We start from the raw sequence: 47,637 nt of genomic DNA, 5'->3' as shown, positions 1-47,637 counted from the left end.
GTCCAGTGAGTGCACATGAGCGCCTCCCGGCCAGGGCCGACAGATCCCGTTCAGGACCCAAGGTCAGTCAGTCGCTGGGTCAGACCCCCGCCGGGAGGCGCTCACCTACATCATCTCTGTCAGTCGCGGAACAGGGCCCGGCTCGTCCCCATCATGATCCGGTCATGCGGCCGCAGGGTCCGCATGACGGACTCCAGGACGGGCCGCTCCATCGAGATGCAGCCCGCGGTCTGCCCCGTGCCGATGTGCATGAAGATCGCCGAACCGTTCCCCTGGACGATCCGCGAGTCCGGAGGCCGGTTGTAGTTGATCACCACGGCCTGCCGGTAGGGCCCGTTCCGCATGATCTTCGATAGGTCCTCGTCGGCGGGCAGGCAGGCGCCCCGGTAGTAGCGGTTGTACCGCCGGTCCCCGATCGTCGACCCCCAGCAGTCGCCGCTCTCCCGCAGCCTGCGGTAGGGAAGGCGGGTACCCGGGTCCCCTTCACCGAACGCCTCGGTGAGGCTGTACGAGCCGGTCGGCGACTTGCCGTCGCCCTCCAGCTTGGCCCCCGGTTCGGCGTAACCGTTCCGCCCAATGTGCCCGGGAGCGCTCAGAAGCGTCTTCCACGAGCGCCCCTTCCGGACGCATTCGGTGACGGTCACCTCGGTCGTCCCATACCCGGCCGCCACGGCGAAGACCACATGCCGGGCCGCACCCGCCCCGTAGCGCGCCTTCCCTTGGCCGAGCGCCTGGCAGGGCTCCACCGCCCTCTCCTGAGCGGACGCCTGCGGAGCAGGAAACCCCGCCGCGAGCACCGCGGCGACAGAGAGGACCGAGGCAGCGGACAGAACCGTGACCTGCCCAGCACCCGAACCCATTCGCGGCACCTCTGCTTCCTGATCCGAACGGAACGTGCCCAGTCGAGCACACGTCGTTCTCTACCCCGACCAAGGTCATCTCACCCGAGCATTCGCGTCGAGCGGCGAACTGTCCGGCACGGGACATCCCCTGGACGCCGCCGAAGAGGGCGTTCAGGCTGTCGAAAGCCGCCCCATCAAAGATCGCCTCAGTGCATCCTCGTTCGGCGCATTCCGCGACGCTAGGAGAGTCTCGATCGTGACTCAGGGCCCACGTGCCGACCATCCGGAACCAGACCGGGGCTGGCGAATGCTCGCCCGACTCGGCTGCTTCCTCGGCCTGGTCGCGGTCGCCGGCGTCCCGTTCCTGCTGTGGTTCGGGCTGCCCTGGTGGTTGGACGAACCCCAACGCGACGCCGAGGGCAGGGTCAAAGACCAGGTCACCACTGCTCTGGCCGCGGCGGCCCGCCGCGGCGGCATCGATCAGCATGCGGCGTTGCACGCCGCCACCGCATCTCACTCCCAGCTGGTGCGCTTCACGACCACTGGAACTCGCGATGAGATCGTCGTCCTGCAGATCGGCTACGGCGGCATGTTCGGCAAGGGCGTCGACGACTTCTGCTACCGCTTCACCGTCGACCGCGCTCCCACTCGGCGACCACCGCGTATCGAAACGTCCAGACTCGACCGGTGCCCGCGCCCTCCCAGCACCCGTCCCCGGGCCATCGAGCAGATCCGCGAGACCGCTGAAGCCACCCGCGCCGAACTCCACACCGCGGCGGCCGCCGGCCACCTCACCGAGCCACAGGTCCGGCCGATGGTCAGCGGGGACCTGAGCTCGCTCTGGTCCTTCAAGCGGAACGGGACCGAGACCATCATCGTCGCCGACTACATCTCCCTCACCCCCGCCGGCGAAGTCGAAGCGGCCGAATGTGCCCAGTTCAACATCGTCCAAGGACAGAGGACGCGCACAGCCACCATGTACCGACTACCTCAGTGCCCGTCTCCGTGAGCGAGGGCTCTCCTCAAGCCCCGGGGGGCGTTGTGATGACTCACCGGGCTCCGATGTCCCTTCCGGCGGCCTTCACCCCCACCAAGGTCACCTCGCTCAGGCCGCCGAGACGGGAGGGGACGGTCAGGCGGACGCACCGTGCAGCAGGATCGAGGTGATGAAGTCCGGCGCTTGGCGGGGGCCCATGTGCCCTTCGAGCGTCAACTCCCAAGCGGTCTCGGCCAGACCGCAGAAGGTCGAGGTCAGCCAGGTGGCTGGCATGTCCTTGCGCAGGAGCCCGGCGTCCTGGGCGCGCGTGATGAGCCTGACGGTCCGGGTGAAGACCTCCTCGGCGCGCTCGCTGGCCTCGGGCACGCCCAGGACGTCGGGTTCGACGTAGACCAGGTTCCACAGGCGGGCGAACGGCAGGTAGTCGGCCACGAGCGCGGCCAGGACCTGCCGCACGGGGGCGTCACCGGCCTCGGCCCGGGCCAGGGCCCCATCGCAGTCGTCAAGGATCTTCTCGGCCATCGCCCGCACCAGGTGCTGCCGGGTGGGAAAGAGGCGGACCAGGGTCGCCCGGCTGATGCCGGCGCGCGCGGCGAGGGTCTGCATCGAGGCCGCACGGTCCTTGGCGAGGATCGGGATGGCCGCCTCCAGTACTTCCGCCGCGTCGGTACGCATCGTCGCGCCAAACCCTCCCATGCCTCAATTGACACATCGATGTATCAATGTATGCTCTGCTGTATCAGCCTCAATTGTAATGAAAGAGGCGGATTGTCGCTGGTCGGCGTCCCGATGGCGTGCGCCTGTCCCGCGAGCCGGCGGGGCCGGTGCCCGCCGCATGCACGGGGTGGCCCCGACCGGACGGGCCCCCGATGCCCGCACGGTTCCTCGCCCACACGGTTCGGCGAGCGCGAAGGAGCGTTCGCCGCCTTCTCCTGCCGGAACACAGATCGGTCAACGGCCATGACGATGCACCGCCGACGCTTCCTCCGGAGCGCGGGCCTGGGACTGCCCGGCGCCGCCCTCCTCGCCTCCCTGCCCGCCTGCGACGGCGGCGCTGAAAGGGCCGTGCACCCGTCTCGGCGCACGGAGACGATCGTCATCGGCGCCGGGATCAGCGGCCTGGCCGCGGCCCGCCACCTTGCTGACCGCGGCCGGGAGGTGACGGTGCTCGAAGCGCGGAACCGGATCGGCGGACGCGTCTGGACCAGCCGGCAATGGCCCGGTGTGCCGCTCGACCTCGGCGCGTCATGGATCCACGGCATCGACGGCAACCCGATCACCGACCTGGCGAGGAAGGCCGGTGCACGGACGGTGGTGACCGATCCCGGCAGCTCCAGCGACTACCTCGCCGACGGACGGAAGGTCGAGGGCGCCCAGGCCGAAGCACTCGAGCGCTGGCGGGAGGACACCGCCGACGCGCTCTCCACCTACCAGGACGAGGCCACGCGGGACGCCACGGTCCGCAGGGTCGTCCAGAACGAACTGGACTGGACCGACCTCTCCTACCGCGACAAGAGCCTGATCTCCTTCGCGCTGAACGACTACGAACACGAGTACTCAGGCGGCGTCGACCAGTTGTCGGCCCTCTACTTCAACGACGACGCCAAGATCAACGGCAGGGACGTGCTGTTCCCCGGCGGCTACGGCGCCGTCACCGACCACCTCGCCAAGGGACTGTCCGTCCACACCGGACAGGTCGTCAAGCAGGTCGACTGGAATTCCACCGGCGTGACGGTGACCACCGGCAAAGCCACCTACCAGGCCCAGCACGTCGTGGTCACGCTGCCGCTGGGCGTCCTGCAGGGCGGCACGGTCAGGTTCGTCCCCGGACTGCCCGCGGCCAAGCTCACCGCCATCGGCAAGCTCGGCATGGGCGTTCTCGACAAGTGCTACCTGCGCTTCCCCAAGGTGTTCTGGTCCGACACCGACTGGCTGACCTACATCCCGGACCTGGACAGGTACGGCCAGTGGGAGCAGTGGATCAACATCACGCGCGCCACCGGCCAGCCCGTGCTGCTCGGCTTCAACGCCGCCGCCTTCGGCCGCACGATCGAAGGCTGGAGCGACGCCCAGATCGTCGACAGCGCCATGCGGACCCTGAGGACCATCTTCGGTGCGGGCATCCCCGCGCCGACGGGCCACCAGATCACCCGCTGGGCCTCCGACCCCTACGCGCGGGGCTCGTACTCCTTCAACAGGTTCGGCTCCATGCCCGCCATGCGCGACCATCTCGCGGCCCCCGTCGGCGACCGCGTGCACTTCGCCGGTGAGGCGACCAGCCGCAAGTCCATCGCCACCGTCCACGGCGCCTACCTGTCGGGCATCCGCGCGGCCGAGGAGATCACCGGCTGAACCGGCTCCCCTGGCGGGACGAGGTGTCGCCGTCTTCAACGAGGGCGACACAAGCAAGGCCACCCCAGGCCGCACACGCCGACGGGCTACCGGATCGCCCGCCGAGCAGGCTTCCCTGTGGCCGGATGGCGACAAAGAACTAGCTGTGTGAGCGGTGCCGGTGAAGGTCCGCGTCCCGAAGGTGGTCGGCCACCGCCAGACCGCGCAGAACGAACTTCAGGCCGCCGGGTTCTTCATGCTCGCGGAAAAGGACGCGACGGGCCGCCGGGCGGGCGCTGTTCCGTCAGGGTTGCTCGCCCGGACGGAACAGCGGCCGGCGGAGGCTACGAGAAGTACTCGATGAACGGGGTCTTCTTGTCCGGCGTGGAGGCCGTGCCGGTGCTGATGATGCCGGTGGTGCCAGGGCGGGCGTCGATGTCGGACGCCTGGACGGTGCCGGTGCGGGAGGGGCCGTTGAGGGTCGTCCACGCGGTGCCGTTGTAGTGCATGTACTGGGTCTTGGTCCCGGTGGTGATCGGGAGCATGACGACGCCGGACGCGCCGTCGGAGGACAGGCCGATGCCCGCGGCGTTCAGCGGCGTGTTCACCGTCGTCCAGGTCTTGCCGTTGTAGCGCTGGATCGCGTTGGTGATCTGGGCGTTCTGCCGGACGCGCAGGACGTACACGTTCGTCGCCGAGTTGGCGACGATGCGGTGCAGGGTGCCCTGGTAGCCGGGGACGCCCAGGGAGCCGGGGACGTCGATCTTCTTCCAGGACGTGCCGTCGAAGTGCATCACCAGGCCGGTCACGGAGGTGCCGGTGGCGGACGTCGTGCCCGCGAGCCACACGTCGTTCTTGGCCCGGACGTCCACGGCGGTGATGGACGTGGAGGCCGGCAGCGGGACCTTGGGGTCGACCCACGCGGTGCCCGTCCAGCGCAGGATCGCGCTCGGGCCGCCGGACGCGGCGTCGACGCCCGCGACGGAGTAGGCGGTGCCGTCAGGGGCGGCGGAGACGGCGGTCGGGAAGCCCACCATCGGGTAGGCGACCTGGCTCCACTTGGTGCCGTTCCAGTAGAGGCCGAGGGTGCCGCTCATGTTGTAGCCGATGACCCACGCCTTGGTGGCGCTGGAGACGGCGACGTCGGTCGGGGTGAAGCCGACCGGGCTCTTGTCGGCGACCCACGCCGAGCCGTTCCACTTGACGAGCTTGGCCTCCGGGCCGAAGAAGGAGCCGGCGGCGCCGACGGCCCATCCGGCGTTCTTGGCGCCGAAGTCGACGCGGTCGAGGCTGCCGTTGTAGGCGAGCGCCGTACTGCCGATGTTCTTCCAGCCGGCGGCCTGCGCGGGGGCGGCCACCGCGACCGTCCCGGCGGCGCAGGCGAGGGCGGCGATCGTCGCCGGCACCGCGTTCCGTCTCATCTGTCGCAAGATCCACAGCTCCCAAGATCACAGCAAGCGTGCGCAAAAGAGTACGGCATTACTTACTGTTGAGTAAGTGGAACTTACTGGGCGACCGGATCAGGACGCCACGGAAACCGCAAAACGCCCGGAACTGTGAAGTTCCGGGCGCTCTGCGTGGCGACGCGATGCCGGAGCGCTACTCCGGCCGGAGGGCTACTCGCCCTTCCAGTTCGGCTTGCGCTTCTCGGCGAAGGCCGCCGGGCCCTCCTGGGCGTCCTTGGACATGAAGACCGGCAGGGTGATGTCCTGCTGCTTCTTCCACGCCTCGGCGGACGTCCAGTCGGCGGACTCGACGATGACCTTCTTGGTGGCCGCGAGCGCCAGCGGGGCGTTCTCGGCGACCTTCAGGGCCAGCTCCTTGGCCGCGGCGAGCGCGCCGCCCGGCTCGGCGAGCCGGTTGACGAACCCGAGCTCGGCCATCCGCTCCGCCGGGTACTTGTCGCCGGTGAGGGCGATCTCCATGGCGATGTGGAACGGGATGCGCTGCGGCAGCCGCAGCAGCCCGCCGCCCGCGGCGACCAGACCGCGCTTCGGCTCGGGCAGCCCGAACTGGGCGTCCCGGGCCGCGACGATCATGTCGCAGGACAGCGCCACCTCGCAGCCGCCGGCCAGGGCGTAGCCCTCGATGGCGGCGATCAGCGGCTTGGCCGCCGGGCGCTCGGTGATGCCGGCGAACCCGCGCCCCTCGACGGTCGGGTTGTCGCCCGTCAGGAAGCCCTTGAGGTCCATGCCGGCGCAGAACGTCCCGCCCGCGCCGGTGAGGATGCCGATGGACAGGTCCTTGCGGGAGTCGAGCTCGTCGACGGCCGCCGCGATCCCCTTCGCCACCTCGCCGTTGACCGCGTTGCGGGCCTCTGGGCGGTTGATGGTGATGACGAGGACTGCGCCGTCTTCTTCAGTAAGGACAGCGTCGGTCATTCAGTGCCTCACTTCGGCTGGAAGCGGATACCGCCGTCGAAGCGGATCGTCTCGCCGTTCATGTAGTCGTTCTCGATCAGGGACTTGACGAGGTGGGCGAACTCCGACGCCTTGCCCATCCGCTTCGGGAACGGGACGGGCGCGGCGAGCTTGGCCTTGAACGCGTCCGCGGCCTCGCCCTCGCCGTAGATCGGGGTGTCGATGATGCCCGGGCAGATGGTGTTGACCCGGACGCCGATCGCGGCGAGGTCGCGCGCGGCGGGCAGCGTCATGCCGATGATGCCGCCCTTGGAGGCGGAGTAGGCGATCTGCCCGGTCTGGCCCTCGATGCCGGCGATGGACGCGGTGTTGATCACCACGCCGCGCAGGCCGTCCTCGTCGGCGGGCTCGGTCTTGGAGATGGCCGCGGCGCCGAGCCGCATGAGGTTGAAGGTGCCGATCAGGTTGACCCGGATGACGGTCTCGTAGGAGGCCAGGTCGTGCGGGCTGCCGTCGCGGTTCACCGTCCGCGAGGCCCAGCCGATGCCGGCGCTGTTGACGATGACGCGCAGCGGGGCGCCGGTGTCGACGGCGGCCTGCACCGCGGCCTGCGCCTGCTCCTCGCTCGACACGTCCGTCTTGACGAAGACGCCGCCGACCTCGTCGGCGAGCGCCTTGCCCTTGTCCTCGTTCAGGTCGGCGATGACGACCTTGGCGCCTTCGGCGGCCAGCGCGCGGACGGTGGCCTCACCGAGGCCGCTCGCGCCACCGGATACGACGGCGGAAACTCCGTTCAGGTCCATAAGCGACACCTTACGTGAGGGACCGAATGTGGTTCGGGGTGATGCTATCCAGACGTCGTCGCGCGCTCTGCTCACACCCCTGCGGATTGCGGAGCCGCGATGTTACTCGGGAGTCACAATAGAGAACGTTTGCTCTTCCCCGACAGGGGCACCCGACCCCCATGAGCGAGCGTCCTGCACAGAGCCAGTCCTACCCCGGGCGGACGAAGGACATGACGCCCGAGCCCCGCGACGAGATGCGCGACCACACCGGCAGCGGCCTGCTGGCCGGGCGCCGCGCGCTGATCACCGGCGGCGACTCCGGCATCGGCCGCGCGACGGCCGTCGCGTTCGCCAAGGAGGGCGCGGACGTCGCGATCACCTACCTGGAAGAGGACGACGACGCCCGGCACACCGCGGGCCTCGTCGAGGCGGCCGGGCGGCGCTGCGTCACCCTCGGCGGCGACCTGGCCGAGGAGCGGCACGCGCGCGAGATCGTCACGCACACCGTCCGCGACCTCGGCGGCCTCGACGTGCTCGTCCTGCACCACGGCACCCAGACGCCGGTGAAGGACGTCCGCGAGATCGACGACGCGCAGCTGCGGCGGACGTTCGAGGTGAACGTGTTCTCGCTGTTCTGGACGGTCCAGGAGGCCCTCGACCACATGGGGCCCGGGTCGAACATCATCATCACCGGGTCCATCAACGGGCTGCGCGGCAACAAGTCGCTCATCGACTACTCCGCCAGCAAGGCGGCGGCGATGGCGCTGACCACCTGCCTCGCCCAGAACCTCATGGACCGCGAGATCCGGGTCAACTGCGTCGCCCCCGGCCCGGTCTGGACGCCGCTCATCCCCGCCACCTTCGACGAGGAGAAGGTCGAGGGCTTCGGGCAGCAGGCCCCGATGGGACGCGCCGCCGACCCCGACGAGATCGCGCCGTCCTACGTGTTCTTCGCCTCGAACCGCCAGTCGTCCTACTACACCGGGCAGACCCTGGTGCCCGCCGGCGGGGAGATCCATCCGGGCTGACGGAACGGCACTGATGGAACGACAAGTGAAACTGCAGCGCAGCGACCTGAACGAACCCGGTTACGGGCGCCGGAAGTGCGGCAGGGGATTCGTGTACCTCGGCCTCGACGGCCGCCCCCTCCCCGACCCCGCCGAGAAGGAGCGGATCAAGGCGCTCGTCATCCCTCCCGCGTGGAAGGACGTCTGGATCTGCCCCGATCCGGACGGCCACATCCAGGCCGTCGGCACGGACGCGGCCGGGCGCCGCCAGTACCTGTACCACGACGCGTGGCGGGAGCAGCGCGACCGCGAGAAGCACGAGCACGTCCTGAAGCTGGCGGAGCGCCTGCCCAAGGTCCGCCACCGGCTCACCGAGTACCTGGCCGGACGGGGCTACACGCGCGAGCGGGTGCTCGCGGCGGCCGTCCGCCTCATCGATCTCGGCTTCTTCCGGATCGGCGGGGAGGCCTACGCGGCCGAGAACGGCACCTTCGGGCTCGCGACCGTCCTGCGCGAGCACGTCAGCTGCGGGCGCGGCCAGGTGACGTTCGAGTACCCCGCAAAGGGGTCGAAGGACCGGTACCAGGCGGTCGCGGAGGAGAACGTCTGCAAGGTGGTGAGCGGGCTCAGGCGGCGCGGCGACGACTCGCCCGAACTGCTCGCCTACCGGACGCCGGCCGGCTGGCACGACGTCACCACGTCCGACATCAACGAGTTCATCCGCGAGGTGACCGAGGGCGACTTCACCGCCAAGGACTTCCGGACGTGGCACGCCACCGTCCTCGCCGCCGTGGGGCTCGCGGTGTCGGTGCGCGCCGGGGACAGCGAGGCCGCCCGCAACCGCGCCGTCGTCCGCGTCGTCAAGGAGGTCGCGTCCTACCTCGGCAACACCCCGGCCGTCGCGCGGGCGTCCTACATCGACCCGCGCATCATCGAGCTGTACGAGGAGGGCACGACGATCGCGCCCGCCCTCGGACGGCTAGGCGTGGACGTCGCCGAGGGCGAGCCGGCGACGCAGGGGCCGGTGGAGCAGGCCGTCCTCGACCTGCTCCGCGCAGCCTCCTGACCCGGGTCCGGGCTCGCCGCGCCCGGATCGTCATTCCGCGAGGCGGTAGGCGGCGGGCGGGGTGGGCGTCGTGCCGAGGCAGGTGGCGACGGGGTCCTCGACCGAGCACCAGCCGGGCTTGCGCACCGGCACGTATCCGGCGGGGACGCCCCGGTTCGCGATGATCGACCGGTAGGTCGGGACGGCGTCGGTCGGGCGGCGCGCCAGGGACGGGTCGGTCAGCGCGTCCACCGTGTAGAGGCCGAACCGCGGCCGGTAGCTGCCCCACTCGTAGTTGTCGGTGAGGCTCCAGTAGTTGTAGCCCATCATCTTCACGCCGTCGGCCATCGCGCGCTGGATCCAGTAGACGTGGTCGCGCAGGTGGTCGGAGCGCGTGTAGCCGTCCGCGCGCGGCTTGCCGTTGTCGGTCGACATGCCGTTCTCGACCACGTAGACGGGCAGGTTCGGCAGCCGCCGCTGGTAGTTCCTGAGCACGTAGTACAGGCCCTCGGGCTCGGGGTCGATCTTCCAGAACTCGCCCATGAGCGCGTTGGCCGCGGTGCCGTTCTGCAGGTTGGCGCCGTAGTAGTAGTCGATGCCGATGAAGTCGAGCTTGTCGGTGACGTCGTTGAACAGGGCCGCGTCGAAGATGCCGTTGACCGGGGACCCGTAGGCGACGTTGCTCGACACCGGGGCGCCCGGGTCCACCGCGTGGATCATGTCGTAGGCGGCGCGGTGCGTCCTGATGAGGGCGTCGCGCATCTTCAGCATCTGCCCGAGGTCCATCGGGCGGGCCGCGAGCTCCTTGTAGATGTAGGAGCTCGCCTCGTTGAACGTGATCCAGACGACGCCCTGGCGCTTGTACCTGTCCACGATGAAGCGGGCGTTGCGGAGCCAGTCCTCCTGCGTCCTGGGGTTGTCCCAGGCGCCCTGGTCGGCCACCCAGCCGGGGTACACCCAGTGGTCGAGCGTCAGCATCGGGCGCATGCCGTCCGCCTTGATCCGGCGGACGAGGTCGTCGTAGTAGGCGAGCGCCTCGGGGTCGCGGTGGCCGCGGCGCGGTTCGACGCGGGCCCACTCGATGGACGTCCGGAAGACGTTCGCGCCGAGGCCCTGGGCGAGCTTCAGGTCGCCTGGGTAGCGGTTCCGGAAGTCGACGGAGTTCTCGTACGGGTCGGTGACGCCCGGGGCCTTGCGGTCGGCGTACCTCGTCCAGTTGCTGTCGGGGAAGGAGCCTTCGCTCTGGAAGCCGGACGTGGCGACGCCCCAGAGGAAGCCCGGCGGGAACTTGGCGGTGGCGGGCTCGGTGGGGGACGCGGCGGGGGACGCGGCGGGGGACGCGGTGGCGGGGGACGCGGCGGTCAGCGCGAGGCCGACCGAGAGGGTGAGGGCCGAGAGGAGATGGACGGGGCGTGCTCTGCCGGACCTGCCGAACACGGGGCGCTCCCTCCGGAGGCGGACATGAATCTCCTTCGCATCACAGGGGGCGCGCGGGGCCCCGTCAATGGCCGGACACGGCCAGATCCGGCAACTCCGGCACACTCCCCCAACGTGCCGCAAATCACAGATCAATAAAGGAATTGCCCATTTCTCAATGGCGTGTGACTCGGTTCACAATTCATGAAAGGCTCGATTGATCGCCGCTGGCAGGGCGCTGGACCGCAGTCTCAAACGGACCACCGGCACCATGGACAACGGCCTGGTGATTTGCCACCCGCGCCGGGCGCTGGCTAGCTTCCTGCCCGGTTCATGCGGCACCTGAGCCGCTGGGACAACAGAACACGCACCCCGACGCGCGGCGGCGGCGCGCCGGCCTCCACGGGAGGCCGACGCGGACCCCCCAGGTCGTCCCCCCAGGGACCTCGCCCGGAAGCCGTCGTCGGACGCCGAATCCGTGCAGCCGAGAGGCACGGAACCGGAAGCGGCCGCCATTTCCCTGCGTCCTCCGCCAATGACGCTGCGAAATCGGTCGCGGCATCCCCACCCACCGAAGAAATCCGGTGGGTGACGGCTGCCCGGTAGGCATCAACCGCGAGGTCTGGAGACATTCTGCATACCCCTCGAAACCCCCTGAAGGCCGGATTCACCGTGGGCGGGCTCGTGCTCACCACGACCACCGCGCTCGGCGCGTCCGTCCTTGCGGCCGGCCCCGCGTCGGCCGCTCCGCAGCGGGCGACGCTCGCCGCTGCTCCGGCCTCGACGGTCACCGGCACCACGGTCACCGCGAAGCAGGCCCGGATCGCGAAGCAGAAGAAGCGCGCGGCCTACGCCGTGAAGTACGCGGCCAAGCAGATCGGCGACCCCTACCGCTACGGCGGCACGGGCCCCGGCTCGTGGGACTGCTCCGGGCTCGCCGGAGGCTCCTGGCGCAAGGCCGGGGTGAAGCTCCCCCGGACCACCCAGCAGATCTACAAGGCCGTCCACAAGAAGGTCTCGTGGAAGGGCGCCGTCAAGGGCGACCTGCTGTTCTTCTACGGCGGCCGGACCCACATGGGCATCTACGCCGGGCACGGCTACATGATCCACGCGCCGAGCTCCGGCAAGCGGGTCAAGAAGATCAAGCTGAACGGCTACTACAAGCGCAACTTCCACGGCGCGGTCCGGCCGGGTTACTGACCCCGGACGCACGCCAGGCCCCGCGCCGCCCGCCCGGCGCGGGGCCTTCGCCTTCCCTCCCGGCTGTTCGCCTCTCCGCCTCCGGATGCCCGCCGGGTCCGTCCGCGGGGCCGGTCAGCCGAGGACGGGGTAGTCGGTGTAGCCGCGGTGGTCGCCGCCGAAGAAGGTCGCCGGGTCGGGCTCGTTGTATGGGCCGCCGGCCCTGATGCGGGCGGGCAGGTCCGGGTTCGCCAGCCACAGCCGCCCGAACGCCACGGCGTCCGCCACGCCCTCCCGCAGCACCTCGACGCCGGCCTCCGGCGTCCCAGCGTCCGTCCCCGGCAGCGGGCGCGGGTTGACGATCAGCGTCCCCGGCCACTCGGCGCGGATCCGCCGGGTCTGCTCCCGGTCGAGCTCCATGACGTGGAGGTATCCGAGCCCGAGCGGCGCCAGCCCCGCCACCAGCGCCGAGTACAGCTCCGGCGTGTCGCTCTCGCGGACGCCGTTGACGGTCGTGCCCGGCGAGACCCGGAAGCCGACCCGCTCCGGCCCGACCGCCCCGGCGACCGCCCGCGCGGCCTCGATCCCGAACCGGGCGCGGTTCTCGGCCGTCCCGCCGTACTCGTCCGTCCGCCGGTTGCTGCCGTCCGCGAGGAACTGATTGATCAGGTACCCGTTGGCGCCGTGCAGCTCCACCCCGTCGAACCCGGCCTCGGACGCGTTGCGGGCCGCGTCCGCGAACTCCTGGACGGCCTGCGCGATGTCGTCCGCGGTCATCTCGCGGGGCACCGGGTGGTCGAGCATCCCGTCCGGGGTGAAGATCTTGCCCCCGGTGGCGATCGGCGACGGGGCCACCGGCAGCCCGCCGTCCGGGTACAGGACGGGGTGCCCGACCCTCCCCGCGTGCATGAGCTGGGCGAAGATGCGGCCGCCCTCGGCGTGCACCGCGTCCGTCACCGCCCGCCATGCCTCCACCTGCCCGTCCGAGTGCAGCCCGGGCGTGGCGACGTACCCCTGCCCCCGGGCGCTCGGCTGCGTCCCCTCCGTGACGATCAACCCGGCGGCGGCCCGCTGCGCGTAGTACTCGGCGGTCGACGCGGTCACCAGGCCGCCCGCCGCGGCCCGGCTGCGGGTCATCGGCGACATCACCAGCCGGTTCGGCAGTTCCAGCTTCCCGGCCCGCAGCGGCTCGAACAGTTCGTCCATCACGTCCTCCTAGCGGCTGTCCACAGTGGTCATGACGCTAGGAGCCGGCAGGTGCGGGGCGAATCCGTAAGGTTTCGGTAGTGGGCCCCGTAGTTTGGACATGTGCTCTACGGGCGGAAGACCGAACAGGAGCGGATCGCCGCACTCGTCGCCGCCGCGCGCGACCATCGGCGCAGCGGCGTCCTCGTGCTGCGCGGCGAGGCGGGCATCGGCAAGTCCGCGCTCCTCGACGAGGCCGCGGGACTCCTCCCCGAGGACGGGACGGGAGGACGCCTGCTCCGGGTCGTGGGGATAGAGGCGGAGACGGGCATCGCCTTCGCCGGCCTCAACCAGTTGCTCTGGCCCGTCCGCGACGAGGTCTGCGCGCTGCCCGCTCCGCAGGCGTCCGCGCTCGGCGTCGCGCTGGGCAAGGTGGACCCCGCGTCGGGCGCCGCCGTCCAGGACCGGTTCACCATCGGTTTGGGCGTGCTGACGCTCCTCGCCGACCTCGCCGACCAGGACGGCCCGGTGCTGTGCCTGGTCGACGACGCCCAATGGCTCGACACCGCGACGCAGGAGGCGCTCCTGTTCGCGGCCAGGCGGCTCGCCGCCGAAGGGGTGGTGATGCTGTTCGCCACCAGGGACGAGGCGTTCACCGGCACGGGACTGTCGGAACTGGCCGTGGGCAGGCTGGAGCGGGACGACGCCGAACGCGTCCTCGCCGACCGCGACCTGCCGTCCTCCGCCCGCGAGCGGGTCCTCCTGGAATCGGCCGGCAACCCCCTCGCCCTGCTGGAGTTCGCCGCCACCGCGGACCGGGCGCCGGACGGCCCGCGCCCGCTTCCGATCACCGACCGGGTCGTCGTGTCCTTCCAGGCCCGGATCGGGCGGCTCACCGACCGCGCCCGGCTGATGCTGCTGGTCGCCGCGTCCGAGGGCCGCGGGTACATGCCGGCCATGCTCGCCGCCGCGGACGCGCTCGGCGTCGGACTCGACGACCTCGCCGAGGCCGAGCGCGCCCGGCTGGTCGAGGCGACCGGCCGGATGATCGCCTTTCGCCACCCGCTGATCCGGGCCGCGGTCTACCAGGGCGCGCCGACCGCACGGCGCGTCACCGTCCACCGGGCCCTCGCCGAAGCCTCCGACGAGCCCGGCTGCCGCGCCCGGCACCGGGCGGCCGCCGCGCTCGCCCCGGACGAGGACGTGGCCGCCGATGTCGCCGCCGCCGCCGCACGTGCCCGCGATCGCGCCGCCCACCCGACCGCGGCCGCCCTCTACCGGCAGTCGGCGGAGCTGTCGCCCGCCCCCGCCGCGCGCGCCGCGCGGCTCGGCGCCGCGGCCGCCATGACGCTGCGGGCCGGGCAGCCCGACCAGGCCGGCGACCTCGCCGCCCAGGCCGCGAAGCTCACCGCCGACCCCGCCGAGCACGCGCGGCTCGGCCGCGTCCTCGCCGCCGTCGAGTACGAGCGCGGCGAACCGCGCGTCGCCGCCCGCATGCTGGTCGAGCACGCGTCCCGCGCGGCGCCCGCCGACCGCCCCGCGATGCTCCGCACCGGCGCCGCCTACGCCTGGGCGGCCGGGGAGACGCCCGCCCTGCGCCGCGCGGCCGAGCTGCTGCCCGAGGACGACGCGGTGCGCGGCCTCGCCCTGCTGGCGGACGGCGACCACGCGCGCGGCCTGCCGCTGCTCGCCGGGGTGGTCGCCGAGGCACGCGCCGCCGTGCCCGCTCCGACCGGACCTGGCCCCGACGACCTCGAGCCGGCGCAGCTCGCGCTCGTGCTGGGCGACGACGAGGCCGCCCTCGACCTGACCGCCGCCGAGGTCGCCCACCGCCGCGGACAGAGCCTCATCGGCGCGCTCCCCGCCGTCCTGCGGACCCAGGCGCGGGCCCGGCTCGCGGCCGGGCTGCACGCCGACGCCGCGTCCAGCGCCGCCGAGGCCGTCGCGCTCGCCCGCGCCACCGGCCTGCCGAACCCGGAGGGACGCTACGGCGCCGTCCTGGCCAGGATCGCGGCGATCGAGGGCGACGAGGACCGGCTGCGCGAGCTGGCCGCCGTCGCGCCCGCCCCGGACGCGGGACCGCTCACCGCCGCGCGCGGCCTGCTCCATCTCGGCCTCGGCCGCTACGACGACGCGCTGCGCCACCTGGACGCCGCCGCCCGCCCGCACCGGTACGGCGCGGACGCCGTGCTCTACGCGGCCGACCTGGTGGAGGCCGCCGTCCGCGCGGGATGCCCCGACCAGGCCCGCACGGCGTACGAGGACCTGTCAGCCTGGGCCGAGGCGAGCAAGCAGCCCTGGGCCCTGGCCGTCGCGCTCCGGTGCGAGGCGCTCCTCGACGACGCCGAAGAGCCCTACGTGAAGGCCGTGGAACTCCACCGGGAGTCGATGCGCCCGTTCGAGCGGGCACGCACGGAACTCCTCTACGGCGAGTGGCTGCGCCGCTGCAGGCGCCGGTCGCAGGCCCGCGACCCGCTCCGCTCCGCCGCCGAGACCTTCGAACGGCTCAGCGCCGCCCCCTGGCTCGACCGCGCGCGCGGCGAACTGCGGGCCACCGGCGAGGCCGGGGCGGCCGCGACGCCGGCGGCCGCGCACCTCCTCGACCGCCTCACCTCGCAGGAACTGCAGGTCGTCCGTCTCGCGGCGGAGGGGATCAGCAGCCGCGACATCGCCGCCCAGCTGTTCCTCAGCCCCCGCACGGTCGAGTACCACCTCTACAAGGCGTATCCCAAGCTCGGCATCTCCTCGCGCAAGGAGCTGTCCCGCCTGATCCCGGAGCCCGCATGAGCCTTCCGGCCCAGCCCTCGCAGTGGGCGACGCCCTGGACGCCGCCCACTGCCCGACCCGCTAGCTGACGGGGAGCGTCCGGGCGAGGAACTCCTCTGTGAGCCGCCAAGCGCGCGCGGCGGGCTCCGGCTGGTAGAACATCGGAGCCTTGCGGTTGTGGAACGCGTGCCCGCCGTCCTCCTGGACGTGGATCTCCATGTGGTCCTTCTGCTCGACGGCACGCTCCAACTCGGCGACCTCCTCACGGGGGATGTACGCGTCGTCGCCGCCGAAGTGGAACTGCGTGGGCGCCTGGATGGCGTCCAGCTGGTCCAGCATGTCCGGCACACCGGACCCGTAAAACGAAACCACCGCATCGACCTCGGCGTTGGCGGCCACCAGGTACGCGAGCGTCCCGCCGAAGCAGAACCCCAGGACGCCCGCCTTGCCGACCTCTGGCAGGCCCTTGAGGACCGCCAGCGCCGCCACGGCGTCCCCCACGCCCTTCTCCCAGTCGAACTGGGAGACCATCGACATCCCCTTGGGCAGGGCGTCCTCGTTGTGCGCGGTCGTCCAGTTGGGCTCGATCCGCCAGAACATGTCGGGCGCCGCCACGACGTACCCCAGCGCGACCAGGTCCTCGGCGACGGCCTCCATGTAGTCGCCCACGCCGAAGATCTCCTGGAGGAGCAGGATCCCGGGACCGCGCGTCCCCCACACCCGCAGGTCGAACTCGCCGTCCGGAACGACAACCTTCTCAATACGCGTCATGTCAGCCGATGATGGCGTAAACCGCGCTGGCATGCGCGACGGTCTTCCCGTCGGCCGTCATGTCGATCTCCGCGAACGCCAGCGTCCGGCCCAGCTTCGACAGCTCCGCGTCGACGAGCACGTCCCGCCCGATGACGGGCCGCTGGAACGTCGTGCTCAGCTGCACCGTCGTCATCGGCACGAAGGCCCCCTTGGCCCCCGACACCGCCAGCACCACCGCCGTGTCGGCCGCGGCCATCAGCGCCTGCCCGGACAGCGCGCCGCCCTCCCGGGCGAGCCGGTCGGACCAGGGCAGCCGCAGCACCGCCCTGCCGTCCCCCACCTCCTCGGGCACGAGGCCCAGATCGAGCACCCAGGGCGCGAAGTTGTCACGGAGGATCTCTTCAGGCTTCAACGTCACCCCGACATGATGCACGCTGAGGGCATGCACGAGGAGATCTTCCTGCCCGCCACCTACGCCGCCGGGGTCCCCTACGCGACCTTCGCCGAGCTCCGCGCCGGGTCGCCGGTCGCCTGGATCGGCGAACCGGCCGTCGGCCCCTGGCCCGCCGGCCCCGGCTACTGGGCGGTCTTCCGGCACGCCGACGTCAAGCACGTCCTGCGCTCCCCGGAGCTGTTCTCCTCCAACCTCGGCGCCACCCAGATCCGCGACCCCGACACGCCCGAGGACCTCGCCTTCGTCCGCGCGATGATGCTGAACCAGGACCCGCCGGACCACTCCCGCCTCCGCCGCATCGTCGCCGCCGCGTTCACCCCCCGCGCCGTCCGCGCGCTGGAGGACACGATCAACGAGCGGGCGCGCACCCTCGTCGCCTCCGCCCTCGGCGAGGACACCGACTTCGTCGAACTCGCCGCGGACCTCCCCGTCTGGACGCTGGCCCACATCATGGGCGTCCCCGACTCCGACCGCCGCCTCCTCTACGACTGGGCGTCCCGCGTCATCGGCTACCAGGACCCCGACTACGCCGGCCTCTCCACCGCCGACGCCGCCTCGATGACCCCCATGGCCCGCGAGGCGATGAAGTACCGCACCTCCGAGACCGTCCGCCCCGACGGCCGCCCCATCAACCCGCGCTCCTACACGGCCCTCGCCGACATGTTCGCCTACGCCCACGCCCTCGCCGCCGAGAAGCGCTCCCACCCGTCCGGCGACATCATGTCCCGCATGCTCGAAGGCGGGCTCACCACCCACGAGTTCGAGAACATGTTCTTCCTCTTCGCCGTCGCCGGGAACGAGACCCTCCGCAACGGCATCCCGGGCGGCCTCCTGACCCTCCTGGACCACCCCGCCGAACTCGCCCGCCTACGCGACGACCCGTCCCTCCTGCCGTCCGCCGTCGAGGAGATGCTCCGCTACTGGCCCCCGGTCATGGACTTCCGCCGCACCGCCACGGCCCCCCTCGAACTCGGCGGCCAGAAGATCGAACCCGGCGACAAGGTCGTCGTCTACCACGCCTCCGCCAACCGCGACGAGACCGTCTTCCCCTCCCCCGACCGCTTCGACATCGCCCGCACCCCCAACGACCACGTCAGCTTCGGCTTCGGCCCCCACTTCTGCCTCGGCGCCCACCTCGCCCGCACCCAGATGCGCGCCGTCTTCCGCGAACTCCTCCCCCACCGCGTCACCCTCACCGGCACCCCCGTCCGCCTGGCCTCCAACTTCCAGAACGGCCTGAAGCACCTCCCCGTCCACCTGGCCCCCGCCCCCTAACCCCGTCGCGAACCCCCCGCCGATCTCGGTACCCTTGCCGGGACGGGTCGCTAGCTCAATTGGCAGAGCTCCGGACTTTTAATCCGTAGGTTGTGGGTTCGAGTCCCACGCGACCCACCACCCCTGACCGGGGGAAACGCGAGAAAGCCCGGCTTGTGAGCCGCCGCGTTTGCCCCGCTTCGTCCCCATGTCGGCTCGAGGTCGGCTCGGCGGCTCGATCCGGGCCCTGCGCCCACCCTGGTCAGGCCTCGAAAGCCAGGCACTCTTCACCCACCTAAGCCGGTCATACCACCCACTGATCCGACCGCAGGACCACAGGAGCAGTCAGCAACACCCTCCCGCAGGAGTGAATCCGCTGGCTCGCATCCCGCTGGCGGCGCCATCGAGCGCTTCCCATCAGGCGGTCATAGAGAGGGCGCCGCGATCAGAGCACGACGCGGACGAAAGCGCGCCTCTACCCCTCGATACTCATACACCCGAAGGCAGCAACCCCACACCAACGGCTCTCAAGACACCCGGCCATCACGCTCACCAAGATCATTACATCTCTGCCCGGGATCGTGATCGCAAACCAACCGAATGAAACCCGACGCCTTCACTGCTAGCGTCGCAGGTCAGCAAGTATCGGCCCCGCGCACGCGGGGATGGTTCCGACCCGAAGGAATCGCCCGCCATCACCGCGTAATCGGCCCCGCGCACGCGGGGATGGTTCCGCACTCGCGGTGTACCGACGGGGCATCAACGCGCGGCCGCCGCTCGGATCCTCACAGCCGCATCGCCGGTACACACCGCCGGCACTCCTCGCTCTCCTCATGAGGTCAGGGTGGGCGGCCTGTCGTTGCCTTGACCATCACGGACGGCGACAGACCGGCCTACCGAGCATGACAGCGCAGCCTCGGGCCAGGGCGGCACGAGTTCCCCTGGCTTGTTTCCCACCACAGAAGCCGGGGCCGCCTCAGTCCCCCTTACAGGACGACCACCGCGACAGCCGCCGACCCGGCGACCACTGACGACCAACGGAAGAGCTCCTTGGCAACCCGTACCTCGGCTGAGTCGGTTTCCCTCGGAGCCATCTCGTCGTAGAACTTGCGTGCTTTTGCGGCGGCGTCCCCGACAGCCGGCAGCGAGTAGATCCCACCTGACGGCCCGATCTCCTCGACCGTTGCGGCGCCCTCATCGTAGTTGTCGATCTCCACGTCGATCACCTCCAACAACTGAATGGCCTTGTTGCCAGTAGTTGGAGGCTACCGAAGCCCGGACAGCTCAGGCAACAACTTCCAACTGATTACTTGTTGGGATACCCTCTTGGCGTGGATGATGGCGATAGGCAGCCGGAGACCTCCATCGGCGCCCCGTCTCCGTTCGTGGATATGGTCGTCGGACCAGGCGAGTCGGACAACAGCCGCTTCGGGGAACTGCTTGAGCGTCTGCGCTGGAAGGCTGGCCTGTCTCGCGCTGATGCAGCGACCAAACTCGGATTCTCCTCTGAGTACTTGCGCCTCATCGAGGTAGGCAAGCGCACGCCTGCCCTTGGGCAGATGCGAAACCTGCTGCGTGTCTACGGTGCAAAGGGTGCCGTCGAGCAGATCTCGCCTCAGGGATACCGGCAGGACTTGTTGGTCTTCGACCCGCTCGACGGCGACCACGGCGATCCGGTCATCATCGAGTTCACCAGCAGGATCCGTGAAGCACGACGAAGGGCGCTCGGTGCCCCTCCGGACGAGGATGAGGACTGGGAACAGGCGGACTATGAGGGCCCGACTGAGAGTCGGGCCACCGAGCTCGGCCTGGTGGTATCTCTCCTGACCCGAGCGGACGACAGCACGCTACGCAAAGTTCGCAAGTTGCTTGAGGACAGAGCAAGGTGACATGTCTCAGACGGGCCTGCCCACGAGGCCTTGGGGCTTGACGTACAGGGGCCTGTTAGGCCGCCAGGTCTAAGCCGCGCGGTCCTTCCGAACGTCCCCGCGCAGGCGCCGCCGCGGCATTGCTGGCGCTGTGGGCGGCGTGGGGGCACGGTGCTACAGATGGCGGCCAGATGGTCGGACACCGTGGACTCCCGCTAGGAACGCTCAGGGGAAGGCTCCGCGCGGCCGCGTACCTGCCTGAAGGGTCGATGGAGACCGTTGGACCAGGAATGAGAACACGTTACAGTTTCTGCCATGGGCACAGTCACTTGGGACGCGCCGGACGGCGACCACCCCGCACGCCGGGCGGTGCGCGCGGCGATGGCCGCGGCCGCGGGCGGGCGCAAGCAGGAGTGGCTCGCGCTGTTCGGCCCGGACGCCGTCATCGAGGACCCCGTCGGCCCCTCGATGCTCGATCCCGAGGGCAAGGGGCACCGGGGGCCGGACGGGATCGAGCGGTTCTGGGACGAGAACATCGCCCGGGTGCGCAAGTTCCACTTCCGGGTGAGCGACTCGTTCGCCAACGGCCCCGCCTGCGCCAACGTCGTCACCATCACCGCGACGCTGGACGGCGGGACCACCTCGACGATCGACTGCCTGACCGTCTACACCGTCGATGACGACGGCCTGATCACCTCGTTCCGCGCCCATTGGGAACCGGACCGCGTAATGGCCACCCTGACCTCCCCCTAAGACGCAGGGAAGCGGCTTCAGGGCCATGCGCACTCCCCAGCACCGTACTGGCTCCCCACGCTAGCGGCCGTGCTGTACACCGCCGAGCTGACGGTCGCGCTCGCGGTCATGCTCACCGCGGTCTTCGTCCCGCCCTTCGGTGAACGAGCGCGCTTTTCGGCTGCTGCACTGGATGACCGGCCACCCCGAACCGGCCCACCCGGCCCCTCAACGGTGCGCCTGCCTAGAACTACGTCCGCGCAGGTCAAGCAGAATGCTCGTACTCGTTGAGAATTCCCCCAGACGTTGCCTTCTTCAGACGTTCAGCTGGGCGGTCTGGTCTGGTTGGCTGATCGGTGGAGGCAGCGGGGGGTGCGCCGCTGGGGGGTGCGACGTGCGACCCGATCGTCGCGGGCGGCGGGGGTCTGGGGCTGCGCCGCCGCTTTCGGTGGTGGTGAAGGATCTGGTGGCGCACTCGGCGCGGTGGTCAGGTGCTGCAGGTGGTCGCGGTGCTCGGCGAGGGCGTGCTCGACGGCGTCGCCCAGGTTCAACCCCAGAGCGCTGGTGGGCCGTCGGCGAGGTGCCGTGACGGGTCCCTTCTCCGGCGCCCGCTCCCAGGCGCGGGCATGGACCCCGATGGAAGCATGTAGACCGCCGCACCCGGCTGGAACCGCACACAGCCAGCACCGTCAGCCTCTCCACCACAGGGAGGGCTCTGGGGCGAGCTCGATCCGGCGCAGCGTACGGCGCTGGCGAGATGGGGCGGGCGTGCAACTACCCGGCCAGGGCGCCGCTGTGCTCCCAGGGGAAGGGCTCCGACCACGTCGTCGTCATCCCGGCCAGCTAGGCGAAGGTGATCTCGGCAACGTCAGCCTGGCGCGAGGTCGTGCTGGCCGTGCGAGGGGGCCGGCGACCTGGTGCGCGAGAGCGCGGTGCTCGGCAGCCAGGACCGGACGGCGACCCGTGACGGCGCTCACCGCGGTCCGCGGGCTGGTGGTCCCGGCCGCCCGTTTCACCGCGTGCAACTGCGGCCAACGGCCCGGCCGGTCAGCGGGTCCTCACAGCCGCACCGCCGGTACACCCCACTCACAGGTCGCCGCGCCGAACGCCGAGCGGGAGGGGCCCCCAGGGAATTAGAACGCGTTCTTGTCAACGGCGGCGGTGTCGAGCAAGCTACGTCGCATGGACCTGAATGCCCTGGAAGAGATCCGCCAGGTGAAGTACCGCTACTTGCGCTGCCTGGACCTGAAGGACTGGGACGGGTTCGCCGACACCCTCACCGATGACGCCCTGGGCACCTACGGAACCCGCGCGGTCGGCGAGGCGCTGCGCCTGGAAGGCCGCGATGCCATCGTCGACTACATGCGCGACAATCTCGGTCCCGAGATCACCACGGTGCACTTCGCGGGCCAACCCGAGATCCGGGTCGACGGCGACAGGGCCGAGGGCACCTGGTGCCTGGAGGACACCGTCATCGCCAAGGCATTCCGGGTGCTGATCCGCGGTTCCGCCTTCTATGAGGAGACGTATCGACGCTGCGCGGACGGCGGATGGCGCATCAGTGGCATCGGCTATGAACGGACCTACGAATACTCGATATCGCTCGACGATGTGCCCAGCTTCAGGCTGCTGGCAGACCGCTGGGCGCCCTCGCCCCCGCAGCCGGGAACCTGACCAGTATCAAGAGTCAGACTTGATGCGTGCCGTCGCCCGCCGCCAGCGCCCCGCGGACGAGGAAGTAGCCGTCAGTGGAGTCGGCGGTGGAGGCATGGCCAGATCGGTGGCGGTCAGGACCAGGCGACCTGCGCTTGCCCGCCTTGACCCACGCGGCCTACCTTGCGAGCGGCGGTGCGCGCGGCCAGAGGCATCACGTGAGTCAGGACTTGACGCGCTGCTGCTTGAGGCGGAGTTCCTCCTGCGGACCTCGGCTTGGACGGCTTGCTCGCGTTCCAGCCAGTCGGGCCTTTCGGCCTTCAGATTCGGGAAGCCGGTGAAGGCCAGCAGGTCCTCGCGGGCGGCGTCCAGGTGCTCGGCGGCGTCGGGATGCTTGGCCTCCAGTGAGGCCACGACCTGGGCGTCCAGCACCTTGGACATCTCCGAGACCTGGCTCTTGGAGATGCCCTTGATCCCCATCTGCTCGACCAGCTTGTCCACCCGCCGGGTGCTGACGCCCAAGAACCCGGGGCGGTCCAGGATCCGCGGCGGCTCGATGGATGAGGCCCGCAGCCGATTGGTCAACGGGCCACCGGCCGGCCCGGCCCCACGGTTCTCAGGACTGCTCTCGCGCTGGGCGCGCTGGTCACCCGGGCGTTCTTCTCAGCGGGCGGCGGGCACCGGGGGCGGCGCGGGGGTGTCGGGGAAGGGCTTGGTGGCCGGGTCGGTCAGGCGGGGGAGCCGGCGGTCGAGCCAGCGGGGGAGCCACCAGTTGGCTTTGCCCAGCAGGGCCATGGTCGCGGGCACCAGGAGCATCCGGACGACCGTGGCATCGAGCAGGATCGCCGTGGACAGGCCCAGGCCGAGCATCTTCACCAGCGGTGACGGGTGGGCGACGAAGCCGAGGAAGACCACCGTCATGATCAGAGCGGCGGAGGTGATCACCCGGCCGGTGCCCGCCAAGCCGCGCGCGACCGACTCGGTGCTGTCGCCGGTGGCGTCGTAGCTCTCGCGGATGCTGGAGAGCAGGAACATCTCGTAGTCCATGGACAGGCCGAACAGGACCGCGAAGAAGATCGTGGGCAGCGGTGAGGCGATCGCATACGTTCCGTCCAGGCCGAACAGGTCCGCGCACCATCCCCACTGGAACACCGCGACCACGACGCCGTAGGCGGCGCCGATCGACAGCAGGTTCATGACGGCGGCCTTCAGCGGCACGACGACGGCGCGGAACAGCACCATCAGCAGCAGGAACGACGCGGCCAGGACCGCGGCGATGAAGATCGGGAGGGTCTTGTCGAGCTGCCGCGTGAGGTCGTCGGTCATGGCCGTCATGCCGGAGACGGCGACGTTGGCGGGGGCCAGGTCGCGAACGCGTTCCAGCGTCCGGGAGGTCTCGGCGTCCGCGGGGGCGCTGGTGGGGATCGCGGGCACGACGACCGCGTCCCCCTGGGGAGAGGTCCGCGGCGAGCCCACCGCGGCGATGCCGGGGTCGGCGGCGAGACGTTCGGTGAGGTCGGGGATGGTCTGGGCGGTCACGCCCGGGCGGCGCAGGTCGGCGACGAGCAGCAGCGGGGCATTGTGGCCGGGGCCGAAGCCCTCCGCCAGCAGGTCGTACGCGCGGCGGTGGGTCGTGCTCGTCCTGTCGTCGCCGGCGTCGGGGTAGCCGGTCTGCATCCACAACGCCGGGGCGGCGAGCGTGAGCAGCAGCGCCGTTGCGCCGAGCAGATACGGCCAGGGGCGGCCCGAGACACGATGCGCCAGACGCCACCATGCCCCGTCTTCGGTGCGCTTGGCGGGGGAGCGGCGGCGGACGACGCGTCCGGCGTCGATGCGGTCGCCCAGCAGGGACAGCAGTGCGGGCAGCAGGGTGAGGGCGGTGGCCACGGCGAAGAGCACGACCAGCGCTGCGCCGAGCCCGATCGAGGCCAGCAGGCCCAAGCCGGTCAGCAGCAGCGCCGACATTGCGACGACGACGGCGCCTCCGGCGAACAGGACCGCCGAGCCCGCCGACGCCATGGCGTTCGACAGTGCGGTGCGGTTGTCCTGACCGGCCGTCCGGTTCTGGCGGTAGCGGGCCACGATGAACAGGGCGTAGTCGATGCCGACGCCCAGACCGATCAGCATTCCGACGCTCGTTGCGGCGCTCGTGACGTCCATTACATGGGCCAGCAGCGCGATGCCGGACAGCCCGGTGGCCACCGTGACCATCGCGATCGCGATCGGCACCAGGGCGGCGACGACCGTTCCGAAGACGACGAGCAACACGACCAGGGCGGCCAGCAGACCGGCCACCTCGGTGCCCGAGGTCTCGGTCTCGGCGTTGACGAACGCGGCGTCGCCGCCGACCTCCGCGACGGCACCGGCGGCCCGTACCGGCTCCAGCGCGCCGGTGATCGCCTTCACCGGCTCGGGGCCGAGCCCGGCCGAGGGCCGGTCGAAGGTGACCTCGGCGTAGCCGATGCGCCCATCGCGCGACACCGTGCCGGTGGCGAACGGGTCGGCGACGGCGGCCACGTCCTCGGCATCGGCGATCCGGGCGAGGGCCGCCTGGATGGCAGGTCGGTAGCGGTCGAGCCGTTCACCCTCCGGAGCGGCGAAGACCGCCTTGGCGCTGCCACCGGCCGCCTGCGGGAAGCGCTCCTCCAGAAGCTCCATCGCCCGTTCGCTCTGGCTGCCCGGAGCGACGAGGTCGTCGGCGAACGTGCCGCCTGCGGTGCCCGCCAGCCCGATGACCAGGACGGCCAGGAGAGTCCAGAGCCCGATCGTCAGCCATGGTCGGCGGGCGCTGGTGTCGCCGATGCGACGGATGACGCGATGCATGACGGTGCTCCTTCGGGGGATGCGGCGGCGAGTGCGCCGGGGTGAGCTGTCGTACCAACCGTGCTCGCCGGGGCCGCCGCAGTCGCCCGTCCACCGGCGGAGCCGATCCCCGTCGCGCAGCGGAGGCCCGCTCCGCCTCGCGGCGGATGACCGGTGTGTCCGCTCCCGCATACGGTGGTCCCGCGCCCGCCGACAAGCCGCGGAGTGCACCGCATCTCGCACCGTGGAGCGCTGGTGAACCGCACGACACCGCCTTCCCGCCCGCTCGCCGAGGCCGCGGCAGGCCGCCCCGGAAGGCTCCGGGGGCCCTTCGCCCGCTGGCCGCGCGCCATGGACGCCGTCCTCGCCGGGCTGGTCCTCCTCGTGCTGGTGTTCGTGCACGACATGCCCGGAGACGCCCTGGCCTTCCGTCCCCTTCGCGACCTCAACCTCGCCGCCCTGCCGGTCTTCGCCGCGGCCGGTACGGCGTTGTACTGGCGACGCCAGGCACCTCTGGCCGTGCTGAGCGTCACCTTGATCGCCTGGGCCCTGTTGCTGCCGACCACGCGCAACCTCGTCGGCGTTCCGGTGCTCATCGCCCTGTACAGCGCCGGGCGGTACTCGCCGGATTCACGGCGGGGGCCCGCGGGTGTCGTGGCGGCCGTCGCCCTGGTCACCGTTGACCTGCGCACGGAATCCGCGCCGTGGAGTGAGGTCGTATTCGGGGTCATCGTCATGGTCGGCCTGTGGTACGTGGGGCGCGGTCTCCGGCTGCGCGATCGCCACGCTGCCCGGCTCGTCGCAGAACAGGCCGCCGAGGCCGTCCGCATCGTGGCCGAGGAGCGGACGCGCATCGCCCGCGAGCTGCACGACGTGGTGGCCCATCGGGTGAGCGTCATGACCGTTCAGGCGGGCGCGGCCAAGGCGATGGCCGCGCACGCCGCCGACGGCCCGATCCCGGAGCAGGCACTGCGGGCGATGGGGGCGGTCGAAGAGGAGGGACGGCAGGCGCTGGCCGAGCTGCGCCACCTGCTCGGCGTCCTGCGTCCTGAGAACGATGCCGGGGGCCCCGAGCCCCAGCCCGGCCTGGCCGACGTTCCCCACCTCGCCGACCAGATCCGCGCAACGGGCGTCGCGGTGACCCTGTCGCTCGCCACGCTCCCGACCGGACTGCCCGCTCGCGTGGACCTGTTCGCCTACCGCATCGTTCAGGAGGCGCTTACCAACGTGCTCAAGCACGCCGGTCCCGGCGCCCACGCCGACGTCCGGCTCGGGGCCGCCGGCGGCGAGATCGTCATCGAGGTGCGCGACGACGGCGGCGGCACCGCCGCCCTGCCGGGAGACGCCCAGGACGGAACGCGCGGCCACGGCATCGTGGGGATGCGGGAGCGGGCACTACTGTTGGGCGGCACACTCGACGCCGGGCCGCGCCCGGACGGCGGGTTCGACGTCACCGCCCACCTGCCCACCGGAGGCGAGCCCGCGTGAGCATCCGTGTCGCCATCGTCGACGACCAGGCCCTCGTCCGCGGCGGCTTCGCCATGATCTTGCAGATCCACGACGACATCGAGGTCGTCGCCGAGGCCGGGACCGGCACCGAGGCGATCGAGGCGGCGCGCCGGCACCGGCCCGACGTGATCCTCATGGACATCCGGATGCCGGACATGGACGGTCTGGAGGCCACCGAGCGGATCCTGGCGGAATCCGACTGGAACGTCAGGGTGCTCATCCTGACCACGTTCGACCCGGACGAGTACGTCTACCGGGCGATGCACGCCGGTGCCAGCGGCTTCGTCCTCAAGGACATCCCACCCGACCAGCTCGCCACCGCCGTGCGCACCGTCGCCGACGGCGGCGCTCTGCTGGCCCCCTCGATCACCCGCCGGCTGATCGGCCGGTTCGCCCGGCGGCTGAGCGTCAACAATGCCGTGGCCGAACGCCTGGAACGCCTCACCGACCGCGAGCGCGAAGTGATGGCCGCCGTGGCCCGCGGATCGAGCAACTCCGAGATCGCCAAAGAGCTCTTCATCGGACCCGCGACCGTCAAGACGCACGTCTCCGGCATCCTCACCAAGCTAGGCCTACGTGACCGCGCCCAGATCGTCATCTTCGCCTACGAGAGCGGCCTGGTCGAGGCAGGCGACCGCAACATCGGCCACTGACCGGCGGTGGCGGGCCTACACCGGCTTTCGAGCCGCTGGGCGGTCGGGGGCGGTGAGCCGTACCGGGGACGACCGACGGCCACGCCCGCCGCCACGACCGCTCAGGAACGCCGACTGGCGAGGCCGAGGAGATCAAGGTCCTCGTCGAGGCCGGGAAGACGGACGTCTCAGCGCTGTCGCCGCCATCCTGTCGAAGGTGCTCCCCGAGCCGCCCGCTTCGGCAAGAGCGCCCGTGAGAAGCCTGGTACAGGCCCGCCCCCGGCAGGATTTCTTTCAATAGCGGGCCAGCGGCCGGGAGGTGATTCCGCACCGTCCCTAACTAACGTTAGACACCTCGCAGCTGGATAGCGGTTGTCGGCGATACCGTGGCCGGCCGCACGATCAGCCGCATCCGGCGTAGCACACCACGAGGCAGCCGGTGCAGCAGCGGCGCGAGTAGTGCTCGATCCGGACCGGCGAACCGGACCCTCGCCCCGTCCAGTTGGTGTTCCAGCACCATGATCTGATGCCGCGGCACCACGAACGTTGCGCTTACTGATAACTCCATCCATGCCGGTCGCCGACGAGCAAGCCACAAGATTGTCAACGGTCTCATGTCGGCTCGTTGTCGGCTCGGCGGTTCCGAAACGGATCGGCTTTTAATCCGTAGGTTGTGGGTTCGAGTCCCACGCGACCCACCACCCTTGACCATGGCAAACATAAAATTGCCCTGGTTTGCCCGCCACCCGACATGCCCCGGTTCGTCCCCGTGGCAGCTCGGTGGCGGCTCGGCGGCTCGATCCGGGCCTTACCTCCACCCTGGTAGCACCCCGAAACCGGGCACTCTCGCCCACCCAAGCCGGTCATGTCGCCCAAAGAACCGGCGGCCAGGGCCAACAGAGCAGTCAGCAACGCACTGCCGCCAGCGTGAATCCGCAGGCTCGCCTCCCCGCGCAGGCGGCACCATCGAGTACTCCCCCAAGCCGGTCGTGAAGCGCAGTCACGATCAAGAGCGCGACACGGGCGAAGGCGTGCCTGCGGCCCATGGCCAGGCGCGGCAGATCGCGGCGGAGATCCCGATGTCATCTTCGCCGGCCGCGACAGCGTCTCGTCCAGCCCTGGGACGGCGCGGCCCACCAGCAGCCCTGCTTCTGCCGAAAAGTACATCCGTTCAGGTCACGCCGCATGCTCGTACTCGTTGAGGACTCCGCCGAGGCGTCTGCGTCTTCGCACGTCCAGCCGGGCGATCTGGCCGGGGTTGGTGTTCGGCGGGGCAGCGGGGTGCATGGTCGGGCGTTCGCGATGCCCTGGCGAGGACGATGGCGGTTATAAGAGATCTCGCACTCGCGCAGCGCATGAAGCGAGTGCCGTTGGTTCCAGATGTCCGTGGCACGATCCGTGACGACCGCCTCCCAGGCCCGTAGGGCAGGGTCCGCGAAGATTCCTTGGCCTTGGGTGTAATCCAGTGACGCCTTCTCTGACTTCTTGGCGTATCGGCTCCGAGAAGAGAGGAGGTGGCGTGGACGAGCAAGAGGCCCGATTCATCAGCCTCTATGAGGCGTATTACCGCAACGTCTTCAGCTACATCGTGCTGCGGGTCGCGCCCCAGGCCGCCGAAGACCTGACCGGTGAGGTCTTCACGATCGCATGGCGGAAGATCGGTGAAGTCCCCGAGCAGGCGCTGCCGTGGCTGCTGGGCGTGGCCAGGAACCTGGCCCGCCAGTCGCACGGTGCGGCCGGTCAGGCGCGCGGCCTGATCGACCGGCTGGCCGGCCTGACCACCGACGCCGACCGGTACGCCTGGGATGCCGCCGACCACGTCATAGCCCGCGACCAAGCGCTGGCCGCCCTGCGCACCCTGTCGGCCAAGGAGGCCGAGGCCGTCACTCTGACCGCCTGGCACGGTCTTGAGCCCCCTGAGGCGGCCCGCGTCGCCGGCTGCTCCCGCACCGCCTTCATCGTCCGCCTGCACCGGGGACGCCGCCGGCTGGCCAGGGCACTCGATGCGTCCCACGAACCCGGAACGCAGGCGCCAGGACGCGCCCCGCACCCCCAAGTCATCCAGGAGAAGCCGTGAATAACGACGAACTCGCCGGCGTGATCAACGCGCTGAAGCCGGCGATGGTCGCCGAGCTCGCCGACGCCGCCTACGCACGACGCCCTGACATGGCGCAGGTCCGGGCGCGGGCCGGTGCGTCCACCGTGAACCCGCGCCTGGTCCGGGAGCGCCGACCGGCCCGGCGGCTGGCTTTGGCCACCGGAGCGACCGCGGTAGTGGCGTCCACGGCGGTGCTGGCCGCGGGCGCGCTGTCTGGCGGCCACGGGGGCGGCACCGGACAAAACGGGACGAGCAGTACCCGCACGTTCCTGCTGGCCAGCGCCCAGACGGCCGCCAAGCAGCCCGCCACCCACGGGGCCTGCTGGTACACCCGGACCCGTGGGTGGCAGTACCTGATGCCCTTCAAGCCTGGCCCGGGCAAGCCTACGCCCGCGGGCAAGCCTCGAACGTTCCAGGCACAGATCGCGTCAAGTTCAGAGAACTGGGTGTGCACCCAGCCGGGCGGGACCGGAATGAGGTTTCGCACGCATGGTCCGCTGGACATCCAGGTCTCCTTCCCCACGAAGAAGGACGAGGCAGCCTGGAAGGCGGCAGGCGCACCGCCACTCATGCTCAACGGTGGGGGCACGACCGCGTCCAAGCCGTCCACGGTCACGTATGACAAGCCCACACACAAGGCGTATGAGTACAAGGTCTCGCATCTGGTCAACCCCGACATCGGCTCGCATGAGATCGAGTGGACGGCCATAGCAACGCTGCCGGCGACCAAGAGCGGCCTGGAGAGTTACCTGCGGAAGTTGTGGCAGCAGGACCGCAAGGGCGGAGCGAACGGCTACGTCGCCCCCGCCGATTTCGGCATGTACGTATTCGAGAGCGCCGCGGACCTGCTGATGGCACCGACCACTCCCGGCACCCGGGCGGCTCTCTACCGGATCCTCGCGGACTACCCGTCCGTCCACGTCACCGGGCGAACCAGCGACCGGAAGGGCAGGCCAGGCGTGGCCATCACCGCCCAGAACCCCGACGGCGTGATCGAGCGGCTAGTGATCGACCCGGCGACCGCCCGGCTTCTCGACCACGAGACGCGGCCCGGCAACCGCCCCGGCACCCCAGGGGCGCACGCCGTCAGCGGCCACGGGGCCACCGAACGCCAGGGCTGGGTGAACAAGATCGGCGATATCCCCGCCTCCTGACCGGTTACGGGGGCAGGACGTCACACGTTCCGTGGCGTCCTGCGGTCCCCACCCGGCCCACCGGGCGGCGAACCGACCGGCGTCGACGTGGGCCGGGTCACCGGAACAGACGAAAGTCCCCAAGGGAAGGTTTTGCATGCGTGGAGTAAGAAGTACCGCGATCCGATCTGGTGCGCTCGCGATCACGTTGGCCGGCCTGGCAGCGGCCTCGCCGACGACGGCGGCGGTGGCCGGTACGAAAGCGACACCTCCTGCCACGTCGCCGGGGTCTCCGAAGTGGCAGTTGTTCAATGCACCTGTTCAGGGAAGTATCAGCTTGCTCAGTGCAACTGCGGCGGGACGCAATGCCGCGTGGGCCGGCGGGCTCCTCGTCAACCCGAGGAAGCCACCACGGCTTGCCAGGACCCCGGCCGACGACGAGAACTGCAACTTCGCGAAGGGAATGTTCACCTCCGTCATGCTGCGCTGGGACGGGCGCAGCTGGCAGCAGGTGTCCATCCCCAACTTCGCTCGCATCAACCAGGTCAGCGCCTCGAGTCCTAAGGACGTGTGGGCCTCCGCCGACTGTGGTCTCCTGCACTGGAACGGCCAGAGCTGGACGCCGGTTCCGTTCGCACCGATTCCCGGCGCGGAGCAGACCTCCGCCGGTTCGATCAGTGCCGTCGGTCCGGAGGATGCATGGCTCGCCGGCGGCACGTACGACGGCGGGACAGGGGTCGGGCGTGGGTTCGTCCGGCATTGGGACGGACGACACTGGCGCAACGTGCCGTTGCCCAACCTCGACGGCAGTTTCTCACTCGACGGCATCGACGCGCGGGGGCCGCGGGACGTGTGGGCTGTGGGGACGGACTACCCGGGCGACGACGTCCACCCCGAGCGACTGCTGCTCCTGCACTGGAACGGCCGTACGTGGAAGCGGCTGCCCGAACCGGTCACCGGCTATATGACGCAACGGCTCACCAGGGTACGGATGGTGACCGGAAACGACGTCTGGGTCTCCGGCTGGGGCAAGACAACCCCCGGCCGGGAAGCGCTCCGTCACCCGATGCTCCTGCACTGGAACGGCCGAGAATGGGCCAGCGCGAAGGTGCCGGACGGGCGCGGCGAGTTGATGGACGTGGCGGTGAGCGGCCGGCAGGCACTGGCCGGCGGCGACACCGTCACCCCGTCCGAGCCCTCGTACACGATGCTCGCGCTGCGCCGGACCGCGAGCGGCTGGCAGAACGCTCCGGTCCCGGTGACCGGGATGGCAACCCTGGCTGGGTTGGCGCCGATTCCCGGTGGAGGCCTGTGGGGCGTCGGCGCAATCACAGCAACATCGGGTGATTATCAGCCCCTGATCGCACGCCTGAAGTAGCGCCTCAGCCCCTGCCTCGGCCGCCGCCTGCATCCCCGACCACCGTCAGGGCGTGCCGCTGGAGGGCCGGTTGCGGAACGCGGCGCCCTGGACGTCCAGCACCTTGGACATCTGCGACACCTGGCTCTTCCGCCGATGGGGAGTTCGGCCGCCATGGCATCGGGGTAGGTGAAGGTGTCTTCGAGGTCACGATCATGAACGTCGCACTTCCCTCACGCGACCCGCGATGCCCTCGGCGACGTCGCCGTCGCCAGTGTTGATCTCGCCGCCCCCGACGACGCCACGGCTCGGGGCCCCGCCGTCGCTCCTCGCCCAGGTCCTCCCGCTCGTCCCGTCCCGGCGAGCCGCTCGGCACGGCCTTGGCGGAGCCTGGCGTCACGGGGCGGCGGGCCGCGAATCTCGCGCATCCAGGTGCGCGCGGAGGCGCAGACGGCCCGGGTTCACGCCGGCCGCGTGCATGACGCCGCCGAGGAACAGGGCCAGCCAGAACAGCGCGGCGGGCGTCGAGGTCACACCCTTCTCGTCAGTCGTCGTCACGATGAAGGCGCCCGACGCCACCGTCGAGACCCCGTACAGCGCGGCCGTGATCAGCCAGGCGCGACGCCGGTGCCGGACTCCGATGTACAGGAACGACAGCCAGGTCAGGAAGCCGAACGCCAGGGTCGGCACCATCCACAGACTGTGCACGAGCTTCCAGCCGAAACCGCGGCGCGCCATCCTCGGCTCCCAAGTCGGCGGGGGGCCCAGGTCCGGCATGTGCGCAGGCCCTTGCGAGGGGATGGACGGCGAGGTCACGAAGGGCGCGAAGCCCGCGGGCATGGGGGGCGGGCCGGACGGCGGCACGGAATGCGCCAGGGGCACTCGCCGGTCGGCACCGGCGAGGCGGACCAGGACACGGGCATGCAGTTGCATCCCTGTCGACATGGACAACGCCGGGTCGACGTCGCCGAGCGGATGGACACCCTGCACAAACACCAGAAGCCGCTCGTACACCTCGCGGGCGTCCCCCGGGCGTTGCCGCGGGTCTTTGGCGAGCAACCGGCGCACGAGGTCCTCCAGGGGGAGCGGAACGTCGGCACGGTGCAGCGGTGCCGGGTCTTCCTCCAGGTGCTTGTAACTGAGGGCATGCGGCGACGTCGCCGTGAACACCGGTTTCCCGGCGAGTATCTCGTAGAGGACGCAGCCCAGTGCGTAGAGGTCGGTGCGCGGGGTGGCACGCTCGCTGCGCAGTTGCTCCGGCGCCATGTACGCGGGCGTGCCCACGGTCTCGCCCGTGCGGGTGATCCGGACGACCCCGACGGCGTCAAGGACGGTCGCCACCCCGAAGTCCAGGACCTTGACCGTGCCGTCCCGGGTCACCATCAGGTTCTGCGGCTTGATGTCGCGATGCACGAGCGAGCGGCCGTGCGCGATCGCGAGCACCGAGCAGACCTGCGCGGCGATCGCCGCCGCCCACGCGACCGGAAGCGGTCCCTGCTCGGCGACCAGGTCCGCGACCGTGCAGCCGTCCACCAGTTCCATCACCAGGAACAGGCCGTCCTCGGTGGAGCCGGCATCGTGCACCGCAGGCACTCCGGGATGCTGCAGACCTGCGGTGAGCTCCGCCTCCCGGGCGAAGCGGCGCACCAGCTCGGAGGGGTCCGGCCTGCGCATGATCGCCTCGTTGGTGAGCAGCTTCACCGCGACTCGCCGCTCCAACTGCCGGTCGACCGCCTCCCACACCTCGCCCATGCCGCCCCGACCGAGCGGGGCGGTCAGCTCGTAACGTCCCCCGAGCAACTGCATCACGGAAGCCCCCTCCATTCAGACGGGGAACAGTCTGGCGTAGCCGCAGCTCGCCCGAACGTACGGGACCAGCCCGGCAGTCACCGTCGCCGACCGTCGGGCCTCAGTCGCCGACCGCACCCAGGTCACCTTCTGCGACACCGTCCGCCAGCAGCCGGTCCATCAGCTCGCTGAGGGCGAGGCTCTCGCGCGCCGCGGAGGCGAACTGCTCCATCCGCCGGAAAGCCTCCCCGAACCGGCGCTGCTCGTCCATCGGCAACCGCGGCACACGCGCGCGGTGGACGTCCACGCGGGTGCCCGTCGACGACAGGGACGACGATCGCACGTTGGCGGTGCTGCGCAGGACGCCCGCCAGGAAGTACGGGTCGAGCGCCTGCGGATCGACTCTGACCAGGGACAGGTGCGGGCCGAGCACCAGGCCGTCTCGCTGCACCACCCGCGCGGCGAACCGGCGGGAGGCCACCGCCACGGCGATGTCTCCGGTACGCGTGACGATCCAGTCGTCCTCGGCTCCGATGAGCGCTCGGCCGCTCGGCTCGCGGTACTGAAGCACATCCTCGGCGGTGAGCAACGGCCGTTCCGTGCCCGCCTTCCCCGCATCCCCGCGCGCCGGAGCCCGATGCACGGTCAACGCGCCGATCCGGGCCAGCTCCGCGACGGAGGTGACGGCCGTCTCCCGGTCCGGCCGCACCGGTTCGAGCTCGGGCACAAGCCCGGACATCCTGTCGAGCAGCGCCCTCAGCCGGTCGAGCGTCTGGACGAACCGCTCGGCCGTCCGGTCCCCCTCGAAGGCGGCCAGATGCCGGGCCGGGGTCAGGTCGGCCTCCTCGTCCAGCAGGTCGATGATCGGCACGACCCGGCTCGTCCCGGGCCGGTCCACGTCGCGGCCCGCCTGGAAGTCCCGCCAGGTCCGGAAGATCTCCGCGTCGTCCGCGCCGTCCATCACGAGCAGGCCGGTCGGCCGGTCGCCCGCCGGCTTGCGCAGCAGCCACAGATGGGGGCCGGCGGGAAGCGCGACCACGGCTTGGAGGGCGCCGCGGCGCAGCAACTGCGTGCGCATGCGCCGCCCCGAACGTCGCCCCGCCACGGCGGGCGGCACGAGCAGGACCGCGAGCCCGCCGGGGACGAGGTGCGCGAGCGCGTGCTGGATCCATGCCATTTCCGGTTCCATGCGGGGCGGCAGCCCGTACTCCCACCGCGGATCGGCGGCCAGATCCTCGTAGCCCCAGTACCGCTCGTTGAACGGAGGGTCGCAGACCACGGCGTCAACGGTGAGGCCGACGAACGCATCGTGCCGCAACGAGTCCCCGCCGCGGATCTCGGCCGGGATGCCACGCAGGGCGAGCCGGTTCTCAGCCAGCGGTGCGAGCACCTCGTCGCGTTCCTGCCCGTAGAGCCGCCGCGGTTCCCCTTCGCGCGCGGCCGACAGCGCGGACAGCAGTTCACCGGTACCGCACGCCGGATCCAGCACGGACCGCGCGTCCTGGTCGACCAGGCCTGCGATCAGCGCGGCGAGCTCCGGCGACGTCAACGTCAGTCGGGGCAGCCTCACCTCCAGGTAGCGCTCGACCAGGAACTCGAACGCAGGGGCGGTGTCCCACTCGCCGGACAACTCGTCCACTGCCCTCAGCAGCGGCACCGACCGCTGGTCGACTCCCAGCCGTTTCGCCGCCGCCCGGTCGCTCAGCCCGGTGATCGGCGTGCCGGCGCGCTGCCAGTCCCCCACCTGTCGCAGGACGGCGCCGATCTCCCGTTCGTCGCCGACCGTGCACAGGAGCTGCCATGCCCGTTCCTCCGACGGGACCTCGGCGAGCTTGCCCTGCCGACGAAGCCATGTCTCGACTTCGGCGAGCGAGAACACCGGGCTGGTCGGAGTGCCGCCGATGGGCTGCGGAAAGTCGGGATGGCGGCGCCGCCAGTTGCTCACCGCTCCCCGGCTCACCCGGGCGAGCCGGGCGATGTCCGACGCGGTCACGGTGGCGTCCTTGCGCACGTCCGCCCCTCCTCATCCGGCAACCTCGAACACTACACCTGTCGATCGTGCATGTCGACACAACCAGTGGTGTTGTTTATTCGGTTAACGCATGTTGTACTTGGCTACGCGCCGCACAGATGACCGCGTCGGCGACCTGTGACGAACATGTCTTCTTGGAGGTTCTGCCATGTCAATCCGCTCGACGATCCCTCTCGCCGCCACCGTCGCCCTGACCGCCCTGATGCTGACCGGGTGCAACGCAGACGAGGGGGACGCCGCGCCCAAGGACGGCGGCGCCGCGGCGTCCGCGGCGGCCACGAGCGCCGGACCCGCCGGAACTCCTGAGAGCACCGCCGCCGCGGTCGTCTACCAGGACCCGATGGACATCGCCAAGAAGATCCGCAAGGCGCGCCTGGGCTGCGCCAAGCCCGCAAAGACCGAGTCGCTGGGCAGCGGGAAAGTGATCTGCGGAGGCGCCGACAACATCAGCATCGAGTTCTACGACGATCCCCAGGCCTTCACGGAGGTCAAGAAGGTCATCTGCCAGATGAACTCTTCCTCGACCATCGTCGCCGATGAGGGGCGGCACTGGATGGTCACTACGCTCAGCAACGGCACGACCAAGCGCGTCCAGCAGGTGGTCGGCGGCAAGGTCGTCAAGGCCTGCTGATCGCCACGCGCGGCGAACCCACCCGACTCCTTCAGCGGGGCGCGGCGGACCCGGTCGGCGGGCAAGCCTGCGGTACCGGCGCCTACCCCGCTCCCGGATCGGGATCTGCACCTCGGCCCGGTTCGTTCCCGTGGCTGCTCGGTGGCGGCTCGGCGGCTCGATCCGGGCCCCGCGTCGGCCCTGGTAGCACCGCGAAAGCGGGGGCACCTCGCCCGCCCTAGCCGGTCATGTCCCCACAGCACCGGCGGCCAGGGCCACCAAAGCAGTCAGCATGCACCTCCGCAGGCGTGAATCCATTGGCTCGCATCCCGTCGCAGGCGGCACCTCGAAGGTCAGGCTGTCAGCGGCGGCCGCCGCTCGGGTCGGGCGCGGCCTCGACCAGTGCTCCCAGTGCCGCTCGGTGAACCCCGGTTCCGGTGTGGTCGCCACTTCCAAGCCCCGGAAGCCGCTGAGGACCACGGTCGGTTCTATGGACCTTCAGGCGGGGACAACCACTAATACGGGCGGTCGATGTAGTCCACTGCCATCAACTCGAACTTTCCGTGCCGTTCAGGCGCGTATGGCAACGGCCCGAACACCTGTAGGTGGTGGGCCTTGCGCGCCGACCGCGCCGCTATGACCACGTCTCTGCGGCGTTCACCACCTCGATGACACGCCACGACAGCGGAGCGTCGGCGCGGCGGATCTCGGTAGGCCGCCGCGGCAGGACACCTTCGTGCTCCAGGAAGGCCGGAAACTCCTGCACGGCTCCGATGGTCGCACTGTGTTCGGACACTTTGCGGCCACCCCGGTCCGGCTGGGCAGGCCGGCCGGCTCCCCTTATGATCATTCGATGCCGCATCCCTTGTTCCGCCTCTACACCTGTGCGGCGCTTCTCGTGGTCGCGTGTGCATGCGGTACCACCGACAATGAGTCGGCCCCCGATCGGAGCGCGTCCCCGACGAATCGGCCGTCGGAGCCGGCCGACACGGATCGCATGAAGCGGGCGCTGTTGCCGATCCCGGCGGCGCAGTCGAGCGAGTCGTTCCGATACGGACCGATCTCGGGGACCTACCAGCAACTCACGGACAGAATCGTCAACGGTAAGACGTGGCCGTCCGAGCCCTGCGCCGACCGGACGATGATGCCAGGCCGTATCCAGGCGCTCGGCGAGCAGGCCCGCTTCTCGCCCGCAGCGCTGGCCATGTGGACCGACGATGCCCGGGGCCTCCTCGTGACCGAGACCGTCATCAAGCTCACGGAGGCGAACGCCCAACAGCTTGTCGCGACTCCCGCGCCAGAAGAATGCCACGCCTACGACATCGTAATCGACGGAGAGAATCACCATGTCACACTGAGAGCCGACGAATTCTATCGGCGTGACGGCGGACCAACACGCATCCAGATCTGGGACCACCGAATCGGCGGAACAACCAGTAGCGCCCTGCAACTCACCAGCAGACGCGGTAATTACGTGATCATCCTATCGTTGTCGCCGAATGGCAAGATCAGGCCTGCGGACTACCGGGATATCGTCACCCGCGCAGAAGACCACGCCACGACCGTGCTAGGGCAGGGCGAGGGCTCGCGAACATAACACCAACGGACAGGCCGCCCGCCTAGGGGCGGGCGCCCGCCGCCACCGCAGCGCCACAACGTCAACTGTGCCGACCTACCCCCTCGCGAGCCAGGCGTTGGGGCGGCTGCGGCGGCGCGGCACGCTCCGATTCCCGGTCGTCACCTACTCGGCCTGCCGCCCCGCCCAGCGCAAGCCCAGGACGGCCTGGCCGTTCATGCGCCATTACCGGCCGAGGTGGACGGCTCCGGCAGGGTCAGCCGTGCCGCCTAACGACTCGATCGCCTCGGGCAGATGGCAGGCGCAGACGCGCGGGTGCTCGGACCGCCCGTGTCCGTGCTCTGGGGGCAACGCCGGTCGCGTCGTTCGCGGTGCCGTCGTACCGCCGCCTGCGGCCGAGGGTCGGCGGTCACATACGTGAATCTCTCTCATGTTGTTGCCTGGTGGATACCCGATCAACATCGTCCCGTTACCGGCGGAACTCACCCTTTGTCGACATGAGTACCAGTAGCACTGGCCCCTCCCGCCGCAGATTCCTCGCTTCCGGCGCCGGGGCGGTGGGCGGTGCCACGTTCGCCTCGCTGCTACCCCCCTCGGTGCACGCCGCGCTCGCCCGTCCGGTCAGGCCCGGGGGCCTCGAGGCGATCAAGCATGTGGTCTTCCTGATGCAGGAGAACCGCAGCTTCGACCACTACTTCGGGACGCTGCGCGGCGTCCGGGGCTACGGGGACCGCAACGCGATCGAGTTGCCCGACGGCCGCCCAGTCTTCGAGCAGCCCGGTCTCCTGCGGCACGTGAAGCCGTTCCTGGCCCGCGATGCGATCGGCCACGGGCCGTTCACGGACGTGAACTACATCGCCGGGCTCGACCACGGCTGGGAGGGCGGCCAGAAAGCGCGCGGCGGCGGCTGGCACAACGCGTGGATCGCGGCCAAGATGATGCCCACGATGGTCCACTACGACCGCAGTGACCTGCCGTTCCAGTACGAACTGGCCGACACCTTCACGGTCTGTGACGCCTACCATTGTTCGGTATTCGGGCCGACCAATCCCAACCGGACCTTCCACTGGACCGGCACCATCGGCTATGAGCCGAACGGGCATCGCGCGGTCGAGAACGACGCCTACGACGAGGCCGGCCATCCTGGTTACGCCCTGACCTCCTACGCCGAACGGCTGTCCAAGGCCGGACGCACCTGGAAGGTGTACCAGGAGTGGGACAACTTCACCGACAACCCCCTGGAGTTCCTCACCACGTTCAAGCAGATCATGCGCCGGGCTCTGGCGACCGTCGGCCCGTATAAGAGTCTGACCGAGTTCTACGGCGCGGTCGCCGCGGCCGCACCTGATGCGCGGAAAGCCCTCCTGGACGCATTGGACGAGAGCGCCGCGGCACTCCCGGCATCCGAGCGCGACCTGTTCGAACGGGGCCTGCGCCGCAATGACGGCGGCACGCTGGGCGCGGCGTTCAGGGCCGATGTGCTCGCGGGGGAACTCCCCGAGGTCTCCTACGTCGTCACCTCGGCGGCGGAGTCCGAGCATCCCGGCTCCGGTAGCCCGATCCAGGGCGCGGGCGTCACCTACCAGGTGCTGGACGCGATCGCCTCCCGTCCGGAGGTGTGGGAGTCCACTGCGGTCTTCCTTCTTTTCGACGAGAACGACGGCTATTTCGACCATGTTCCCCCGCCCCTGCCTCCTGCGGAGGCAGTCGACGAGTATTACGACGGCAAGCCGATCGGGCTGGGCTTTCGGGTCCCGATGATCGTCGTGTCGCCCTGGACGAGCGGCGGTTACGTTTGCTCGGAGGTCTTCGACCACACCTCGACGATCCGCTTCCTGGAACGCTGGCTGGGCGTCCGCGAGCCCAATATCAGCGCCTGGCGCCGCACCGTCGCGGGTGATCTCACCTCGGCTTTCGACTTCGACGGCACCGCCCGCCCGCGGCCGGTGCCCAAACCCGGCACGCCGCCGAAGTTCCATCTGCGCTGGCCCGCACTGCCGCCGATCGTCCAGAAAGGTCCGGTCCCCGAACCGGGCACACGCCCGGCCCGGCCGTTGCCCTACCGGACCGACGCCTCCGCGCGCCTCGCCGACGGCGCGCTCGTCATCACCATGACCGAGAGGGGCACACGAGCCTCGCACTTCGCGCTCTACCCGTACGCCGCGGAGTTCGGCACACCACGCCATTTCGACGTGGCCGGGAAGCGCATCGAGCGGATCCCGGTCAAGAACGGCCGCTATCACCTCACACTGACGGGCCCGAACGGCTTCCGGCGCGAGTTCGCGGGCGCGGCCTCGGGCCCGGCGGCCCGTGCCCACGTGAGGTCCCGCGCCGCCGGCGGCCGACTCTTGATCACCGTGGAGAACCCCGGCGGCGTCCCTCTGACGTTCTCCTTGACCGCGCTCGCCTACGGCGGCGCAACCCGCGAGGTGACCGTCCCCGGCGGCGGAGCGACGACCGTCCGCTGGACCACTGATCACGGCTGGTACGACGTGCAGATCAGAGCCGCCGAGGACGAGACGTTCCGGCGCCGTCTGATGGGTCACCTGGAGAACGGCCGACCGTCCATCTCGGGCTGATCCGCGCAGGCCGTGGGCCCCGGGGGCGGCACTCGCTGCCCCCGGGTGAGCGGGCTCCGCCCGCATCGGGGCGCGCCGTCGGGCGCTTGCCGGGGTTTCGTCCGAAGCGGCCGTTCCGGCCCCCGCACTGGAATCGATCAGCGGCCGGGGTGATCGTCATGGTGTGCTCGCGGCCGGTGCGCGGTGTGGAGATCGACAGCGACCGGGACTCGGGGTCCCAGGTCTGCATCCACGAGCCGGGAGCGTCGGAGGCGGTGACGATCGCTCCGCGAGGGAAGTCCTCGGCGGGCAGCCACACCTCGGTCGAACCGGTCACCGCGTAACCGCCCGGGTTGCGGGCCGGTCAGCCGGTGAAGGGTTCCAGCGCGAAGCGGCCGATCGCCACGAAGGCGGCCAAGGCAAGGTACCCCGCGTCTCCCAGCGCGGCTTTGGTCTCGCCTCGGCGGATCCGCATGATCGTGGCGCCGGTCATGATCAGTACCAGGCCGGTGGCCGCCAGCGGTACGAGTACGGGCGCGACGTCGAGCACGGCAGGCAGGATCAGGCCCACGGCACCGAGTATCTCCAGTGCTCCGATGGCCTTGAGGATGCCGGGCTTGAAGTCGAGGACCCAGCGCGCGGCGTCGGCCATCGCCGCCATCTTCTCGCGCGGGACGAACAGCTTCCCGAACCCGGACAGCAGGTAGACGGCGGTCAGCAGGCCGGTGACGATCCACAGTGCGGTGTTCATGAGTCTTGTCCTTTGGCACAGCGTCCGGGGGTGGCGGCCACGGGCGGACCCGGGGTCGTCCCAGATCCGCCTGAGTGCCTGAATGTCCGGTCAGCCGAACTGTCCGGGCTGGTATTCGCCGCCGGGTGTCCGGGTGATCACGTTCAGCCGGTTGAAGGCGTTGATCACGCAGATCAGGGCCACCAGGGCTATGAGCTGGTCCTCGTCGAAGTGCTTGGCCGCGTTCGCCCACGCCTCGTCGGTGACGCCGCTGGAGTCGGCGAGACGGGTGCCCTGCTCGGTGAGTTCCAGCGCGGCCCGCTCCGCGTGAGGAACGCGTCGACCACGGCGCGCCGCCGCTGCGGCTCCTGCTCCGGCGGCGGTGTGCCCTGCACCTTCCGGCGGGCCCGGCTGACGAGCATCTTGGTCGCGTCGGTGGACCGGCCGACGATCTCGCCGATCTCGACGAAGGGCACCGCGAACATGTCATGCAGGACGAACGCCAGCCGCTCGGTGGGCGTAAGGGTGTCGAGCACCACCAGCAGTGCCAGCCCGACCGACTCGGCGAGCATCGCGTCGTCCTCGGGTGCCGCCCCGCCGTCCACGGTCACCACCAGTTCGGGTAGCCGGTCCTCGTAAGACAGCTCGGCCCGGGTCCTGCGCGAACGCAGCACATCGAGGCAGACCCGGCCGACCACGGTGGTCAGCCAGCCGGCCAGATTGTCGATCGCGGCCGCGTCCTGCCGCGCCGGCCCCCGGCCCATGTCCAAGGAGCCACGCGCTCTGGTGCTCGTTGTCTGCTCGGCGGTTTCGAAACAAGGCGGCACGGAGGGGCATCTAGCGACATAGAGATGGTGCTGGATGTGGACAGACTGGCACTGTCCAACAGGGAGAGCGCTGCTCTGATACGAGAGCTCCGGGCTTTTCATCCGTAGGTTGTGGGTTCGAGCCCCACCCGACCCACCACCCCTGACCAGAGCGGACAGTCGTCCTGGTGGACGCCGGGGGTCATGCCTGAGGCCCGCCTGGGGCCGACCCGAGGCCGCATACGGCGGCCCCCGGCCAGGTCTCACCTGCTCCTAAGGAGCTTCCGGTTCGACCAGAGGCCGGGGCAACGGCGATCCGGCAGCCGGCCCTCTCTCTCGGTGCCGGACGCGGTCTGATGTTCAGGTAGCCCAGTCGTAGCTGGTAATGATGTCCCAGGGATCGACGGCGCCCCCGTCGTTGCCGGAGTCGGTGGCAGGACGGTCGGGGGCGCCCCGGAACATCAGAGCGACGTGCTCGCGGAGTCGTTTACGCTTCGGGAGGTTCCCCTCTTGGTCAATGTGTCAGTTCGCGGGGCCGGTCTGGGGCTTCGTGAATCTCGCTGAAACCGCCGTCCGGACTCATCAGGATCCGTCCGGTCTCGCGGCCGTGCTCGGACTCCTTCTGATCCCTGTAGGCCAGCCCGAGGCAGATCGACCGGGTGACGGCGTAGGCGAGCGGCGGTCCGGTGAAGACGGCCACCCGGAAGAACCAGGTGACGTCGTACAAGGACAGGTGGAAGTTGTGTGCGATCTGGTCGTTGGCGGCCGCGGCCCACAGCAATCCATAGAAGGCGATGCCGGCCGCGCCCACTGCCGTACGGGTCGCCGCGTCGCGGGGACGTTCCAGAACGTGGTGAATGCCGCGATCGCCGGTAAGCCGCCGTTCGATCCAGGGATAGGCCGCCAGGACGGTGAAGAACGCCCCCGGCATGAGAAGCGCGGGCACGAGCACCGCGAGGGTGATCGGGTGGCCGGCCACGCTGAGTTCCCAGCCCGGCATGATCCGCACGGCCCCGTCCAGGAAGCCCATGTACCAGCCGGGCACCGCTCCGGCGGTGATGTCCCCTGGCCTGTACGGGCCGTACTGCCAGACCGGGTTGATCTGCGCGAACGTGCCGAGCAGCGCGAGAACTCCGCCAGTGGTCAGCAGAAGCGCCACCGCTGAGCCGCGCGACGCGCGTCCCGAGAAGGCTCCGGGAAAACGGGTGTGGCCGTGCTCGCGGACGAGCCTGTGGCGGAGGACGAACAGGGCGGCCAGGACCGCTGGCAGCACGAGGATGTGCAGCCAGTAGAGCCGAGGAATGATCTTTTCGCCCGGGAACTCGTCGCCGAAGATCAAGAACGTGAGGCCGGTGCCGACCAGCGGAATCGCTTGGGTCACGCCTTGGAGGAGCCCGAGGCTGCCGCCGGACAGCATGTCGTCCGGCAGAATCGTGCCGGTCCAGGCCGTCACCATGCCCAGCACCAGCACGGTCACCCAGATCAGCCAGTTGAGGCCGCGTGGGCGGCGGAACGCGCCGGTGAAGAACAGCCTCAGCAGCTGCAGGGTGATCGCGGCGACGAAGACCAGCGCGGCCCAGTGGTGAATCTGCCGCATGAGCAGTCCGCCGCGCACGTCGAGGCTGATGTCCAGCGTCGACGCGTACGCCTCGCTGACCGGGACGCCCCGCAGCGGCCCGTACGAGCCGTTATAAGTGACCTGCGTCATGTCGGGGTCGAAGAAAAAGGTCAGGAACGCGCCCGTGACGATGAGCACCAGGAACGAGCAAATGGCGAGCTGGGCGAACAGGAACGACCAATGATCGGTCCGTGCCCGCCATGACCACCGTTCCACCCAGCGGGCTTGTCCGTGCATCGGCTTCACTCCCCGATCTGGTTCTGGTACACATGCGACGCTCCGAGATCGGCAGATGTGACGTCCGAAGAGAGAAAACCGGTAGATGTGACATAACCGACAGGAAGACACCCCCGCGCATTCGCCGACGGCGGCCAACGGTCGGTGAGTCGAGTTGCGGATCTTGGTGGCATGGCGGCCGGAGGCGTGACCGCGGCATCGGAAGCGCCAGCGCGACGCCGGCCATCATCCCCGCCGAACCACCGCCGAAAGGACGCATTTCCGAGCGTTCCTGATCATTCAACACCCCTGAGAAGCAGGCCAGGGGAGCGACCGACGCGGAAGGCGCAGAGCTCCGACAGTGAGGCGCCACGGATCACAGACCCATGCCTGACCTGCAAGAACACTAACTGCGGATTCGGGATGACAGCGGCCGCTCGTGCGGTCACTGGGCGGCGACGGTCTCGGTGTGCTCTGCCTCATCCGGTGTGGCCGCGGGGGCGGCGTTCTTTGGGCCGCGGAGGGTAATGTGGACGAGCAGCAGGCCCATGAGGGCGACACCTGCCCACATGGACTGCTGCCATCCGTCGAGGTAGGACTGCTTAGCGGCGTCGACCAGGGTCTGAGCCTGCGAGCCTGCGCTGTTCGAGGCCTGGAGTGCGTTGGCGATGCCCTCGCGTGCGGTGCCGGCGGTCCCCCGCGGGATGCCGTCCAGCCTGTCGTCAATGGCGTTGCGGTAGCCGGCCGTCAGGATCGCACCGAGCATGGCGACGCCGAGTGCGGTGCCGAATTCGCGGGTGACGTCGTTGAGGGCGGAGGCGACGCCTTGTTTCTCCTGGGGCAGGGAACGGGTGATCGCTTCGGTGGAGGGCACCATGGAGAGGGCCATACCGACGCCCATGACGACGATGCCGGGCAAGATCGACAGGTAGCCGCCGTCGATGGAGACGAGCAGGGCCAGGAGCGCCAGACCGACGCCGGTCAAAGCGATTCCCGAGCTCATGGTCAGGCGGGAGCCGACCCGCGCGGCCACCCTGGGGGCCAGGCCGGAGGCCGTCATCATCGCGGCCGCCATGGGCATCAGCGCCGCCGCGGACAGCAGCGCCGACCAGCCGAGCACGGCCTGGAAGAACGGGAAGAGGACAACGAAGATGCCCGACTGGACGCCGAAGACCACCAGGAGCGTGATCGAGCCGCCGGCCAGGCCGCGCTCACCGAACAGGCGCACGTCCAGCAGCGAGGCGTCCCGGCGGCGCAGCTCCCAGGACACGAAACCGGCCGCGGCGATGAGGCCGGCAGCGAGGCCGATCAGCGTCGCGGGTGCGGTCCAGCCGCGATGGGGTCCCTCTTGCAGGACGAAGGTGAGGGCGGCCACGGCGACGACGGACACCAGTGCGCCGACGGTGTCGAAGGCGTGAGCGGAGCGTTCGCGGGAGTTGGGAACCGACTTCAACGTCATGGCCAGGGCCATGACGACCAGGGCCACGGGCAGGACGAACATCCAGCGCCAGTCGGCAACGTCGACCAGAAGAGCGGACAGGAACATGCCCAGGATGCCGCCTCCTCCGGCGACCCCGGTCCACACGCCGATCGCTTTCCCGCGCTGCTCCTCGGGGAAGGTGGAGGTGATGACGGCCAGGGTGATGGGCATGATCGTTGCTGCGCCGACACCGCCGGCCGCACGCGCGGCGATCATGACTTCGGCGGTCGGGGCCAGGCCCGCGGCGATGCTCGCGATGCCGAAGACGGCCAGCCCGGCGATCAGCGTGGGCTTGCGGCCCAGGCGGTCACCGATCGCGCCGAGCGGCAGCAGTAGTGCGGCCAGGGTGAGGGTGTAGACGTTGATGATCCACAGGACCGTGTTCTGCGAGGTGTCGAAGTCGACGGCCATCTGCGTCTGGGCGACGGTCAGCCCGGACACCGAAGCGATGACGGCCATCAGCGCCATCGAGACGGCGATCAGGATCACGCGCAGCCGACGCGCGTCCGGCACGTCCCCGCCGCCGTCGGAGAGCGCGGCCCGTGAAGGTTTCGTACTCATGGATTCCTCTCGAATTAGGCATGCGGCATCAACGCCGAAGCAGGATCGGCCGGTCTGTCGCCGACTGAAGGGGAAGTGGAACCCGACCGCCGTGCCGAGCAGACCCCTCGGATGGCCGTCGCCTGGGATGGGGGCGATGACCGGAGCCTGCCGGGTCACCTGATCGGCGCAGCATCAGCCGAGGGACGGTGCCTCAGTGAGGCGCCCGCTCCTGCTCCGCGACCGTGTTCATCGCAGGGTCAGTGGGGTCTCGGTCTCTACATGGGTCAGCTTGTCGGGGTTGCGGACGTAGTAGAGACCGGTGATGCGGGCGTCCTCGACGCGCACCGCCAAGACACCATCGAACTCGCCGTCCACACGCAGAATCAGTGCCGGGTTGCCGTTGACCACGGTCGGCCCAACAGTGAGAGCGGCATCGGTCTTGGTCAGGCCCCCAATGATGAAACGGGCCACCTTCTCGGCACCGACGATCGGATAAGGCGCGGCCTGCTTCACGCCACCGCCGTCGCTGATGGCCACGACCTGGGGGGCGAGCACATCGAACAGCGCCTGCAGGTCCCGAGTGACCAACGCCCGCCGGAACGCTTCCACGGCCGCCCGGGCCTGGCGTGGGAACACCGCTTCGCGGGGGCGGCGAGCGCCCACGTGCCTGCGCGCGCGGTGCGCGATCTGCCGGACGGCCGCGGAGGTCTTCCCGACGGCGGCCGCGATCTCGTCATAGCCGAGCCCGAAGGCCTCGCGCAGCACGAACACGGCCCGTTCGGTCGGCGACAGCGTCTCCAGAACGAGCATCAGCGCCATGGACACGCTCTCGGCGAGCTCGACGTTCTCGGCCACGTCCGGCGTGGTGAGCAGCGGTTCGGGCAGCCAGGGCCCGACGTAGGCCTCCTTGCGGCGTTTCATGCTGCGCAATCGGTTGATCGATTGGCGGGTCGTGATCTGGACCAGGTAGGCGCGCTGATCGCGCACCTGCCCCACGTCGACCTTCACCCATCGCAGCCAGGTCTCCTGCAGGACGTCCTCCGCGTCGGCCGCCGATCCGAGCATCTCGTAGGCGACAGTGAACAGCATGTTCCGGTGGGCGAGGAACGCCTCGGTCTCCGGGTCGGTGGCGTGCTCGCTCACATCTCGAGCTTTCTCCTTATCCGGCGGCCCTGGCTGCCGACGACCCTCACGCGGTGCGTCCACGACACGGTCCTCTTTCGGAGATGGCCATTGGGCCCGGCCCAACGGGTCAGTGCAGTCGACATCAAGACACCGGCTGGTGAACGCCTGTGACAGCGAGCCGCCTGCGATTCGATGCTCACAGGACCGACGACGGCCGCATGCCGCCACCGCCGCACCCGCCCCGCCGCCGGCCCTGGACTCCCGAACTCTGCTCGTCGCCGCCGTCATCGTTCACGGCCACACCCCGCGAGGCTTCTAGCGCCCACCAGGCCGAGGACCGCGTCCACTCATCGCCCGCGCCGACGACGCGATTCCTTCGTCCACGACAGGTCAGCCC

The 47,637-nt window shown here is 70.2% G+C and carries 38 protein-coding genes, 1 tRNA gene and 1 pseudogene; 20 read left to right on the top strand and 20 right to left on the bottom strand.

The window, feature by feature from the left end; translation table 11 throughout:
- Positions 1-119: 119 nt before the first annotated feature.
- Positions 120-746, bottom strand: a complete 627-nt coding sequence (locus ABWI07_RS05105; protein ID WP_353817765.1) for a L,D-transpeptidase family protein — start codon at positions 744-746, stop codon at positions 120-122.
- A 403-nt stretch (positions 747-1,149) separates the two neighbouring features.
- Here ABWI07_RS05105 and ABWI07_RS05100 point away from each other — a divergent pair, with 403 nt between their 5' ends.
- The gene (locus ABWI07_RS05100) at positions 1,150-1,851 is read left to right on the top strand and encodes a hypothetical protein (RefSeq protein ID WP_353817764.1); all 702 of its coding nucleotides are present in this window, start codon (positions 1,150-1,152) and stop codon (positions 1,849-1,851) included.
- Positions 1,852-1,974: 123 nt separating this feature from the next.
- Here ABWI07_RS05100 and ABWI07_RS05095 read toward each other — a convergent pair whose 3' ends face one another.
- On the bottom strand, positions 1,975-2,514 hold the full coding sequence (locus ABWI07_RS05095) for a TetR/AcrR family transcriptional regulator (RefSeq protein WP_353817763.1): 540 nt from the start codon (positions 2,512-2,514) through the stop codon (positions 1,975-1,977).
- Between the two features lie 285 nt (positions 2,515-2,799).
- Here ABWI07_RS05095 and ABWI07_RS05090 point away from each other — a divergent pair, with 285 nt between their 5' ends.
- On the top strand, positions 2,800-4,191 hold the full coding sequence (locus ABWI07_RS05090; RefSeq protein WP_353817762.1) for a flavin monoamine oxidase family protein: 1,392 nt from the start codon (positions 2,800-2,802) through the stop codon (positions 4,189-4,191).
- A 323-nt stretch (positions 4,192-4,514) separates the two neighbouring features.
- On the opposite strand, the gene ABWI07_RS05085 is transcribed toward ABWI07_RS05090, so the two are convergent.
- The 3 genes from ABWI07_RS05085 to ABWI07_RS05075 form a co-directional block, all read right to left on the bottom strand.
- Positions 4,515-5,591 (bottom strand): hypothetical protein, encoded by a 1,077-nt coding sequence (locus tag ABWI07_RS05085; protein ID WP_353817761.1) that lies wholly within the window; start codon positions 5,589-5,591, stop codon positions 4,515-4,517.
- 195 nt (positions 5,592-5,786) lie between these two features.
- Positions 5,787-6,551 (bottom strand): crotonase/enoyl-CoA hydratase family protein, encoded by a 765-nt coding sequence (locus tag ABWI07_RS05080; protein WP_149261688.1) that lies wholly within the window; start codon positions 6,549-6,551, stop codon positions 5,787-5,789.
- An 8-nt stretch (positions 6,552-6,559) separates the two neighbouring features.
- Positions 6,560-7,333 (bottom strand): SDR family oxidoreductase, encoded by a 774-nt coding sequence (locus tag ABWI07_RS05075; protein WP_149261689.1) that lies wholly within the window; start codon positions 7,331-7,333, stop codon positions 6,560-6,562.
- Positions 7,334-7,494: 161 nt separating this feature from the next.
- On the opposite strand from ABWI07_RS05075, the gene ABWI07_RS05070 reads away from it, so the two are divergent.
- On the top strand, positions 7,495-8,343 hold the full coding sequence (locus ABWI07_RS05070) for an SDR family oxidoreductase (RefSeq protein ID WP_149261690.1): 849 nt from the start codon (positions 7,495-7,497) through the stop codon (positions 8,341-8,343).
- A gap of 25 nt (positions 8,344-8,368) precedes the next feature.
- Positions 8,369-9,388 carry a DNA topoisomerase IB gene (locus ABWI07_RS05065; RefSeq protein WP_353817760.1) on the top strand — a complete coding sequence of 340 codons (1,020 nt, stop codon included), beginning with the start codon at positions 8,369-8,371 and terminating at the stop codon, positions 9,386-9,388.
- A 30-nt stretch (positions 9,389-9,418) separates the two neighbouring features.
- On the opposite strand, the gene ABWI07_RS05060 is transcribed toward ABWI07_RS05065, so the two are convergent.
- Positions 9,419-10,804, bottom strand: coding sequence for a glycoside hydrolase family 1 protein (locus tag ABWI07_RS05060; protein ID WP_353817759.1), 1,386 nt, complete (start codon positions 10,802-10,804; stop codon positions 9,419-9,421).
- Positions 10,805-11,455: 651 nt separating this feature from the next.
- Between ABWI07_RS05060 and ABWI07_RS05055 the strand changes: the two genes are divergently transcribed.
- The gene (locus tag ABWI07_RS05055) at positions 11,456-11,983 is read left to right on the top strand and encodes a C40 family peptidase (protein ID WP_235037086.1); all 528 of its coding nucleotides are present in this window, start codon (positions 11,456-11,458) and stop codon (positions 11,981-11,983) included.
- A gap of 114 nt (positions 11,984-12,097) precedes the next feature.
- On the opposite strand, the gene ABWI07_RS05050 is transcribed toward ABWI07_RS05055, so the two are convergent.
- Positions 12,098-13,168: an alkene reductase gene (locus ABWI07_RS05050; RefSeq protein ID WP_353817758.1), complete on the bottom strand. Its 1,071-nt coding sequence runs from the start codon at positions 13,166-13,168 to the stop codon at positions 12,098-12,100.
- Between the two features lie 102 nt (positions 13,169-13,270).
- On the opposite strand from ABWI07_RS05050, the gene ABWI07_RS05045 reads away from it, so the two are divergent.
- A complete protein-coding gene (locus ABWI07_RS05045) occupies positions 13,271-15,934 on the top strand; it encodes a helix-turn-helix transcriptional regulator (protein WP_353817757.1) in 2,664 nt (887 codons plus the stop codon).
- Positions 15,935-15,994: 60 nt separating this feature from the next.
- Here ABWI07_RS05045 and ABWI07_RS05040 read toward each other — a convergent pair whose 3' ends face one another.
- Together ABWI07_RS05040 and ABWI07_RS05035 are read right to left on the bottom strand one after the other, a co-directional pair.
- Positions 15,995-16,684 carry a dienelactone hydrolase family protein gene (locus tag ABWI07_RS05040; RefSeq protein ID WP_353817756.1) on the bottom strand — a complete coding sequence of 230 codons (690 nt, stop codon included), beginning with the start codon at positions 16,682-16,684 and terminating at the stop codon, positions 15,995-15,997.
- Position 16,685: 1 nt separating this feature from the next.
- A complete protein-coding gene (locus ABWI07_RS05035; RefSeq protein ID WP_149261695.1) occupies positions 16,686-17,084 on the bottom strand; it encodes a PaaI family thioesterase in 399 nt (132 codons plus the stop codon).
- A 6-nt stretch (positions 17,085-17,090) separates the two neighbouring features.
- Here ABWI07_RS05035 and ABWI07_RS05030 point away from each other — a divergent pair, with 6 nt between their 5' ends.
- Entirely contained in the window at positions 17,091-18,395 is a 1,305-nt protein-coding gene (locus ABWI07_RS05030; RefSeq protein ID WP_235037087.1) for a cytochrome P450, read from the top strand.
- 44 nt (positions 18,396-18,439) lie between these two features.
- Positions 18,440-18,515 (top strand) — tRNA-Lys (locus ABWI07_RS05025).
- Between the two features lie 845 nt (positions 18,516-19,360).
- Here ABWI07_RS05025 and ABWI07_RS05020 read toward each other — a convergent pair.
- Positions 19,361-19,591: a hypothetical protein gene (locus ABWI07_RS05020; protein ID WP_160161031.1), complete on the bottom strand. Its 231-nt coding sequence runs from the start codon at positions 19,589-19,591 to the stop codon at positions 19,361-19,363.
- 114 nt (positions 19,592-19,705) lie between these two features.
- On the opposite strand from ABWI07_RS05020, the gene ABWI07_RS05015 reads away from it, so the two are divergent.
- From ABWI07_RS05015 to ABWI07_RS05005, 3 genes are all read left to right on the top strand, one after another.
- A complete protein-coding gene (locus ABWI07_RS05015) occupies positions 19,706-20,263 on the top strand; it encodes a helix-turn-helix domain-containing protein (protein ID WP_353817755.1) in 558 nt (185 codons plus the stop codon).
- A gap of 294 nt (positions 20,264-20,557) precedes the next feature.
- Positions 20,558-20,995: a nuclear transport factor 2 family protein gene (locus ABWI07_RS05010; RefSeq protein ID WP_353817754.1), complete on the top strand. Its 438-nt coding sequence runs from the start codon at positions 20,558-20,560 to the stop codon at positions 20,993-20,995.
- 1,161 nt (positions 20,996-22,156) lie between these two features.
- Positions 22,157-22,648 carry a nuclear transport factor 2 family protein gene (locus tag ABWI07_RS05005; protein ID WP_149261699.1) on the top strand — a complete coding sequence of 164 codons (492 nt, stop codon included), beginning with the start codon at positions 22,157-22,159 and terminating at the stop codon, positions 22,646-22,648.
- 387 nt (positions 22,649-23,035) lie between these two features.
- On the opposite strand, the pseudogene ABWI07_RS05000 reads toward ABWI07_RS05005, so the two are convergent.
- Both ABWI07_RS05000 and ABWI07_RS04995 read right to left on the bottom strand, forming a co-directional pair.
- Positions 23,036-23,149, bottom strand: a pseudogene (locus ABWI07_RS05000) (transposase); the annotation flags it as partial.
- A gap of 141 nt (positions 23,150-23,290) precedes the next feature.
- Positions 23,291-25,450 carry an MMPL family transporter gene (locus tag ABWI07_RS04995; RefSeq protein ID WP_353817753.1) on the bottom strand — a complete coding sequence of 720 codons (2,160 nt, stop codon included), beginning with the start codon at positions 25,448-25,450 and terminating at the stop codon, positions 23,291-23,293.
- A 234-nt stretch (positions 25,451-25,684) separates the two neighbouring features.
- Between ABWI07_RS04995 and ABWI07_RS04990 the strand changes: the two genes are divergently transcribed.
- The 5 genes from ABWI07_RS04990 (at position 25,685) to ABWI07_RS04970 (ending at position 32,179) form a co-directional block, all read left to right on the top strand.
- The gene (locus ABWI07_RS04990) at positions 25,685-26,917 is read left to right on the top strand and encodes a sensor histidine kinase (protein ID WP_353817752.1); all 1,233 of its coding nucleotides are present in this window, start codon (positions 25,685-25,687) and stop codon (positions 26,915-26,917) included.
- Positions 26,914-27,591, top strand: a complete 678-nt coding sequence (locus ABWI07_RS04985) for a response regulator transcription factor (RefSeq protein ID WP_149261701.1) — start codon at positions 26,914-26,916, stop codon at positions 27,589-27,591. The genes ABWI07_RS04990 and ABWI07_RS04985 overlap by 4 nt, the downstream gene beginning before the upstream one ends.
- A gap of 1,498 nt (positions 27,592-29,089) precedes the next feature.
- Entirely contained in the window at positions 29,090-29,647 is a 558-nt protein-coding gene (locus ABWI07_RS04980) for an RNA polymerase sigma factor (protein WP_353817751.1), read from the top strand.
- Positions 29,644-30,822 carry a CU044_5270 family protein gene (locus tag ABWI07_RS04975; protein ID WP_353817750.1) on the top strand — a complete coding sequence of 393 codons (1,179 nt, stop codon included), beginning with the start codon at positions 29,644-29,646 and terminating at the stop codon, positions 30,820-30,822. The genes ABWI07_RS04980 and ABWI07_RS04975 overlap by 4 nt, the downstream gene beginning before the upstream one ends.
- 136 nt (positions 30,823-30,958) lie before the next feature.
- On the top strand, positions 30,959-32,179 hold the full coding sequence (locus tag ABWI07_RS04970; RefSeq protein ID WP_353817749.1) for a beta propeller repeat protein: 1,221 nt from the start codon (positions 30,959-30,961) through the stop codon (positions 32,177-32,179).
- 375 nt (positions 32,180-32,554) lie between these two features.
- On the opposite strand, the gene ABWI07_RS04965 is transcribed toward ABWI07_RS04970, so the two are convergent.
- Together ABWI07_RS04965 and ABWI07_RS04960 are read right to left on the bottom strand one after the other, a co-directional pair.
- Positions 32,555-33,964: a serine/threonine-protein kinase gene (locus ABWI07_RS04965; protein ID WP_353817774.1), complete on the bottom strand. Its 1,410-nt coding sequence runs from the start codon at positions 33,962-33,964 to the stop codon at positions 32,555-32,557.
- A gap of 103 nt (positions 33,965-34,067) precedes the next feature.
- Positions 34,068-35,957 (bottom strand): N-6 DNA methylase, encoded by a 1,890-nt coding sequence (locus tag ABWI07_RS04960; protein WP_353817748.1) that lies wholly within the window; start codon positions 35,955-35,957, stop codon positions 34,068-34,070.
- Positions 35,958-36,126: 169 nt separating this feature from the next.
- Between ABWI07_RS04960 and ABWI07_RS04955 the strand changes: the two genes are divergently transcribed.
- Positions 36,127-36,609: a hypothetical protein gene (locus tag ABWI07_RS04955; protein ID WP_149261705.1), complete on the top strand. Its 483-nt coding sequence runs from the start codon at positions 36,127-36,129 to the stop codon at positions 36,607-36,609.
- 613 nt (positions 36,610-37,222) lie between these two features.
- Here ABWI07_RS04955 and ABWI07_RS04950 read toward each other — a convergent pair.
- Complete coding sequence (locus ABWI07_RS04950; RefSeq protein ID WP_268843273.1) at positions 37,223-37,354, bottom strand: hypothetical protein; 132 nt, start codon at positions 37,352-37,354, stop codon at positions 37,223-37,225.
- A gap of 231 nt (positions 37,355-37,585) precedes the next feature.
- Here ABWI07_RS04950 and ABWI07_RS04945 point away from each other — a divergent pair, with 231 nt between their 5' ends.
- The 3 genes from ABWI07_RS04945 (at position 37,586) to ABWI07_RS04935 (ending at position 41,066) form a co-directional block, all read left to right on the top strand.
- Positions 37,586-38,185, top strand: a complete 600-nt coding sequence (locus ABWI07_RS04945; RefSeq protein WP_149261706.1) for a hypothetical protein — start codon at positions 37,586-37,588, stop codon at positions 38,183-38,185.
- Between the two features lie 476 nt (positions 38,186-38,661).
- Entirely contained in the window at positions 38,662-40,743 is a 2,082-nt protein-coding gene (locus tag ABWI07_RS04940; RefSeq protein ID WP_353817747.1) for a phosphocholine-specific phospholipase C, read from the top strand.
- A 158-nt stretch (positions 40,744-40,901) separates the two neighbouring features.
- Positions 40,902-41,066, top strand: a complete 165-nt coding sequence (locus ABWI07_RS04935; protein ID WP_160161034.1) for a hypothetical protein — start codon at positions 40,902-40,904, stop codon at positions 41,064-41,066.
- Positions 41,067-41,086: 20 nt separating this feature from the next.
- On the opposite strand, the gene ABWI07_RS04930 is transcribed toward ABWI07_RS04935, so the two are convergent.
- The 5 genes from ABWI07_RS04930 to ABWI07_RS04910 all read right to left on the bottom strand — a co-directional run bounded on the left by ABWI07_RS04930 (position 41,087) and on the right by ABWI07_RS04910 (position 47,258).
- Positions 41,087-41,473, bottom strand: a complete 387-nt coding sequence (locus ABWI07_RS04930; protein WP_353817746.1) for a DoxX family protein — start codon at positions 41,471-41,473, stop codon at positions 41,087-41,089.
- A gap of 188 nt (positions 41,474-41,661) precedes the next feature.
- Entirely contained in the window at positions 41,662-42,216 is a 555-nt protein-coding gene (locus tag ABWI07_RS04925) for a sigma factor-like helix-turn-helix DNA-binding protein (RefSeq protein ID WP_353817745.1), read from the bottom strand.
- Between the two features lie 556 nt (positions 42,217-42,772).
- Complete coding sequence (qcrB, locus tag ABWI07_RS04920) at positions 42,773-44,113, bottom strand: cytochrome bc1 complex cytochrome b subunit (protein WP_353817772.1); 1,341 nt, start codon at positions 44,111-44,113, stop codon at positions 42,773-42,775.
- A 424-nt stretch (positions 44,114-44,537) separates the two neighbouring features.
- The gene (locus ABWI07_RS04915; protein WP_353817744.1) at positions 44,538-46,061 is read right to left on the bottom strand and encodes an MFS transporter; all 1,524 of its coding nucleotides are present in this window, start codon (positions 46,059-46,061) and stop codon (positions 44,538-44,540) included.
- A gap of 300 nt (positions 46,062-46,361) precedes the next feature.
- The gene (locus tag ABWI07_RS04910; protein ID WP_353817743.1) at positions 46,362-47,258 is read right to left on the bottom strand and encodes an RNA polymerase sigma-70 factor; all 897 of its coding nucleotides are present in this window, start codon (positions 47,256-47,258) and stop codon (positions 46,362-46,364) included.
- Positions 47,259-47,637 lie beyond the last annotated feature (379 nt).

Source organism: Actinomadura sp. NPDC000600, from assembly GCF_040492135.1.
In the GTDB taxonomy this organism is placed as follows: Bacteria; Actinomycetota; Actinomycetes; order Streptosporangiales; family Streptosporangiaceae; genus Spirillospora.
The sequence above is the reverse complement of the archived record's forward strand: the minus strand, read 5'-3'. Positions and strand labels throughout refer to the sequence as shown.

What these genes read in the sequence shown, in the direction of transcription:
- ABWI07_RS05010 (WP_353817754.1), top strand. Translation starts at nt 20,558, where the DNA reads ATGGGCACAGTCACTTGGGACGCGCCGGACGGCGACCACCCCGCACGC.
- ABWI07_RS04970 (WP_353817749.1), top strand. Translation starts at nt 30,959, where the DNA reads ATGCGTGGAGTAAGAAGTACCGCGATCCGATCTGGTGCGCTCGCGATC.
- ABWI07_RS05075 (WP_149261689.1), bottom strand. Translation starts at nt 7,333, where the DNA reads ATGGACCTGAACGGAGTTTCCGCCGTCGTATCCGGTGGCGCGAGCGGC.
- ABWI07_RS05070 (WP_149261690.1), top strand. Translation starts at nt 7,495, where the DNA reads ATGAGCGAGCGTCCTGCACAGAGCCAGTCCTACCCCGGGCGGACGAAG.
- ABWI07_RS04945 (WP_149261706.1), top strand. Translation starts at nt 37,586, where the DNA reads ATGAAGCGGGCGCTGTTGCCGATCCCGGCGGCGCAGTCGAGCGAGTCG.
- ABWI07_RS05095 (WP_353817763.1), bottom strand. Translation starts at nt 2,514, where the DNA reads ATGCGTACCGACGCGGCGGAAGTACTGGAGGCGGCCATCCCGATCCTC.
- ABWI07_RS05040 (WP_353817756.1), bottom strand. Translation starts at nt 16,684, where the DNA reads ATGACGCGTATTGAGAAGGTTGTCGTTCCGGACGGCGAGTTCGACCTG.
- ABWI07_RS04935 (WP_160161034.1), top strand. Translation starts at nt 40,902, where the DNA reads ATGGTGTGCTCGCGGCCGGTGCGCGGTGTGGAGATCGACAGCGACCGG.
- ABWI07_RS04925 (WP_353817745.1), bottom strand. Translation starts at nt 42,216, where the DNA reads ATGGGCCGGGGGCCGGCGCGGCAGGACGCGGCCGCGATCGACAATCTG.
- ABWI07_RS05080 (WP_149261688.1), bottom strand. Translation starts at nt 6,551, where the DNA reads ATGACCGACGCTGTCCTTACTGAAGAAGACGGCGCAGTCCTCGTCATC.
- ABWI07_RS04930 (WP_353817746.1), bottom strand. Translation starts at nt 41,473, where the DNA reads ATGAACACCGCACTGTGGATCGTCACCGGCCTGCTGACCGCCGTCTAC.
- ABWI07_RS05005 (WP_149261699.1), top strand. Translation starts at nt 22,157, where the DNA reads ATGGACCTGAATGCCCTGGAAGAGATCCGCCAGGTGAAGTACCGCTAC.
- ABWI07_RS05030 (WP_235037087.1), top strand. Translation starts at nt 17,091, where the DNA reads ATGATGCACGCTGAGGGCATGCACGAGGAGATCTTCCTGCCCGCCACC.
- ABWI07_RS04965 (WP_353817774.1), bottom strand. Translation starts at nt 33,964, where the DNA reads ATGCAGTTGCTCGGGGGACGTTACGAGCTGACCGCCCCGCTCGGTCGG.
- qcrB (WP_353817772.1), bottom strand. Translation starts at nt 44,113, where the DNA reads ATGCACGGACAAGCCCGCTGGGTGGAACGGTGGTCATGGCGGGCACGG.
- ABWI07_RS05090 (WP_353817762.1), top strand. Translation starts at nt 2,800, where the DNA reads ATGACGATGCACCGCCGACGCTTCCTCCGGAGCGCGGGCCTGGGACTG.
- ABWI07_RS04955 (WP_149261705.1), top strand. Translation starts at nt 36,127, where the DNA reads ATGTCAATCCGCTCGACGATCCCTCTCGCCGCCACCGTCGCCCTGACC.
- ABWI07_RS04940 (WP_353817747.1), top strand. Translation starts at nt 38,662, where the DNA reads ATGAGTACCAGTAGCACTGGCCCCTCCCGCCGCAGATTCCTCGCTTCC.
- ABWI07_RS04995 (WP_353817753.1), bottom strand. Translation starts at nt 25,450, where the DNA reads ATGCATCGCGTCATCCGTCGCATCGGCGACACCAGCGCCCGCCGACCA.
- ABWI07_RS05085 (WP_353817761.1), bottom strand. Translation starts at nt 5,591, where the DNA reads ATGAGACGGAACGCGGTGCCGGCGACGATCGCCGCCCTCGCCTGCGCC.
- ABWI07_RS05100 (WP_353817764.1), top strand. Translation starts at nt 1,150, where the DNA reads ATGCTCGCCCGACTCGGCTGCTTCCTCGGCCTGGTCGCGGTCGCCGGC.
- ABWI07_RS05050 (WP_353817758.1), bottom strand. Translation starts at nt 13,168, where the DNA reads ATGGACGAACTGTTCGAGCCGCTGCGGGCCGGGAAGCTGGAACTGCCG.